43 protein-coding genes are annotated in these 45,060 nt (G+C 59.0%); 27 read left to right on the plus strand and 16 right to left on the minus strand.

Annotated features, from left to right (window positions below):
* Nucleotides 1-79 (plus strand): hypothetical protein (locus FCH38_RS23645; RefSeq protein ID WP_174375321.1); only part of this gene is annotated, 79 nt, incomplete at its 5' end.
* 66 nt (nt 80-145) lie between these two features.
* Here FCH38_RS23645 and FCH38_RS23070 read toward each other — a convergent pair.
* The gene (locus FCH38_RS23070) at nt 146-868 is read right to left on the minus strand and encodes a CPBP family intramembrane glutamic endopeptidase (RefSeq protein WP_174375294.1); all 723 of its coding nucleotides are present in this window, start codon (nt 866-868) and stop codon (nt 146-148) included.
* Between the two features lie 250 nt (nt 869-1,118).
* Between FCH38_RS23070 and FCH38_RS23075 the strand changes: the two genes are divergently transcribed.
* From FCH38_RS23075 to queE, 9 genes are all read left to right on the plus strand, one after another.
* Nucleotides 1,119-2,351, plus strand: coding sequence for an ABC transporter substrate-binding protein (locus FCH38_RS23075; RefSeq protein ID WP_153517097.1), 1,233 nt, complete (start codon nt 1,119-1,121; stop codon nt 2,349-2,351).
* Between the two features lie 144 nt (nt 2,352-2,495).
* Nucleotides 2,496-3,398: a carbohydrate ABC transporter permease gene (locus FCH38_RS23080; RefSeq protein WP_174375295.1), complete on the plus strand. Its 903-nt coding sequence runs from the start codon at nt 2,496-2,498 to the stop codon at nt 3,396-3,398.
* On the plus strand, nt 3,391-4,332 hold the full coding sequence (locus FCH38_RS23085) for an ABC transporter permease subunit (RefSeq protein WP_174375296.1): 942 nt from the start codon (nt 3,391-3,393) through the stop codon (nt 4,330-4,332). The genes FCH38_RS23080 and FCH38_RS23085 overlap by 8 nt, the downstream gene beginning before the upstream one ends.
* A 5-nt stretch (nt 4,333-4,337) precedes the next feature.
* A complete protein-coding gene (locus tag FCH38_RS23090) occupies nt 4,338-5,426 on the plus strand; it encodes an ABC transporter ATP-binding protein (RefSeq protein WP_174375297.1) in 1,089 nt (362 codons plus the stop codon).
* A gap of 58 nt (nt 5,427-5,484) precedes the next feature.
* Nucleotides 5,485-6,249 carry a sugar phosphate isomerase/epimerase family protein gene (locus FCH38_RS23095; protein ID WP_174375298.1) on the plus strand — a complete coding sequence of 255 codons (765 nt, stop codon included), beginning with the start codon at nt 5,485-5,487 and terminating at the stop codon, nt 6,247-6,249.
* A gap of 22 nt (nt 6,250-6,271) precedes the next feature.
* Nucleotides 6,272-7,405, plus strand: a complete 1,134-nt coding sequence (locus FCH38_RS23100) for a Gfo/Idh/MocA family protein (protein WP_174375299.1) — start codon at nt 6,272-6,274, stop codon at nt 7,403-7,405.
* A gap of 146 nt (nt 7,406-7,551) precedes the next feature.
* Nucleotides 7,552-8,262: a 7-cyano-7-deazaguanine synthase QueC gene (queC, locus tag FCH38_RS23105; RefSeq protein ID WP_174375300.1), complete on the plus strand. Its 711-nt coding sequence runs from the start codon at nt 7,552-7,554 to the stop codon at nt 8,260-8,262.
* The gene (gene queD, locus FCH38_RS23110; RefSeq protein WP_153517103.1) at nt 8,262-8,618 is read left to right on the plus strand and encodes a 6-carboxytetrahydropterin synthase QueD; all 357 of its coding nucleotides are present in this window, start codon (nt 8,262-8,264) and stop codon (nt 8,616-8,618) included. Before queC ends, queD begins: the two co-directional genes overlap by 1 nt.
* Nucleotides 8,615-9,370 (plus strand): 7-carboxy-7-deazaguanine synthase QueE, encoded by a 756-nt coding sequence (queE, locus tag FCH38_RS23115; protein WP_174375301.1) that lies wholly within the window; start codon nt 8,615-8,617, stop codon nt 9,368-9,370. Before queD ends, queE begins: the two co-directional genes overlap by 4 nt.
* A gap of 242 nt (nt 9,371-9,612) precedes the next feature.
* Here queE and FCH38_RS23120 read toward each other — a convergent pair whose 3' ends face one another.
* From FCH38_RS23120 to FCH38_RS23145, 6 genes are all read right to left on the minus strand, one after another.
* Entirely contained in the window at nt 9,613-10,662 is a 1,050-nt protein-coding gene (locus FCH38_RS23120; RefSeq protein WP_174375302.1) for a Gfo/Idh/MocA family protein, read from the minus strand.
* Between the two features lie 18 nt (nt 10,663-10,680).
* The gene (locus FCH38_RS23125; RefSeq protein ID WP_153517106.1) at nt 10,681-11,466 is read right to left on the minus strand and encodes a ThuA domain-containing protein; all 786 of its coding nucleotides are present in this window, start codon (nt 11,464-11,466) and stop codon (nt 10,681-10,683) included.
* Nucleotides 11,467-11,523: 57 nt separating this feature from the next.
* Complete coding sequence (locus FCH38_RS23130) at nt 11,524-12,552, minus strand: ABC transporter ATP-binding protein (protein WP_174375303.1); 1,029 nt, start codon at nt 12,550-12,552, stop codon at nt 11,524-11,526.
* A gap of 10 nt (nt 12,553-12,562) precedes the next feature.
* A complete protein-coding gene (locus FCH38_RS23135) occupies nt 12,563-13,396 on the minus strand; it encodes a carbohydrate ABC transporter permease (RefSeq protein ID WP_174375304.1) in 834 nt (277 codons plus the stop codon).
* Complete coding sequence (locus tag FCH38_RS23140; protein WP_174375305.1) at nt 13,393-14,367, minus strand: carbohydrate ABC transporter permease; 975 nt, start codon at nt 14,365-14,367, stop codon at nt 13,393-13,395. The genes FCH38_RS23135 and FCH38_RS23140 overlap by 4 nt, the downstream gene beginning before the upstream one ends.
* A 64-nt stretch (nt 14,368-14,431) precedes the next feature.
* Nucleotides 14,432-15,697, minus strand: a complete 1,266-nt coding sequence (locus FCH38_RS23145; RefSeq protein ID WP_174375306.1) for an ABC transporter substrate-binding protein — start codon at nt 15,695-15,697, stop codon at nt 14,432-14,434.
* Nucleotides 15,698-15,966: 269 nt separating this feature from the next.
* On the opposite strand from FCH38_RS23145, the gene FCH38_RS23150 reads away from it, so the two are divergent.
* The 3 genes from FCH38_RS23150 to FCH38_RS23160 all read left to right on the plus strand — a co-directional run bounded on the left by FCH38_RS23150 (nt 15,967) and on the right by FCH38_RS23160 (nt 17,733).
* Nucleotides 15,967-16,980, plus strand: coding sequence for a substrate-binding domain-containing protein (locus FCH38_RS23150; RefSeq protein ID WP_174375307.1), 1,014 nt, complete (start codon nt 15,967-15,969; stop codon nt 16,978-16,980).
* 174 nt (nt 16,981-17,154) lie between these two features.
* On the plus strand, nt 17,155-17,352 hold the full coding sequence (locus FCH38_RS23155) for a hypothetical protein (protein WP_035243556.1): 198 nt from the start codon (nt 17,155-17,157) through the stop codon (nt 17,350-17,352).
* Nucleotides 17,353-17,574: 222 nt separating this feature from the next.
* Nucleotides 17,575-17,733, plus strand: coding sequence for a hypothetical protein (locus FCH38_RS23160; protein ID WP_080842802.1), 159 nt, complete (start codon nt 17,575-17,577; stop codon nt 17,731-17,733).
* Here the strand turns inward: FCH38_RS23160 and FCH38_RS23165 are convergent.
* Nucleotides 17,730-18,320, minus strand: a complete 591-nt coding sequence (locus FCH38_RS23165) for a DNA-3-methyladenine glycosylase (RefSeq protein ID WP_174375308.1) — start codon at nt 18,318-18,320, stop codon at nt 17,730-17,732. The two genes, FCH38_RS23160 and FCH38_RS23165, sit on opposite strands and share 4 nt — an antisense overlap.
* A 97-nt stretch (nt 18,321-18,417) precedes the next feature.
* Between FCH38_RS23165 and FCH38_RS23170 the strand changes: the two genes are divergently transcribed.
* From FCH38_RS23170 to FCH38_RS23185, 4 genes are all read left to right on the plus strand, one after another.
* Nucleotides 18,418-18,801 carry a hypothetical protein gene (locus FCH38_RS23170; protein WP_174375309.1) on the plus strand — a complete coding sequence of 128 codons (384 nt, stop codon included), beginning with the start codon at nt 18,418-18,420 and terminating at the stop codon, nt 18,799-18,801.
* Nucleotides 18,798-19,583, plus strand: coding sequence for a 3-oxoacyl-ACP reductase FabG (locus FCH38_RS23175; RefSeq protein WP_174375310.1), 786 nt, complete (start codon nt 18,798-18,800; stop codon nt 19,581-19,583). Before FCH38_RS23170 ends, FCH38_RS23175 begins: the two co-directional genes overlap by 4 nt.
* Nucleotides 19,584-19,747: 164 nt before the next feature.
* Nucleotides 19,748-20,803 carry a murein L,D-transpeptidase family protein gene (locus tag FCH38_RS23180; RefSeq protein WP_174375311.1) on the plus strand — a complete coding sequence of 352 codons (1,056 nt, stop codon included), beginning with the start codon at nt 19,748-19,750 and terminating at the stop codon, nt 20,801-20,803.
* A 19-nt stretch (nt 20,804-20,822) separates the two neighbouring features.
* Nucleotides 20,823-21,608, plus strand: coding sequence for a L,D-transpeptidase (locus FCH38_RS23185; RefSeq protein ID WP_174375312.1), 786 nt, complete (start codon nt 20,823-20,825; stop codon nt 21,606-21,608).
* A 72-nt stretch (nt 21,609-21,680) separates the two neighbouring features.
* Here the strand turns inward: FCH38_RS23185 and FCH38_RS23190 are convergent, their stop codons facing one another.
* Both FCH38_RS23190 and FCH38_RS23195 read right to left on the minus strand, forming a co-directional pair.
* A complete protein-coding gene (locus FCH38_RS23190) occupies nt 21,681-23,501 on the minus strand; it encodes a methyl-accepting chemotaxis protein (RefSeq protein WP_174375313.1) in 1,821 nt (606 codons plus the stop codon).
* Between the two features lie 145 nt (nt 23,502-23,646).
* The gene (locus FCH38_RS23195; protein WP_174375314.1) at nt 23,647-24,981 is read right to left on the minus strand and encodes an aspartate aminotransferase family protein; all 1,335 of its coding nucleotides are present in this window, start codon (nt 24,979-24,981) and stop codon (nt 23,647-23,649) included.
* Between the two features lie 146 nt (nt 24,982-25,127).
* Between FCH38_RS23195 and FCH38_RS23200 the strand changes: the two genes are divergently transcribed.
* The 4 genes from FCH38_RS23200 to FCH38_RS23215 all read left to right on the plus strand — a co-directional run bounded on the left by FCH38_RS23200 (nt 25,128) and on the right by FCH38_RS23215 (nt 29,696).
* Nucleotides 25,128-25,676 carry a cupin domain-containing protein gene (locus FCH38_RS23200; RefSeq protein ID WP_174375315.1) on the plus strand — a complete coding sequence of 183 codons (549 nt, stop codon included), beginning with the start codon at nt 25,128-25,130 and terminating at the stop codon, nt 25,674-25,676.
* A 617-nt stretch (nt 25,677-26,293) separates the two neighbouring features.
* Nucleotides 26,294-26,974 (plus strand): sugar transferase, encoded by a 681-nt coding sequence (locus FCH38_RS23205; RefSeq protein ID WP_149899187.1) that lies wholly within the window; start codon nt 26,294-26,296, stop codon nt 26,972-26,974.
* Between the two features lie 192 nt (nt 26,975-27,166).
* Nucleotides 27,167-28,420: a polysaccharide biosynthesis/export family protein gene (locus FCH38_RS23210; RefSeq protein ID WP_174375316.1), complete on the plus strand. Its 1,254-nt coding sequence runs from the start codon at nt 27,167-27,169 to the stop codon at nt 28,418-28,420.
* A gap of 7 nt (nt 28,421-28,427) precedes the next feature.
* Complete coding sequence (locus FCH38_RS23215; RefSeq protein ID WP_174375317.1) at nt 28,428-29,696, plus strand: O-antigen ligase family protein; 1,269 nt, start codon at nt 28,428-28,430, stop codon at nt 29,694-29,696.
* Here the strand turns inward: FCH38_RS23215 and FCH38_RS23220 are convergent.
* From FCH38_RS23220 to FCH38_RS23240, 5 genes are all read right to left on the minus strand, one after another.
* Nucleotides 29,693-30,187, minus strand: coding sequence for a hypothetical protein (locus FCH38_RS23220; protein WP_153517120.1), 495 nt, complete (start codon nt 30,185-30,187; stop codon nt 29,693-29,695). The genes FCH38_RS23215 and FCH38_RS23220 overlap by 4 nt on opposite strands.
* A gap of 85 nt (nt 30,188-30,272) precedes the next feature.
* Complete coding sequence (locus tag FCH38_RS23225; RefSeq protein ID WP_149899183.1) at nt 30,273-31,631, minus strand: HlyD family type I secretion periplasmic adaptor subunit; 1,359 nt, start codon at nt 31,629-31,631, stop codon at nt 30,273-30,275.
* 8 nt (nt 31,632-31,639) lie between these two features.
* Entirely contained in the window at nt 31,640-33,859 is a 2,220-nt protein-coding gene (locus tag FCH38_RS23230) for a type I secretion system permease/ATPase (RefSeq protein ID WP_174375318.1), read from the minus strand.
* An 83-nt stretch (nt 33,860-33,942) separates the two neighbouring features.
* On the minus strand, nt 33,943-35,961 hold the full coding sequence (locus tag FCH38_RS23235; protein ID WP_174375319.1) for a hypothetical protein: 2,019 nt from the start codon (nt 35,959-35,961) through the stop codon (nt 33,943-33,945).
* A 151-nt stretch (nt 35,962-36,112) separates the two neighbouring features.
* Nucleotides 36,113-37,078 carry a fibrinogen-binding protein gene (locus FCH38_RS23240; protein ID WP_153517123.1) on the minus strand — a complete coding sequence of 322 codons (966 nt, stop codon included), beginning with the start codon at nt 37,076-37,078 and terminating at the stop codon, nt 36,113-36,115.
* Between the two features lie 906 nt (nt 37,079-37,984).
* On the opposite strand from FCH38_RS23240, the gene FCH38_RS23245 reads away from it, so the two are divergent.
* A complete protein-coding gene (locus FCH38_RS23245; protein ID WP_149899179.1) occupies nt 37,985-38,755 on the plus strand; it encodes a response regulator transcription factor in 771 nt (256 codons plus the stop codon).
* A gap of 49 nt (nt 38,756-38,804) precedes the next feature.
* On the opposite strand, the gene FCH38_RS23250 is transcribed toward FCH38_RS23245, so the two are convergent.
* On the minus strand, nt 38,805-39,155 hold the full coding sequence (locus tag FCH38_RS23250) for a hypothetical protein (RefSeq protein WP_149899178.1): 351 nt from the start codon (nt 39,153-39,155) through the stop codon (nt 38,805-38,807).
* Nucleotides 39,156-39,551: 396 nt separating this feature from the next.
* Between FCH38_RS23250 and FCH38_RS23255 the strand changes: the two genes are divergently transcribed.
* The 5 genes from FCH38_RS23255 to FCH38_RS23275 are packed head-to-tail and all read left to right on the plus strand — an operon-like array spanning nt 39,552 to nt 44,982.
* Complete coding sequence (locus FCH38_RS23255; protein ID WP_153517125.1) at nt 39,552-40,574, plus strand: UDP-glucuronic acid decarboxylase family protein; 1,023 nt, start codon at nt 39,552-39,554, stop codon at nt 40,572-40,574.
* 1 nt (nt 40,575) lies between these two features.
* Nucleotides 40,576-41,559: a UDP-glucose 4-epimerase GalE gene (galE, locus tag FCH38_RS23260; protein ID WP_153517126.1), complete on the plus strand. Its 984-nt coding sequence runs from the start codon at nt 40,576-40,578 to the stop codon at nt 41,557-41,559.
* Nucleotides 41,556-43,487, plus strand: a complete 1,932-nt coding sequence (locus FCH38_RS23265; RefSeq protein ID WP_174375320.1) for a glycosyltransferase family 2 protein — start codon at nt 41,556-41,558, stop codon at nt 43,485-43,487. The genes galE and FCH38_RS23265 overlap by 4 nt, the downstream gene beginning before the upstream one ends.
* Nucleotides 43,488-43,502: 15 nt before the next feature.
* Complete coding sequence (locus FCH38_RS23270; protein ID WP_153517128.1) at nt 43,503-44,006, plus strand: DUF995 domain-containing protein; 504 nt, start codon at nt 43,503-43,505, stop codon at nt 44,004-44,006.
* Between the two features lie 13 nt (nt 44,007-44,019).
* Nucleotides 44,020-44,982, plus strand: a complete 963-nt coding sequence (locus FCH38_RS23275; RefSeq protein WP_153517129.1) for a glycoside hydrolase family 26 protein — start codon at nt 44,020-44,022, stop codon at nt 44,980-44,982.
* Nucleotides 44,983-45,060: the final 78 nt, after the last annotated feature.

The following is a 45,060-nucleotide window of genomic DNA, read 5'->3' on the forward strand; positions in this document are numbered from 1 at the left end:
ACTGGTGGAAATCCAGACCGGGGCCTATATCGGCGAGGACGATGTAATTCGCATCGAGGATGATTATAAGCGGCAATAGATGTTGTCCGCTAAAGCTATATTCTAATAGCGAAAAACGGCAGTCGCGCAGACTGCCGTTTCCCGATCAGGATGCCAGCCCGTTCACGCAATGGGCGAAGGCATGGGAAAACATTGCTGCCTCCAGTCCCCGACGCCAGAACAGCCATCCGAACAACAGGCCGGGGATAAAATTGGCGAGCAGGATTGTAATGATCAGCGACGGCTGCGGCTGAGCGGCAATCGTAAACAGAAGCGGCAGATGGCCGGCGGCGAATAGGGTGGCGGCCAGCACGATGGCGGCCCATAAAATGGCCGGCCGGACTTCACCCTTGCCGCCCAAGCGCCAGAGTGCCCATGCGAAAAATGACATCAAGCCCCATCGGGTCAGCAACTCTTCCGTGATGCCGCCGTAAAGAATTCGGGTTGTCAGCGGAACGGAAAAAGCGGTCATCTTTGCCATGGTCGCCGCATCCGTGACCGATGGCAGGATTACCCGCGCATAGGCGATCATCAGCAGACCGACGGCGAGACCCACCAGTAGTGCGGGCGGCACCTGTCTTCGTAGTATTGCGCTGAGATTGCCTCCCTGCAGCCAGGCATCGACCAGCGGCGCGCCAAGCCCGACTTTTACGGCCAGAGCCTGGCCGACCGCGACCGCCGCGACGGTCAGAATTGCCGGCTGGATCAGCATCAACAGGCGTATCGCGCGTGAAAATTGCATTCCCGGCGCAAGCTGCTCGAACCCCGCCAGTAAAAGCGATACGACGCCGACCAAACCGATGATCAAAAGAATATGCCAACGTTTCATAGTCGTTTTGCCTGTTTGCCTTGGCCCGCCCGGTCTTGTGCCGGGGTGAAGTCCGTTCCAACACAGTAAAGGATCGGCATTGCCGGTAAGTTACGCCGCGCGATTCCGTGTTTCGCCCAGTCATTCCGCATTTTCGGGCCGTCTGAAACGCCTCGCGAAAGCGATGGCGAGATTCGTGTTTTGGGCGGTTGCCTAATCAAAAATCTTCGCATACGTTCCTACTGCAACGTTTCAGTGAGGGAGGAGACTCATGCGAATGCGTGTTATTTCTGCGGCCTTTTTGGCCAGTGTTATTATACCGGCGGGTATGGCCGGGGCTACCGATTTGGAAGTTACCCATTGGTGGACATCGGGCGGCGAAGCCGCAGCGGTCGCCGAGCTTGCCAAGGCTTTCGATGCGACCGGCAATAAATGGGTAGATGGCGCGATTGCCGGTTCAGGCGGCACTGCCCGTCCGATCATGATCAGCCGCATCACCGGCGGCGACCCGATGGGGGCCACCCAGTTCAACCATGGCCGACAGGCGGAAGAGCTGGTGCAGGCCGGCCTGATGCGTGACCTTTCAGACGTTGCCGCAAAGGGCAATTGGAAAGACGTCATCAAACCGGCAAGCCTGCTCGACAGCTGCACGATCGACGGCAAGATCTATTGTGCGCCGGTCAACATCCATTCCTGGCAATGGCTGTGGCTTTCCAACGCAGCCTTCAAGAAGGCGGGTGTCGAGGTTCCGAAGAACTGGACCGAATTCGTTGCCGCAGCACCGGCGCTGAAAAAAGCCGGTATCCAGCCGCTCGCACTTGGCGGGCAGGCGTGGCAGGCCAACGGCCTGTTTGACACGCTGACGCTTTCGATCGGCGGCAAGGACCTCTATCAGAAAGTCTATGGCGACAAGGATGCCGAAGCGGCAGCTGGCCCTGATATGGCGAAGATTTTCGCAGCAGCCGTCGATGCCCGCGATATGGCCAAGGGAACCAATGTTCAGGACTGGAACCAGGCCACCAACATGGTCATAACAGGCAAGGCCGGCGGCCAGATCATGGGAGACTGGGCGCAGGGTGAATTCCAGCTGGCCAACCAGAAGGCCGGTACGGATTATTCCTGCCTGCCGGGTCTCGGCCTCAATGACTACATCACCACCGGCGGCGACGCCTTTTATTTCCCGGTCCTGAAAGACGAGGCGAAAACCAAGGCGCAGGACGTGCTGGCGGCAACCATCGTCGATCCGAAAACGCAGGTCGCCTTCAACCTGAAGAAGGGTTCCTTGCCGATCCGCGGCGACGTCGATCTCAACGCCGCCAATGATTGCATGAAAAAGGGTCTGGCAATTCTCGCCAAGGGCAATGCGCTGACCAGCACCGACCAGCTGATTTCTGCCGATACGCAGAAACAGAAGGAAGACCTGATGGCGGAATTCTTCGCCGGCTCGATGTCGGCGGCAGATGGCCAGAAGCGCTTCGCAGACCTCATCGGTGCGGCTGACTGATTGTGATCTCTCCGGGTTGGGGAGCGGTTCGCCGCTCCCCCTCTCCAACCTCAGGTCTGTGGAATAAGTATCAGCACGGGCAGGGGTTTGATGCGGCAAGGCTTTTGCCTGACCGCTAACTGTAACGTTACAGGAGGAGGTAACATGGCAAGTCAAACGCGCTCGAGGCGTCCCAATCAGCTTTTTCGTAATCTCAATTCCAAGATTGCCTCCATTCCCATGATCTTGACCGCCATGGTGATCTTCCTCGGCGGCACGGTCTGGACGGTGATTTATTCCTTCACCAATTCCAAGCTTCTGCCGCGGGCGAGCTTCATCGGTTTTGACCAGTATGAGCGGCTATGGGCCGCGCCACGCTGGATCATTTCCATCCAGAATCTGGCGATTTATGGCATTCTGTCGCTGATCTTCAGCCTCGTCATCGGCTTTGTGCTGGCGGCGCTGATGGACCAGAAAATTCGGTTCGAGAATACCTTCCGCACCATTTTCCTCTATCCCTTTGCATTGTCCTTCATTGTTACCGGGCTTGTCTGGCAATGGCTGTTGAACCCGGAATTCGGTATCCAGTCCGTGGTGCGCTCGATGGGCTGGCAAAGCTTCACCTTCGATCCGCTCTATAATCCCGACATTGTCATCTACGGTATTCTCATCGCGGCGCTCTGGCAGGGCACAGGGCTTGTCATGTGCCTGATGCTGGCCGGTCTTCGCGGCATCGATGAGGATATCTGGAAGGCGACGCGCGTTGACGGCATCCCGATGTGGAAGACTTATATTCTCATCATCATTCCCATGATGCGGCCGGTTTTCGTCACCACGCTCGTCATCATCGCCAGCGGCATCGTCAAGGTATACGATCTGGTGGTGGCGCAGACCAGCGGCGGGCCGGGTATCGCGTCCGAAGTGCCGGCGAAATATGTCTATGACTACATGTTTCAGGCACAAAATCTGGGGCAGGGTTTTGCCGCCTCGACCATGATGCTTCTCACCGTCGCCATCATCGTCGTTCCATGGGCCTACCTTGAATTCGGAGGCAAGAAGCGTGGCTAATATCAGCACATTGAACACGGTGGCCGTTGCCACGGATGCGGTTGCGAGCGACCTTTCCGGCCCGCGTGGCAGGAAACCGAGAAAAACCTTCTCCCGCCGAAACATCATTCTTTACGGCATGCTGTTCGTCGCCGCCGCGTATTACCTTTTGCCGCTTTACGTGATGGTCGTCACCTCGCTGAAGGGCATGCCGGAAATCCGTCTCGGCAATATCTTCGCACCGCCAGTGGAAATCACCTTCGAGCCATGGGTCAAAGCCTGGGCGAATGCCTGCACGGGTCTGAACTGCGACGGGCTTTCGCGCGGCTTCTGGAACTCCGTGCGCATTCTCGTGCCTTCCGTCATCATTTCGATCGCCGTCGCCTCCGTCACCGGCTACGCCATAGCCAACTGGAAGTTCAAAGGGTCGGAGCTGTTCTTCTCGATCCTCATCATCGGCGCCTTCATCCCCTATCAGGTGATGATCTATCCCATCGTCATCGTGCTGCGTGAAATGGGCGTTTATGGCACGCTGACCGGCCTCGTCATCGTACACACCATCTTCGGCATGCCGATCCTGACGCTGCTGTTCCGCAATTATTTCGCCTCGCTGCCGGAGGAATTGTTCAAGGCGGCGCGCATCGACGGCGCGAATTTCTGGCAAATCTATTTCCGCATCATGCTGCCCATGTCGCTGCCGATCTTCGTTGTCGCGATGATCCTGCAGGTGACCGGCATCTGGAACGACTTCCTGTTCGGCGTGGTGTTCACGCGGCCGGAATATTACCCGATGACGGTGCAGCTCAATAATATCGTCAACTCCGTGCAGGGCGTGAAGGAATATAACGTCAACATGGCCGCAACCCTTCTGACGGGTGCCGTGCCGCTGATCGTCTATTTCGTCTCCGGCAGGCTTTTCGTCCGCGGCATTGCCGCAGGCGCAGTAAAAGGTTGAGCTATATGAACAAAAGCGTTTCCATCCGCGATCTTTCCCTGTCCTTCGGCGCGGTGACCGTGCTGAAAGACCTCAATCTCGATATTTACGACGGCGAATTCCTCGTGCTGCTCGGCTCTTCCGGTTGCGGCAAGTCGACCCTTCTCAATTGCATCGCCGGCCTTCTGGAACCGACCGACGGGCAGATTTTCATCAAGGACCGCAACGTCACCTGGGAGGAGCCGAAGGATCGCGGCATCGGCATGGTGTTCCAGTCCTATGCGCTCTATCCGCAGATGACGGTGGAGAAGAACCTCTCCTTCGGCCTTCAGGTTGCGAAGATTCCGAAAGAGGAAATCGACCGGCGCGTCAAACGGGCCGCCGCCATCTTGCAGATCGAGCCGCTGCTGAAGCGCAAACCCGCCGAGCTTTCTGGCGGCCAGCGCCAGCGCGTGGCGATCGGCCGGGCGCTGGTGCGCGATGTTGACGTGTTCCTGTTCGACGAACCGCTCTCCAACCTCGACGCCAAGCTGCGCTCGGAACTACGCGTCGAGATCAAGCGCCTGCACCAGGCGCTGAAGAACACCATGATTTATGTGACGCATGATCAGATCGAGGCGCTGACGCTGGCGGATCGCATCGCGATCATGAAAAGCGGCGTCATCCAGCAGCTGGCCGATCCTGTCACCATCTACAACAAGCCGAGGAACCTCTTCGTCGCCGGTTTCATCGGCTCGCCGTCGATGAATTTTCTGCGCGGCGAGTTGATCGAAAAAGACGGCAAGGTGGTGTTCACCACCAATGGCGTCACCTTCTCGCTGGATGGTTATCAGCCGGAAACGCCGCTCACCGCCGGCCGCGCCGTGGTTCTCGGCGTTCGTCCCGAACATGTTCGTGTCGATGCCGATATCCTTAGTGGCGAGGTGCATGAGGCGGTGGTCGATATCGAGGAACCGATGGGCGCCGACAATCTGATCTGGCTGAAACATGCCGGCCACACCATGTCGGTGCGCGTCGGCGGCCACCGGCGGTTTTCGCCCGGCACCAAGGTTCGCCTCGGCCTCGACCTGACAATGGCCTCGTTGTTCGACGCCGAGAGCGAGGATCGGCTTTAGAGGCTCGGTAATTCCCCCACACACAATCCCAAGACGCAAAATCTCTATGGAGGAGACAATGACAGAACTCGGTTTTCAGCTTTACAGCGCCCGCAATTTCCAGCCTTTTTCCGATATTTTGAAGAAGCTTTCGGCGGCGGGTTACAAACAGGTCGAAGGTTACGGCGCCATGTATGCGTCGCTGGATGAGGCCGGTTTGAAGGACTTGCGCGCTGAACTCGACGCCAACGGCCTTTCCATGCCAACCGGCCATTTCGGCCTCGACCTTCTGGAAGGCGATCCGAAAAAGGCGTTGAATATCGCCAAGGTGCTGGGCGTGGAGGCGATCTATTGCCCCTATCTTATGCCCGACCAGCGTCCGGCGGATGCGGCCGGCTGGTTCGCCTTCGGCAAACGGCTGCAGGAAGCCGGCAAGCCCTTCGTGGATGCCGGGCTGACCTTCGGCTGGCACAACCACGATTTCGAATTCAAGGCGCTCGAGGATGGCTCCACCCCGCAGGAACAGATATTTGCTGGCGGGCCGGACCTGAAATGGGAAGCGGATATCGCCTGGATTATCAGGGGCAATGCCGATCCGCTTGCCTGGATCGAAAGTTACGGCAAGCGCATCACCGCCGTGCATGTGAAGGACATCGCGCCCGCAGGCGAAAACGCGGATGAAGATGGCTGGGCCGATGTCGGCCATGGCACCGTGGACTGGAAGGGTCTCATTGCCGCGCTGAAGGCGAAATCCGCCACGAAACATTTCGTGGTCGAGCACGACAATCCAAAAGATATCGACCGGCTGATCACCCGCTCGATCGCCTCGTTCAAAACCTATTAAGTCTCAATCCGGAGTTTTCATCATGCAAAGGGATCTTGGCGTCGGCATCATCGGATGCGGCAACATCTCGTCTGCTTATTTCTCGCTGGCGCCGCTCTTCAAGGGCATCAAGGTGCTGGCCTGCGCCGACCTTAACCGCAATGCCGCCGAACTGCGGGCGGAAGAATTTGGCGTTGTCGCGCAGTCCATTGAGGAACTGCTCGCCAACCCTGACATCGATGTGGTGGTGAACCTCACCATTCCCGCCGCGCATTTTCCGGTGTCGAAAGCAGCGCTCGAAGCAGGCAAACACGTCTATTCGGAAAAGCCGCTGGTGCTTTCGCTTGAAGAGGGTGAGGAGCTGCGGCGTATCGCCCGCGAGAAGAAGCTTTCCGTCGGCTGCGCGCCGGATACCTTCCTTGGCGGTTCGCATCAGCTTGCCCGGCAATATATCGATGACGGCAAGGTCGGGCGCATCACATCAGGCACCTGCCATGTCATGAGCCCCGGCATGGAGATGTGGCACCCCAATCCGGGCTTCTTCTTCCTGAAGGGCGGCGGACCGATCCTCGATCTCGGTCCTTATTATGTCGCCAACCTCATCAACCTTATCGGCCCGGTCAAACGCGTCGGTGCGCTGACGACAATGGCCAACCCCACCCGCACGGTGACCAGCCAGCCGCTGAACGGCGAAATCATCCCGGTGGAAACGCCGACCAATATCCACGCTCTGCTGGAATTCGTGAACGGCGCGACGATCACGCTTTCGGCCAGCTGGGATGTCTGGTCGCATCGCCACGCCAATATGGAGCTTTACGGCACGGAAGGCTCAATCTACGTGCCGGACCCGAACTTCTTCGGTGGGGTGGTGGAGGCCAGCGGCCGCGACAAGGACATCCAGCCGCTGGACGACTGGGCGCATCCCTTCGGCGTCTCCAATCAGGAAAGCCCGAACGGCCCGCGCGCCAATTATCGCACGGCCGGCCTTGCCGATATGGCGATTGCCATTCTGGAAGGCCGGGATGCCCGCTGCTCGCTGGATCGTTCCCTGCATGGCATCGACGTGATGACCTCGATCCTGAAGTCAGGCGAAGAAGGTCGTTTCATTGAGATGACGACGACCTGCACCCAGCCAGCCGCTCTCGGTATCGAGGAAGCGCAGGCGCTGCTGCGTTAAGCCATAAAGCGATTGGAAAGCGGCGAAGGTGACTTCGCCGCTTTTGTGTTTTTGGCAAAGCCCTTCACAAATCCAGCACTTTGCTTTAAAGCCGCCCCCTGTAATCCGGTCGCAGCCCACCCGGTCAAAACAAGGGATCCCAACCTATGAAAACCATCGTCATCTGCTCCGGCGGATTGGACTCCGTTTCGCTTGCCCATAAAATCGCGGCGGAACACGAACTTCTCGCTCTCGTCTCCTTCGATTATGGCCAGCGCCACAAGAAGGAACTGGATTTCGCCGCCAGTTGCGCCGAGCGCCTTGGCGTGCAGCATCATGTCATCGATATCAGAACCATCGGCGCGCATCTCACCGGCTCGGCGCTGACTGATGATATCGACGTGCCTGATGGCCATTATGCGGAGGAGACCATGCGCTCCACCGTGGTGCCGAACCGCAATGCCATCATGCTCACCATCGCCTTTGGCCTTGCCGCCGCACAACAGGCGGATGCGGTGGCGATTGCCGTGCATGGCGGCGATCATTTCATCTATCCCGATTGCCGGCCGGGCTTCATCGACAGCTTCAACGCCATGCAGGCGCATGCGCTGGAAGGTTATGCCGATGTCACCCTGTTTGCGCCCTACGTCACCGTCTCGAAGGCGGCAATCGTTACCGATGCGGTGAAATACGGCACGCCCTTCGGCGAAACATGGTCCTGTTACAAGGGCGGCCTCACCCATTGCGGCCGCTGCGGCACTTGCGTGGAGCGGCGCGAGGCCTTTCATCTGGCCGGCGTTACCGACCCGACCGATTATGAGGACCCGGATTTCTGGGTGGCGGCCACCCACGCCTTTGCAGCACAGGAGGTGCGCTGATGTTTCGCATCACCAAGGAATTTCACTTTTCCGCTTCGCACCAGCTGAAAAGCCTGCCCGCCGATCACCAGTGCAGCCGTCTGCATGGCCATAACTACATCGTCGAGGTGGAACTGAAGGGTGAAGCGCTGAACGAGCACGGTTTCGTGCGCGACTATCACGAACTTGCGCCGCTGAAGCACTACATTGACGACCAGTTTGACCATCGCCATCTGAATGATGTTCTCGGCCATGACCGGGTGACGGCGGAATGCCTTGCGAAGCATTTCTACGACTGGTGCAAGGATCGACTGCCGGAAACCAGCGCCGTGCGGGTCAGCGAAACCGCTAAGACCTGGGCGGAATATCGGCCATGACGGCGGCTGCACAGAAAGTGGCAGCGAAGGAAACGACGATCCGCATCAGCGAAATCTTCGGCCCCACTATTCAGGGTGAGGGGCCGCTGATCGGTCTGCCAACGGTTTTCGTGCGCACCGGTGGCTGCGACTACCGCTGTTCCTGGTGCGATACGCTGCATGCCGTCGATAGCGATTACCGCGAGACGTGGATACCGATGCCGGTCGAGGCGATCTGGCAGGAGGTGCGGCGGCTTTCGGGCGGCGTGCCGCTGACGGTGTCGCTGTCAGGCGGTAATCCGGCCATCCAGCCGCTTGGGCCGTTGATCGCCAAGGGGCAGGGCGGGGGTTATCGTTTCGCGCTGGAAACGCAGGGCAGTGTCGCCAAAGACTGGTTTGCCGATCTCGACCATCTGGTGCTGAGCCCTAAACCGCCATCGAGCGGCATGGAAACGGACTGGCAGGCTCTCGAAAACTGTCTCGCCGCCGCCGGCGATGGACCGCAGGTGGCGTTGAAGATCGTGGTTTTTGACGATGCGGATTATGCCTATGCCAAAGCGGCATCCGCGCGTTTCCCGAACCTGCCGGTTTATCTCCAGCCCGGCAACCATACCCCGCCGCCGCCCGATGATGACGATGCGCGCGTGGATATCGACGGGGTGATGGACCGGATGTTGTGGCTGGTGGACAAGGTCAGCGAAGACCGCTGGTTTTCGGTGCGGGTGCTGCCGCAGCTGCATGTGCTGTTGTGGGGGAACAAGCGCGGGGTTTGAAGCTGCGTGGGAGTGAAATTTCACGCTGTAGCTTGCATCCTCAAGAAGCGCACAATGTATTGAGCGAGTGGAAGCCGCTTATTTCTTCTCCCCGAGGGGGAGAAGGTCGCGGCAGCGGGATGAGGGGGCTTGCTCGCCGAAATCCGAGGACGTTGCCCCCTCATCCGACCCTTCGGGCCACCTTCTCCCCCTCGGGGAGAAGAAACATGCGGCAACGTTTTGCCGCATGTTGTTCTTTCATATCAAGCCGAAACGGCAACCTCGCGCCGTTCCCGATCCGCGATGATCGATAGATCGAGCACCTTCTGCAGATTGGCCGCGTGGCGGAAATCCGGATCGGCCGGGCCGCCTTCCATGACAGCCTTGGCGAATTTTTCGTAATTCGTCGGCACGGGGTCGACATCGATCGTCTTCCAGATTGCCTTTTCCACATCCTCGCCAATGCAGGCACGGAGGCTGGAATAGTCGGGCGTGTGGATGACTTCCAGCGCACCCTTGTCGCCATGGATTCGCAGACGCAGTTCGTTCAAGTGCCCCGTCGCCCAGCGGCTGGCATGGATGACGCCCATGGCGCCGTTTTCCAGTTCGGCGGTCATGGTGAAGCTGTCATTGGCGTCGAGATCGTAGACGCCAATCTTATTGCCCTCATATTTGTCGAAGGTCTTCAGCCGCGTGAAGATGCGCTCCACATCGCTGCCCGCGCCATAGGAGGCGAAGTCGAGAATGTGGATGCCGACATCGCCGAGAACGCCATTCGAGCCGTGCTTGGTGGAAAGCCGCCACAGCCACTTGCTCTCCGTCATCCAGTCGCCCCAGGCCTTGGAGACGAGCCAGCTCTGGAGATAGGAGGCCTCGAGATGGCGGACCTTGCCGATCTTGCCGGCCAACACCATCTCGCGCGCCGCCTGCAAGGGGGCGACATTGCGATAGGTGAGGTTGACCATGGCAACGAGGCCGGCCTTTTCGGCGGCGTCGGCCATTTCGGCGGCCTTGGCGTAGTTTTCCGCCAGCGGCTTTTCGCAGAAGACGTGCTTGCCGGCTGCCAGCAGCTTCAGGCTGGTGGGGTGGTGGATGGCGTCAGGCGTGACGTTTGCCGCCGCATCGAATTCGCCCCAGGCAATAGCATCATCCAGCGAGGTGAAGGAGAGCGGGATGTTGTGGCGGAGCGCAAAGCCGCGCACCACCACATCGTCCACATCCACCGCCGCGACGAGTTCGACACCGGGGATTTGCGCAAAATAAGTGGCATGGTTGTTGGCCATGCCGCCGGTTCCGAGAATGAGAAGTCTCATGCCAGTATCTCCAAGCCCTTACCTGTAACCTGCTTCGCCTGCCTGATGCAGCTTGGGGCCGCGTTCCTCGATAGGCTCCAGCGCCTTGTCGACGGGAACATTGGGGGCGTCGTGGATGCTTTTCAGTGCGCCGACCGGATTATAGGCCCATTTTACCGAGTTGCTGATGACCTTCTGGACATTGGCGTCGTGATAGGTGGGATAGGTTTCGTGGCCGGGGCGGAAATAGAAGATATTGCCGGCACCACGACGCCAGGTGAGACCGGAACGGAAGACCTCGCCGCCCTGGAACCAGGAGATGAACACGGTTTCCAGCGGCTCCGGCACGGAGAACTGCTCGCCATACATTTCCTCGTTTTCCAGCTCGAAATGTTCCGGCAGGCCGGCGGCAATTGGGTGACGTGGATTGATGGTCCACAGACGCTCGCGTTCGCCCGCCTCGCGCCACTTCAGCGCGCAGGGCGTGCCCATCAGCCGCTTGAACGGCTTGGAGAAGTGGCCGGAATGCAGAACGATGAGGCCCATGCCTTCCCAGACGCGCTTGGCGACGCGTTCGACGATCTCATCCTGCACCGCCCCATGGTCCTTGTGTCCCCACCAGACCAGAACGTCGGTCTTGTCGAGGCGCTCCTGCGACAGGCCGTGTTCCGGCTCCTGCAGCGTGGCGGTGGTGGCGTTGATTTCGGGGTTCTGGTTCAGCGCATCGGCAATGGTGTTATGCATGCCGTTCGGATAGATCGAACGCACCGTCTCATTGATGTGTTCGTGGATATTTTCGCCCCATACAACGGTGTTGATGGTCATTATCATGCTCCTCGGTGAAAGCCGGGACCTTGGGTGATCCCGGCGAAAGTTGAAATCTCAGGCAGCGCCGCGCACGGGATTGCGGGCCAGCGCCTGACCTTGATTGTCGAAACGATGGATCTGCGCCGCATCGGCCACGAGCGTGATGCGCTCGCCAGCCTTGCGGTCGGTCACGCCTTCTTCGCGAACGACGATGGGTTCGCCAGCGCCGATCTCGACATAGATGAAGCTGTCCGATCCCAGCATTTCCGAATGCACGATCTCGCCGCTCCAGCCGTTCTCGCCGGTGGTGACGGTGATATGTTCGGGGCGAATGCCGATGGTCGCCGCGCCTTCCGCCTCGGCATATTTGCCTGTGAGGAAGTTCATCTTCGGCGAGCCGATGAAGCCGGCGACGAAGGTGTTGACAGGGCTTTCGTAAAGCTCCAGCGGCGTGCCGATCTGCTCGACGCGGCCATCACGCAACACGCAGATGCGGTCAGCGAGCGTCATCGCCTCCACCTGATCGTGGGTAACGTAGATCATCGTCGTATCGTGCATTTCGCGATGCAGCTTGGCGATTTCCAGACGGGTGGCGACGCGCAATGCCGCATCGAGGTTGGAAAGCGGCTCGTCGAACAGGAACACCTTGGGATCGCGCACGATGGCGCGGCCGATGGCGACGCGCTGACGCTGGCCGCCGGAAAGCTGTTTCGGCAGGCGCTCCAGATAGGGCGTGAGTTGCAGCATTTCGGCTGCCGCTTCGACGCGCTTTTTGCGCTGCTCCTTGTCCGCGCCTGACAGTTTCATGCCGAAGGCCATGTTCTCGAAGACGGTCATATGCGGATAAAGCGCGTAGGACTGGAAGACCATGGCGACGCCGCGTTTGGCGGGCGGCAGGCGGTTGACCGTCTCGCTGTCGAAGGAAAGCGTACCGCCGGAGATTTCCTCCAGCCCGCAGATGAGACGCAGCAATGTGGACTTGCCACAGCCGGAAGGGCCGACGAAGACCATGAATTCGCCGGAGCGGATATCCATGTCGATGCCCTTGATGACATCGAAGGCGCCGAAGGATTTGCGAAGATCGCGCAGTTGAATGGTGGTCATGAGATTTCTCCTAGCCTTTGACGCCGCCGGCGGTGAGGCCGGAGATGATGCGTCGCTGGAAGATCAGAACGAGGACGACGAGCGGGGCGGTGACGATGACGGAGGCCGCCATGATTGTTCCCCACGGGATTTCGAACTGCGAGCCGCCCGACAGAAGGGCGATGGCGACCGGCACCGTTCGCTGCTCGTTCGATGAGGTGAAGGTGAGCGCGAAAAGGAACTCGTTCCACGCCGCGATGAAGGCGAGGAGCCCTGTCGTGACGAGTGCGGGCCACATCAGCGGCATGAACACCTTCGTGATGATAACCCAGGGCGTCGCACCGTCGACGATTGCCGCTTCCTCGATCTCGATCGGCAGGTCGCGCATGAAGGTTGTCAGCACCCAGACCGTGAAGGGCAGGGTGAAGATCATGTAGGAAAAGATCAGCGCCAGCGGTGTGTTGAAGATGCCCGCCCAGCGGATCAGTTCGAACAGGCCGGCAAGAACGGCGATCTGCGGGAACATTGAAACCGACAGGATGGTGAGCAGCAGCAGCGAGCGGCCACGGAAGCGGACGCGGGCCAAGGCATAGGACGCCGTGACCGCAAGGAACAGCGACAGCACGACGACCGAAGATGCAACGAACAGCGAATTGCCGAGATTGCGCAGGAACGTGCCGTTGCCGATGACGAAGCTGTAATTGGTCAGCGAGAACTCGCGCGGCCAATAATTGACCTGGAACAGCGCCGAGCCGGATTTCAGGCTGGTCAGGATCGCGTAATAAAACGGGAATACCGAGATCACCATGATGATGGCGACCAGGGCGTAAAAGGCTGTAGTCTTGACGATATCGGTGACGGTCATCGCGCGGCTCCATCGGTGTTGACGCGCCCGAGCCACATATAAATGACCGTGATCGAGGCGATGATGAGGAACAGCATGGTGGAAGCCGCAGCACCGTAAGCGAACTTGTCGAAATCGAACAGGTTCTCGCGCGCCAGCACCGACATGGTGCGGGTCTGGGCGTTGTTCGGCGTCAGGATATAGATGAGGTCGAAGACGCGCATCGCATCCAGCATGCGGAAGATGACGGCGACCATGAGCGCCGGGCGGATCATCGGCAGGGTGACGCGGAAGAACACCTTGACCGGATGAATGCCATCCACCTTGGCCGCCTCATACATATCCTTCGGCACCATCTGCAGGCCGGCGAGGATGAGCAGCGCCATGAAGGGCGTGGTCTTCCAGATATCGACGATCAGTACGGCCACCATCGCGGTATCCGGATTGGCCGTCCAGGCGATTTTTTGCGAGATCAGCCCGAGATTGAGGAACAGGTCGTTCAAGATGCCGAACTGGTCGTTCAGCATCCACGCCCACATCTGCGCCGAAACAATGGTGGGAATGGCCCATGGGACCAAGATGGCGGCGCGCACGAAGCCGCGCCCCTTGAATTCGGCGTTCAGCACCAGCGCGACGATGAGGCCGAGCACGGTTTCGAAGCTGACGGAAAGAATGGTGAATTTCAGCGTATTGAGAACCGCGCCCCACCAGGCGGGATCGGCCAGCAGACCGCGATAGATGGTGCGGCCGCTGCTGAGCGTGATCCAGGTGAGGTAGTTCTTGAGGCCGACGAATTGCGCACCCTCGAGATTGGTAAGCGACGCATCGGTGAAGCTGAACCAGACGGTGCGCACCAGCGGCCAGCCGGCCACCAGCCCAAGCACCAGAAATGTGGGGGCCAGAAACAGCCATGCGGATTTCAGGCGTTCCGATTGCAGGTCGGAGCCGGTGCCGGATGCCGCGACCGGTCGTTGAAGGGCAATGTCGTTCATGGATATATCTCGCGGTTGGGGCGCGGGAAACGGCCAAATGAGACCGCTGCCCGCGCGGGCCGGATTACCAGCCGTTGCCTTTGAGATCGGTCAGTTCAACCTCGAGCAACTCGAGATTTTCCGCCGCCGTGCCGTTGCCGGAGAGCGTGTTGTGAACCGCGCCCCAGAACTTGGCCGAAACCTCGTTATATTTCACTTTGGCCGAGGCGGAGGGGCGGGGAACGGCGGTCTCGAAGATCGGCTTCCATGTGGGCATGAAGGGCTGTGCGGCCGCGACATCCTTGTCGTCGTAGAGAGAAGCGATAGTCGGCATGTTGGAAAGCTGGACGGCACGCATCTTCTGGGTTTCCTTGGATGCGATGAACTTCACGAGCTGAATGGCCGCCTCCTGATTTGCAGAATATTTCGAGACGGCAAGGTTCCAGCCGCCGAGTGTCGAGGCTGGGGCTTCGCCTTCAGTACCGGCCGGAAGCGGGGTGACGCCGAACTTGTCCTTGATGGCGCTGTCTGCGCCATTTCCAAGCGCATAGGCATAGGGCCAGTTGCGCATGAAGACGGAATTGCCGGTCTGCCAGACGCCGCGCGCTTCCTCTTCCTTGTAGGCAAGCACGCCCTGCGGCGCGATGGTGCCGACCCAGCCCTTGGCTGCTTCGATGGCGGCTGCGGCCTTCTCGTTGTTGATGGAGATATCGCCGTTGCTTTCGACGATATGGCCGCCGCCGGCCGACGCGATCCATTCCAGCGCGTTGCAGGTCAGGCCCTCATAGGCGCTGCCCTGGAAAACGAAGCCCCACAGGTCCTTCTGGCCAGCTGCGCGTTCCTTGTCCTGAACTTCCCTGGCGGTCTCGCTCAGTTCCTTCCAGGTTTTCGGCGGCTGCTTGCCGTATTTTTCCAGAAGATCCTTGCGGTAGAACAAAGCCGGCGCGTCGGTGAACATCGGCATGGCGACGAGCTTGCCGTCCACGGTCTGCGAGGCGACGATGGAGGGGAAATGATCGCCGATGACATCCTTGGTCGCTTCGGTCAGGTCGACGAATTGCTCGGCTAGCTGCGGCGCCCAGATCACGTCTGTCTGGTAAACGTCGACATCCTTGTTGCCGGCGGCAAGCCACAGCCGGTACTGGCTGAACTGTTCGCTTGATGAAGACGGCATGGTGACGAGATTGACCTTGTGGCCGGTCTCTTTTTCAAAGGCGGCGATCCGCTCTTTGAAAAATGCGACGTTCTTGCCGGTCGAATTGGCGGCGATGGAAATTTCCGCAGCCTGCACGGAAACGGCGGCAGAAAACACGCTGCCGCATAGGAACAAAGTCTTCATGGAAATATTCATTGTCAAAACTCCTCCGTTGACGCTCCCGATCATCCTCAAAATTGAAAGCGCTTTTGACTGAAAGGAAGCTCGCAAAAGCCGGGCAATCTGTCAATACTCTTTCTAATTGGGTGGATATCGGGCCATTTCTCCTGCAATTTTTAGGCGTTTGCCTTTCAAGAATGCCACCTGTAAGGTTTCTGGAGATGGAAAATTGAAATCGTTTTCAATTTTTGTCGGCTTGAAAAATCCGCAGCGGCAACGCATGCAGGGGCAAATTGGCAAAAAACATGAAGCTCAAGGAATTCGCAGAAAAGGTCGGGCTGTCGCCCACCACCGTCAGCCGGGCGCTTGGCGGCTATCCCGAGGTGCGCGAGGAAACGCGGCAGCGGGTGATGGAGGCTGCGCTGAAATACGGCTACCGGCCCAATGCCAACGCGGTCAGGCTGGCAACCGGCAGGGCCGGCGCCATCGGCGTCGTTATGGGTCGTTCAGGCGGCGGGCATTTCTTTTCGGAATTCATGGGCGGAATGGCGACCCGGCTGGAAGGGGAAGAGACCGACATCCTCGTCAGCGTGACGGTCGACAATGATCTTGACGAGGAGCTGGCGATTTTCAGCCGGCTTGCATCGAGCGGACGGGTGGATGGCATCATCGTGCATTCGCCGCGCCCGGAGGACGAGCGGATCGCGCTGCTTCACCGGTTGGGCGTGCCATTCATCGTGCATGGCCGCTCCAAGACGCCGTTCGAACATGCCTGGCTCGATATCGACAATCACGACGTGACCTATCGCCCGACGATCCATTTTCTGGAGCGTGGACACAGGCGGATTGCCCTTATCAACGGTCCGGTCGGCCGCACCTTCGTGCAGGATCGAGAACAGGGTTTTCGCGATGCGCTGGCGACCCACGGCATCGCGCCGGATCCGCGTTTCATGATGAGCGAGCATTTCAGCGAAGAGGCGGCCTTCCGTTTTGCCCGTTCGCTTCTGGAGCAGACGCCGCGCCCTACAGCCTTCGTGGCGGGTGCGATGATGACGGCGCAGGGGGTCTATCGCGCTGCAACCCAGATGGGGCTGATCATCGGCAAGGACGTTTCCGTCATCGCTCATGATGACGTGTTTCCTTATCTGACACCGGAAAGCATGATGCCGCCGCTCTCCACCACCCGCTCGCCCATGCGCATGGCCGGCATGCGGGTGACGGACCTGCTGTTGCAGATCGTCGGCGGCCGGCCCGTGCGCGAGGTTCAGGAATTATGGCCGGTGGAGCTGATCTTAAGGGAGTCGGTCGGGCCTGCCTGAACTTGTCGGCATAGCTCACTGATTCCACTCCATTTTGTGAACGTCAGTTGATAGCGTTCGCCTTTCGTCATCTATACGGCAGCAACATCTCATGTATAATCGAAGCAGTCGTGTTCGTTATGGAACAGGACTTGGGCCGGCGCGTTGAGGGGACGTGTCGAAGGAGGACGACGGATGTTTGAATTTTTAAAACCGCAACAGCAGCCTGTGATCGATGACGTGGAAGCGACCGGCACTTACGCCGACGCGCTGCTCAATGTTCCAAGCCCGGAACTGACCCGTTCGACAGCCCGTGAGCATGGCCATGAGGCCCATTCCCGAGATTATTGCGAAAACCGCGATATTTCCCGCAGCGCGCTCGGTTTTGCCTGAGCCGCCGCAAAAAGCTTCCTAAAAACGGAACGGACCGCCGGTCCCGGCGTTTCCCTGTATAACCACGGGGCGGCGCAACCGGACCGAAGGGACCTGATCGGCATATGACCGATGGGCGAATTCTTATGTTGCGCCGCCTGAATGGCGACGGCGCAGGCGCGTTGTCCCGATAGATGAAAGCGCAATCCGGTTTGGATCGCGCATTTATATCAGGAGGCCGCGATGTCGACCGTTCCCGTCGAACCTTATCCCGAACCGCCAATGCCGGTGCCGCCGCAGCCGGATATTCCGCCGGTGGAAGAGCCGGAACCCGACAGGCTGCCGGACGAAATTCCAACCCCCAATCCCGACGAAAACGATCAGCCGCCAAAAGTCCTCTAGACGGCTTTATTCTCGAGGTTTTCGAACTTCTTGCTGATGAAGGTCGAGCCTGCAAGCCCGAAGCGCCATGGATAATCCACCGCGCGGCTGATGCCGATGCGCCTGCCGCTGGTAATGGCGGCGGCTTCCTTCGGCAACCGTAGAAAAAACGGCGGGGCGTCGAGCGGCATGCCGTCCATGTCTCCGGTAATGGCCATTGCCTGACAGAGCCTGCCGGGGCCTGAGCAAAGAAGTTTCGGCTTGTCGGTTCCGCGCCGCAGTTTCATCATGTCCATGCCGGTCAGAGGTTCGATGGCGCGCAGAAGCACGGCGGAGCCGGGCGCACAGACGAAATTCGCGCACCAGTGAATGCCATAGGACCGGTAGACATAAAGATGGCCGGCCGGGCCGAACATTGCCCTGTTGCGAGGCGTCTGCCCGTTGAAGGCGTGGGATGCCGGATCGTCGGGATGATAGGCTTCGGTTTCCACGATGATGCCGCCGGCATTGCCGACGCGAAATTCCGCGCCGATGAGCGCGCGGGCCACGTCCAGCGCGTCACGCTTGAAGAAACTCCCCTGCATTTCCGGGCCAAAGGCCTGATCCATCTGGAACCCCTTCCGCTCTGCCATCGTTGTGAATTCAGGTTTCAGTGTTACCGCATCGGATGGCTAAGCCGATGCTTTTCAAACCGGAGGGCATGTCATGCAACTTTCCACGACCTATGTAAAACGCAATAACGGCGTCATATCCGTCGAGTTCGTCGGCAGCGATGGCGATCAGGTTTCCGTCCGTCTCGCTGATGGGCTGGAGGGCATCGATGATGCCGAGGCCATCAAACGCGCCAGCGCAGTGATGGTTCAGCTGACGGCTTTTGGCACCCGCCACGGCGCTGATGCGTCGTCGCAGTTTTCCGCGCTGGGAACGGCGCAGGGTGATGTTCCGCATGGTCAGGCAAGCGCCCGCACCGCGAAGGATCGCGATATTCTGGAAGAAGAATTGGACGAGGGACTGGAAGACAGCTTTCCAGCCAGCGATCCGGTTTCGGCCACCGTCACCTCGATAGCCTCCAGAAAAGGCGGGCTGTGATATTGGCTTACCGCAAAGTTGCTCTCATCACCGGCGCGGGTTCCGGCATCGGTCGCGCCGCCGCCCTCTATCTGGCCGCGGAAGGTTTTTCGGTTGGCCTGCTCGGTCGCACCGAATCCGAATTGCGGGCGGTAGCGGCTGATATAGAAGCCGCATCCGGCTCTTCGAAGGTCCTTGTCGCCGATGTTTCGGACGAAGCGGCCATGCGACATGCCGTCGCAGCGCTGGTGGAAAGCTTCGGTCGTCTGGATGTCGTGGTGGCCAATGCCGGCGTCAACGGCGTCTGGGCGCCCATCGATGAGTTGAAGCCTTCCGAGTGGGACGACACGATCCGCATCAACCTGCGCGGCACCTATCTCACCGTGCATGCCAGCGTGCCGCATCTGAAGGCGGCGGGTGGCGGCTCCATCGTTATCGTTTCGTCGATCAACGGCACCCGCACCTTCACCTCGCCCGGTGCTACCGCCTATTCCGTGACCAAGGCCGGGCAGCTCGCCATGGCCCAGCAACTGGCGCTGGAGCTTGGGCGGCACCGCATTCGCGTCAATGCCGTCTGTCCGGGCGAGATCGATACGGCGATCGATGAAAACACCGATATACGTGGACGCGAAAAGACCGAAGTGCCGGTTCATTTTCCTGCCGGAGATATTCCGATCACCGGAGGCGTCGCAGGCACGAGCGACGATGTCGCCGCGCTGATCGGGTTCCTGGCATCCGATGCATCGCGCCACATTACCGGCACGCCGGTCTGGATCGACGGCGGGCAGGGGCTGCTTCGATAGGCGGATCGTCCGGCGCCCTTCACGGGCTTGTGTCCCTATGATTAACGAAAGGGTAACGTCTGTTCACGAGACTTTGTCCATGTGCGAGGTTGCCGCGTTGTGGCCACCTTCGCTAGTTAAGCGTCTGCCTGAAAGGCGGGCAAATCAGGCGGGTAGAACGATCCATGGACATGAAGGCATTGCTGGGTTTCGCGGTTGCGGGGTTACGGCTGAAGGTGATGGCGGGGGTAAGGGTGGCTGCGGTCGTTGCGATCGGCGGCGGTCTTGCCGCGTGCACCTCCATGGGCCTTGATAGTGTCAAGAAAGACCCGCCGAAGCTGTCCTCCAAGATGATGGCGCAGATGTCCGCCAAGAGCATGCGGCCTGAAAGCCCCGTCCTCGTTCGCATTTTCAAGCAGGAAAGCGAGCTTGAGGTCTGGAAGATCGACAAGACCGGAAGTTATGCGCTGCTCAAGACCTATCCCATGTGCCGCTGGTCCGGAAAGCTCGGGCCGAAGATGAAGACCGGCGACCGGCAGGCGCCGGAAGGTTTTTATCATGTCTCGGCCGGCATGCTGAACCCGAATTCGCAATATTTCGTCTCCTTCAATCTCGGTTATCCCAACCGGCTGGAATCGGCGCTCGGTTACACCGGCGAGGCGCTGATGGTGCACGGCGCCTGCTCATCGTCCGGCTGTTACGCCATGACCGACCAGCAGGTCGGCGAGATTTACGCCGTCGTGGCGCGCGCTCTGCAGGGCGGGCAGGATCGTTTTCAGGTGCAGGCCTATCCTTTCCGTATGAGCGCCAGAAACATGGTGACCAATCGCGACGATCCCAACATGCCTTTCTGGAAGACGCTCAAGGAAGGCTACGACTATTTCGAGGTAACGCGTCGCCAGCCCAAGGTCTCCGTCTGCGGGCGCCGCTATGTCTTCAACAGCGAATTTGCCGAAGGTGAGCCCGCCGATCCGCTGGCCGCCTGCCCGCCAGCCATCAATCAGCCGGACCCGGCTGTGGCGTCGAAACTGGCCGAGGAACAACAAAAAATTGCCGCCGCGATGAACGAGGGAACTTCCGCCCCTCTCAGCGCGTATGTAGACGGCGGCATGCATCCGAGCTTCCGTGCCATTCTGAAATCCAGCGGCGCCAAGTCCATGGCATCGCAGGTTTCCGGCACGAAGTACCCTATCAGCCGCCCCGATGCGGCGCTGGCAGACCCCTTTGCCAGTGTGAGATGACGTAAATGAGGTTTTTCAATTGAACGACACGACAACGACCCGGCGGGGTTTCCTGCTTGGAGCAGGTGGATTGGCGCTTGCCGGCCTTGCGGGCTGTAACACCACGGCGCGCGAAGCCGCACGGCCGACCGCCCCCGCCGACGACCCGATGTATGCGCTGATGTACGGCCCCAAGCCGGACGAGCAGTTTCCGCTGCCGGAAATTCCCTATAAGCGCATTCCACGCCAGTTTCTGCGGCAGATGGTGGCCAATCCGACAGGCGAGCGCCCCGGCATCATCGTCGTCGATACCGCCAACCATTTCCTCTATCTCACCTATGAGAACGGTCAGGCCATGCGTTACGGCGTAGGTCTCGGCCGCGCCGGTTTCGAATGGGCCGGCCGCGGCGTCATCCAGTACAAGCGCCAATGGCCGCGCTGGACGCCGCCCGACGAGATGGTCGCCCGCCAGCCGGAACTGGAGCCGTACAGCAGCCGCAACGGCGGCATGGAGCCGGGCCTCAAGAACCCGCTGGGCGCGCGTGCGCTCTATATCTTCAAGGACGCCAAGGACACGATCTACCGTCTGCACGGTTCGCCCGAATGGTGGACCATCGGCAAGTCGGTATCATCAGGCTGCGTGCGCCTCATCAACCAGGATATCGTCGATCTCTATAACCGCGTGCCGGATGGTACGCCGATCGTTGTGACGGCGCTTGGCCCGGCGCAGCAGGGTGTGCCGATCGGTCAGGAAGGCGTGCCCGTTGCCCAATATGGCAATGGCGTGGTTGGCGACGGGTTGTCGCGGCCGGTCCAGACCTACTGATAGACAAAAATTTCCAGCCGCTGAAATCGGCGGCTGGAAATGATGGGCGAATGGCAGCGCGATGCTTCCGCCTCAGGCCACGTGACGGATGATGTCGTGGCCACCGACACCTTCCATATCCAGACGGAAACGTGAAACCAGTGCGCGCAACTTTGCCGTTTCGGCGGCAAGCGTTGCCGAGGCGGCGGTGGATTGTTCCACCATCGCCGCATTCTGCTGGGTGGCGTGATCCATGGAGTTCACGGCGGCGTTGATTTCGGCAAGCCCCGTCGATTGCTCGGCGGCTGACGTCGCAATCGCGGTCATGTGCTGGTCGATGCCGGCGATGCGCTCGCCAATATCCTTCAGCGCCGCACCGGTATCGAGAACCAGCTTCACGCCGCTTTCCACTTCTGCCGATGATTGGCGGATATGGTCGCGGATTTCGCTTGCGGCCTTTGCGGAACGCTGGGCGAGGTCGCGCACTTCCTGTGCCACCACGGCAAAGCCCTTGCCGGCCTCACCGGCGCGGGCGGCCTCCACCCCGGCATTCAGCGCCAGAAGATTAGTCTGGAAAGCGATTTCGTCGATAACGCCGATGATACCGGTAATCTGCCGCGACGATGTCTCGATGCGGCGCATCGCCTCTTCGGCGTGGCTGACCACCTCAACCGATTTCAGGGCGCTGTGGTTGGCGTCGGTGGCGGCAAGCCGCGCCTCAGAAGTGCGTTTGTTGGCGTTTGAGACATTGGCCGTGATTTCCTCGAGCGCTGCGGCGGTCTGTTCGAGGGAGGCTGCCTGATTTTCCGTACGGCGGGAAAGGTCACCGGCGCCGGCGGCAATCTCGCGGCTGCTGCCGTCGATAGTGCCGATACCATCGGAAATCGCAAACAATGTTTCGGCCAGCTGCCGGACAGAACTGTTGAAATCGTGCCGCAGGGCTTCAAATTGCGGGGCGAAGGCCTGATCGAGCTGGAAGGCCAGATCACCCGAAGCCAGCCGCTTCAGACCGCTAGCGAGGCCTGATGTGGCAATGCGCAATCGTTCGGAAGCGTCCTCCTCGGCCTGCTGGCGTGCTGCTTCCTGATCGGCTTGCGCCTGCAGGCGGGCCGCTGCCGCCTGTTCTTCAAGCACCCGGTTGGCGATGGCCGCCTGTCGGAATATTTCGACCGCGCAGGACATGGAGCCGATCTCGTCCTTGCGGTCGATGCCGGAGGGTGGCTGAGACGTATCGCCGCCCGCCAGTGTTTCCATGTTCTTTGACAATTGCAGGATGGGATGGATAACCGATTTGCGGGTGAGAAGGAAAAGCCCGGCGGAAAAAATTGCCGCCAGAACCAGCAAGCCCTTCAAGGCAAGGTTGATGGTCTCCTTGGTTTTTTCGCTTTCGGCCGAGGCGGCATCGGACAGGGCCTCGATCTGGTCGCCGGCCGTTTCCATCGCTTTTTCAAGCGCCGAAAATTGCCGCATGAACTCCGGCATCAGCTTGATCGCCTCTTCCGGGCTGGAGCCGGCAAGGCCGACAACCGCATTGGCGGCGTCCATATAAGCGAGCAGCGGTTTTTCGACGCCGTCGATCACGGTTTTGACGTTTGTGCCGGCTGAGAGAGACCTGTTGGCCTCGATCATTTCGCGGAAGCTGGCTTCATGTTCGCCAAGGTCAGCCTCAACCGCCTTGAGATCGAGGCCCATACTGGCATTGGTGGAAAGAATGGCGGCAAGTACGTCGGAGCGCAATGCATCATGCATCATGTCCGCCTGCATGTGGTTGCGCAGCACTTCTGCCGAAAGTGCGACATATTCGCTGTTACGGTTTAGCGTTTCCGTTGCCCACATGCCAACGCCCGTGGCGGCGCCGGTGATGGAAAAGATTGCAATGCTAGCCAATATTATCTTTTTCTGAATCGACGCCATGGGGACGTTCCCGCGCTGTTGGTTATACTGCGGGAAAATAATAGAACATGCTTAATAAATGATCTATGTACGCTCTGTTTTGATAAAAGTGAAAAAAAGGCTGCAATTTCTATTGCAGCCTTTCCTATATTAGGACTTTATACTTTTAATTTGCGCGTTTCAGCGCGTCGCCGAGGATTGAGAGGATATCATCGAAATGGGATTTTTCGGCGATCAGCGGCGGCGAGAGGGCGATGATATCGCCGGTGACGCGGACAAGCAGGCCACGCTCGAAGCAATCCGTGAAGATGTCATAGGCGCGCGCGCCGATGGCGCCATCGCGCGATTGCAGTTCGATGCCGGCGATGAGGCCGATGGTGCGGATGTCGATGACGTTTGGCAGGCCCTTCAGAGAATGGATGGCATCGTGCCAGACATCCTGCAATTCAGATGCGCGGGTAAAGAGGCCTTCGTCGCGGTAGATATCGAGCGCGGCGATGCCGGCGGCGCAGGCGACGGGATGGCCGGAATAGGTATAGCCGTGGAACAGCTCGATCTGACTTTCCGGGCCATGCATCAGCGCATCATGCACCTTGCGGCTGGTGAAGACCGCGCCCATGGGGATCGCGCCATTGGTCAGACCCTTGGCGGTGGTGACGATGTCAGGCGTAACGCCGAAGTAGTTGCTGGCGAATGATGCGCCCACGCGGCCGAAACCGGTGATGACTTCATCGAAAATGAGGAGAATGCCATGCCTGTCGCAGATGGCGCGAAGGCGCTCCAGATAACCCTTCGGCGGCACCAGCACGCCGGTGGAGCCGGCCACCGGCTCGACGATGCAGGCGGCGATGGTTTCAGCGCCATGCAGCGCGACCAGCCGTTCCAGATCGTCGGCAAGCTCGGCGCCGTGCTCGGGCTGGCCCTTGACGAAGCTGTTTTTCGCCAGATCGTGGGTGTGGCGCAGATGGTCGGCGGGGATTTGCGGGAAAACACGGCGGTTGTTGACGAGACCGCCCACCGAGATACCGCCGAAACCGACGCCGTGATAACCGCGCTCACGGCCGATCAGGCGGCTGCGGGTGCCCTGGCCGATGGCGCGCTGATAGGCGATGGCGATCTTAAGGGCCGTATCGACCGATTCTGAACCGGAGCCGGTGTAGAAGACGCGATCAAGCTTTGCACCTTCCGGGCCGGGAGCGATTTCCGCCAGCCGCTCGGCGAATTCGAAAGCGACGGGATGGCCCATCTGGAAGGAGGGCGCGTAATCCATGGTCGAAAGCTGGTGCTTGACGGCGGAGGCGATCTGCTGGCGGCCATGGCCGAGATTGACGCACCAGAGGCCAGCCGTACCGTCGAGAACCTGGCGGCCGTCATCGCTGGTGTAATACATGCCCTCGGCGCTGACCAGCAGGCGCGGGCTGGCCTTGAACTGCCGGTTGGCGGTAAACGGCATCCAGTAGCTGTCAAGCGAGGTGGAATTGGATCGGCTGGGGTTGTCCATCATGGTTCTCCTGTTCGTTGCCGATGATTGAAAGCTATTTTCCAGACTGAACAAGCCCTTTTCTCGCTGTGGCCAAGTCATTGAAAATGCTATACGCGAAAAGGCAGGTTTTCGGTATTTCGAACAAGGGTAACGGAGGCTCCAGCATGTCGGTGGATATAGGCGGGCGTTTGCGGCATTTGCGGCTGCGCCACAATATTTCCCAGCGGGAACTGGCAAGGCGCGCCGGTGTGACCAATTCGACGATTTCGCTGATCGAAAGCAACACCTCCAACCCGTCCGTGGGGGCGTTGAAGCGTATTCTCGACGGCATACCCATCGGCCTTGCCGAGTTTTTCGCCTTCGAGCCGGAGACAAGCCGCAAAGCCTTTTACCGGGCGGATGAGTTGGTCGAGATCGGCAAGGGGCCGATCTCGTTTCGGCAGGTGGGCGACAATGTCTTCGGTCGCAGCCTGCAAATCCTGAAGGAATGTTACCAGCCGGGCGCCGATACCGGCAAGGTGCCGCTGGTGCACGATGGTGAGGAGGGGGGCATCATCCTCTCCGGGCGTCTGGAAGTGACGGTCGACGACGAGAGGCGGGTGCTGGGACCGGGAGACGCCTATTATTTCGAAAGCCGCCGGCCGCATCGCTTCCGCTGCATCGGTCCCGTGCCGTGCGAGGTCATCAGTGCCTGCACGCCGCCCACCTTCTGATTCTACCGGGTTCTGCGTCAGGTGGGGCAAGAAGGGCGGGCGTTCCATCATGCGCGGAAAAAAACGGCCGGGAGCAGAGGATTTTCTGCAGGATGACGAGGTTTTGATACGAATTCCTGCCACTATTTTGCCGCTTTTGCGCCGCTCTTGCAACTTCTCCATCGCTTTTTCTTGGCAAAGCCACAGTGCCGGGTAAAAAAATCCCGGCTAATATGTCAAATTTTATATGCATTGCCGCAATCTTGCTGCGCCGCAAAAAAATTTAATAGTCTGTTACACGCATGGCTTTTCTTGGTGTTCCTGTCTCATCCCATCAAGTCATAAGAAACATATAAGAAAAGACTATCCGGGGTCGAAAACGCAATACATGCAGCGGCGACACCCATGCTCTGGACACATGGCCATAGGCGCATTTGTTGCTTTTTTATGCAGCGGATAATATTGCCCGGAGGTTGATCGGCCGCTGCCGCAAGAAATCGCATAGACGGTCATAGGCAATGTGCCTTACAAAAAATCCATTAGCATCAAATTCCGAACACAGACTTGTTATCTCCTTTAGACGGAAAGACACGCCTCCGGGCACCGACCAATCGCAAAACATAAATGGAGTTCACTCTATGAAGTCCGCGACCCAATCGGCTGAACAGACACTCAGCAGTTCCGAAGATTTCGATGTCAGCTTCCCTATCGGGGGCATCGCAAAACGCAGCTTCGATATGGCATCGGCTGTGCTTGCGCTGCTCATCTTCAGCCCGATTTTCCTGTTGATCGCCGCTCTGGTGAAATTTTCCGATCCCGGCCCGATCTTTTACGGTCACCGGCGTGTCGGACATAATGGCCGCTATTTCCATTGCCTGAAATTCAGGACGATGGCGATGAACGGTGACGAGATGTTGCGGCAATATCTTGCCGCCAATCCGGAAGCCGCCGAAGAATGGCGCGCGACCCGCAAGCTCAAGAACGATCCGCGCGTCACCGCCGTCGGCGCGGTGCTGCGTAAGCTCTCCCTCGATGAACTGCCGCAGCTCCTCAACATCATCCGTGGTGAAATGAGCGTGGTTGGCCCGCGCCCCGTCGTTGACGAGGAACTGAGCTATTATGAAAGCGATGCCGCATATTATCTCAGCACCCGTCCTGGCCTGACCGGCCTGTGGCAGATCAGCGGCCGTAACGACGTCTCCTACAAGACCCGCGTCGCTTTCGACACGCAATACGTTCAGAACTGGTCGATGCGGCAGGATGTCTTCATCATCGTCAAGACCATTCCAGCCGTGTGCCTGTCGCGCGGCAGCTACTGAAATCAATATTGAGTTCGGCTTTATCGATTTTCGTTTCGACACGCACCCTGACCGGGATCCCAAGTCCGGTCTTCGGGTGCGTCATTGGTGCTAACAATAGCGGCCGCTCATGCGGCGCTGCGCAGCCGGCCCTGTCCGGTTGCTCTATCGTCTGATCGCCTGCATGGCGATCAGCAAACAGGGAGTCTCCCGATGAACGGCTTTTTTGCCACCACCCGCCGTCCGCTTGCCACCCTCGTGCTTGCCGTTGCCTTTGCCGCGCCGCTCTCCGCAATGGCGGCAGAGGGTGGACAATACACGCTCGGCACCGCCGACAAGCTGCGCATCCGCGTCGCCGAATGGCAGCCCGCCGATGGCAGCATCCGCAACTGGGACGTCATCAACGGGGATTATTCCGTTGGCCCATCCGGGGCGCTGTCCTTGCCCTTCATCGGCCAGCTCGAGGTTTCGGGAAAAACACCCTCGGAAGTCGGGGAGGCGATTGGCGCGCAGCTTCAGAGTAAATTCGCGCTTCGCAACCTGCCGTCGGCTTCCGTCGAAATTGCCCAGTTCCGGCCGATCTTTCTGAGCGGTGACGTGCAGACGCCGGGCGAATATCCCTATGCGGCCAATCTCACGGTTCTGAAGGCCGTCAGCCTTGCCGGCGGCCTGCGTCGCTCCGATGCCGGGCAGCGTTTTGCCCGCGACTTCATCAATGCGCGCGGGGACGCCGCCGTCTATGACAACCAGCGGGCAAGGCTGCTCGCCCGCCAGGCGCGGCTGATTGCCGAGGTGAAGGGTGACGCGTCCATCGCCAAGACGCCTGAAATGGAAAAGATCAGCGAGATCGATGTGCTTCTGGCCAGCGAAAGCGCGCTGATGAAGTCCCGTACCGAGCGTTATACGCTTCAACTGAAGGCGCTGACGGATCTGCATGCCCTTTTGCAGAGCGAAGTCGAGTCGCTGAATAAAAAATCGGAAACACAGAACCGCCAGCTCCAGCTTGCCAACGAGGACCGCGACCGCGTCAACCGTCTGAACGAGCAGGGGCTTGCACTGTCGCAACGGCGTATCTCGGCGGAAGAACGGGCGGCGGAGGTGGAATCCACCCTGCTCGATATCGACACGCAGTCGCTGCGCGCCAAGCAGGACATCAACAAGGCAACCCAGGACGAGATCAACCTGCGCAACGACTGGGTGGCGCAGCGATCCAAGGAATTGCAGGACACCGAAGCGGAACTCGACAAGCTCAATCTGCAGCTGACCACCAGCCGCGAATTGATGTCGGAGGCGCTGGCGCAATCGGCCGAGGCGATCCGCTTCGATCCGTCGGGGAAGTCCGCGACCATCAGCTACCTCGTGGTGCGTGAGGAAGACGGCAAGCCGAAGGAAGTGAAGGTGGATGAAAACACCCTGCTTCAGCCCGGCGACGTCATCAAGGTTTCATCCGAAATCCTGATGCAGTGAGGTTCGCATGCGGATTGCCAAATCGGCGCTGATCGATCCCGAACGCAATGAAATCTTTGGAATGGCAGCGATTGCGCTGTCATTCTTCGTGTTCGCCTATTCGTCGCGTTTCGGGCAAATCTCGGTACTGGCCTATTATGGCGTGTGGCTGCCGCTGGTGGTGGTCAATTACCGGCAGGTGCTCGGCAATTATCCGCGTTATCTGTGGATCTTTGCATTTGGCATTCTGACGGTGCTGTCCAGCTTCTGGTCGGAGGCTGCGTCAGTGACCATGCGCGCCTCCATCCAGTACATGACGCATATCGTCTGCGCCTTGATTGCCATGCGCGTCATCTCGATCCGGACGCTGACTCGCGGCGCGCTGATCGGTATCGCCGTGGTTTTGCTGTATTCGCTGCTATTCGGCATTTATCTCTTCGATGCATTGGATGGCACCTATAGTTTCGTTGGCGCTTTCTCGTCGAAGAACCAGCTCGGGTTTTACGCATCGCTTGGCGTCATTTTCGCAGTCGCCTCCGTGGTGGTCCTCAAACAGAGAGGCATCTGGCTACCAATCGCCGGCGTTACCGGGCTTTTATCGGCCTATAGCCTTGTCGCGTCGCAATCGGCCACATCCACGATTACGACAGCGGCTGTGGTTGCGCTCATCATCGGCTTCATCCCGATCGGCATGCTGTCTCCAGCCAACCGCAAGATGACGTTTTTCGCGCTCGGCGGCCTTGGTGCATTGCTGGTGGTCGCTTCGCTGCAATTCGGCCTGCTCGATGCCATTCTGGGTGTTTTCGGCAAGGATTCGACGCTCACCGGCCGCACCTATCTCTGGCAGCAGGGCATCGAGGCGGCAAAACAGACACCGATCCTCGGTGTCGGCTATCAGGGCTTCTGGGTCGCGGGTTTTGCCGATGCCGAACGCCTGTGGAACGACTTCTTCATCACCGGCCGCACCGGCTTCCACTTCCATAATACCTATATCGAAACGGTGGTGGAAAATGGCATCGTGGGCATGGTGCTGCTTGGCATGGTGCTTTACGGCACGCTGCTCGGGCATCTGCGCTCGGTGCTGATGCGCAAGAGCGATCCGCAGGGCGTCATCCTGTTTGCGATCTGCGCGCTGTTCGTGGTGCGCTCCTTCGTGGAGATCGATATCATCTTCCCCTACCAGATCGGCTCGTTCCTGCTTTATTTCGCTGCGGGCAAACTGTGCCTGCCAATGAAGGCAGCGCAGAATGGTGAAACTCACCCGGCGATCGGCATGCGGTTGCAGACGAGAGTCTAGAGATAATCCGCCGAGACATGCGGGCTGGCGTGGATGAATTTCCACATGTCCTTGCTGACATCGACGATATCGGCAATCGACTTTTCCAGGTGCTCGATTTCCTTCTCGTCCATGCGTTCGACCTTGCCGTACCGAACCTTGCTGTCGTCCTCCACCAGCCGCATCAGCTGGGTGCTGGCGATTTCGCCCTTTTCGTCGAAGGAATAGATGCAATGATTGTATTTGTTGCGCGTCCGCGCTTCTTTCTTCAGCCGCGCCATGATGGAGAGAATGGTCTTGCGGTCCGGCGCTGGCGTGGAGGGGAGTTTCGCCAGACGTTCGATGAGGTCCATGCGGGCCCGCGTGGTGTTGAGCGTCAGAAACACGACGATAGCCGCTTCCTTCTCCACTTTCAGGAGGTGGACGATCAGATAGATCATCAGGCTTTCGGTGTTGGTCCACACGTAATTAAGCCTGCCGACCAGCAGCAATACATCCGACATCACCGCCATGCTGCTTCTCCCGCCCCGGCGAAATATATTCGGATATTATATGCTGACCGCTGCGGAAAAGACAGTATAGGTTACTGATATTTCTTCATCTTTCCTTGAAGGCACGCGACATGCTGTCGGAGATCGGCTTGGTCAGATATTCGAAGAAGGTACGCTCCGAGGTCTGGATCAGAACGTCGGCCGGCATGCCGGGCACGGGGTGGAAGTTATGGACCTTGGAGATTTCCTCGTCGGAAATCTGGACGCGAATGATATAGACGTCCTTGACCTGAAGACCGGCATTTTCCTCGATACTGTCGGCTGACACGTAAAACACCTTGCCGTTCAAAACCGGCGTGGTGCGGCGGTTCAGTGCCGACAGACGGATCGCGGCGGTCTGGCCCTCATGCAGTTGGTCGATGGAGGTTCTGAGAACCTGCGCTTCAAGGATGAGGGGAACGTGTGCGGGCAGAATTTCCATGATCGGCTTGCCGGTGGTGATGACGCCGCCGGCGGTATGGTAATAGGCGCGCACCACCGTGCCGTTGACCGGCGAGCGGATAATGGTGCGTTCCAGCACTTCGGCGGCACCACGCACCTGTTCGCGCACGCTGTCGAGATCGGAATCAGCGGTTTCCAGCGCATCGAGTGCGGCCTGTTTGTTGGCATTGACGGCAATGACCGCTTCCTGCTTGAACTTGGCGATCTCGGCCTCGCTCTGGTTCATTTCGCCAGTCAGGCGGGCGATGTCGCCCATGGCGTCGGCAATGGCGCGTTCCAGCGCCAGCATGTCGGTCTTGCGAATGACGCCGTCTCTCGCGAGCTTTTCCTTGGAGTCGCGTTCCTGTGTCAGAAGCGCCAGCTGCCGGTCGAAGGACTTCTTTTGCCCATCGTAACCGGTATAGCGGAATTCCAGCGAGCGGATGTTCTTCTCGATCAGGTTCAACTGCTCGTCGAGCTTGACGATCTTGCTGTGGAACACGATGTTCTGGCTCTGGATGATGGAGTTGATGTCCGGATCGCCGGCTTCCTTCATGACGATTTCAGGCACCTTGAAGTTTTTCTCTCCCTGCGCCTCGGCACGCAGGCGCACCACGATGGTTTCCAGACGAAGCCGCCGCAGCTGCAACATACGCTCATTGGCAAGCGCCGTCGTCCTGTCGAGTGTCAACAAGACGTCGCCTTCCTTGACCGTATCGCCTTCGCTGACCATCATTTCCTTGATGATGCCGCCTTCCAGATGCTGGACGACCTTGTTGTTGCCGGTGGCGACGAAGCTGCCCTGGGCGATGATGGCGGAGGAGAGCGGTGCTGTCCCGGCCCAATATCCGAAGCCGCCGAAGGATGCGAGCAGCACGGCAAGACCGATGGAACTGTGCAGGCGGATGGAGCGCGGCACTTCGCTGTACCATTCCATCTGGCCCTGGGGTTTGATTTCGGCAATGGCGGTTGTCTTCTTGAACATGACGATCCTCAACCCTCGATCTGCGGGGACTGGTTGGCCTGGCGGCCATTGCCGGAAAGCGCTTTCAGCACCTCGATTCTTTCGCCGAACATGGCGAGCGATCCGTCCTTCAGGACCATGATCTTGTCGACACATTGCAAAAGTGCGGGGCGCTGGGTGATGGTCACAGTGGTGATGCCCTGTTTCTTGGCGTGCAGCAGCGCCTTGGCCAAAGCCTGTTCGCCCGCCGTGTCGAGGTTGGAGTTTGGCTCGTCCAGCACCACGAATTTGGGATCACCGAAAAAGGCGCGGGCAAGCGCGATGCGCTGTTTCTGGCCGCCGGAAAGCGGCGCACCATCGGCGGCGACGACGGTCTCATACCCTTGCGGGAAACCGGCGATCAGCTCGTGCACATCGGCCAGTACTGCCGCTTCGTAAATCTGCCGATCGTCGACATCGTCGCGCATGCGGCAGATATTGGCCTTGATCGTGCCGGGGAACAGCTGCACGTCCTGCGGCAGATAACCGATGCTTTCACCAAATTGCCGCTGGTCCCAGTTGCGCAGATCCATGAGATCGAGGCGGACATTGCCTGAGGTTGGCAGGATGGAGCCGACCAGCATCTTGCCGAGCGTCGTTTTGCCGGAGCCGGAATTGCCGATGATGGCGAGCGATTCTCCCTTTTTCAGCGAAAAGGAAATGCCGTTCAAAATCACCTTCTTCTGCGGCGGCGGCACGAAGAGAATGCGCTCCACATCGAGACGCCCCTCCGGATTGGGCAGGCGCAGGCGCGGGAAATTCAGCGGTGAGCTGATGAGAAGCTGCTTGATGCGGCCATAGGAGGCGGCCGACTTGTTGAACTGGTGCCAGCCTTCGATGGCGCCTTCAATGGGGGCGAGCGCGCGGCCGGAAATGATCGAGGCGGCGATGACCATGCCGCCGGTCAATTCGCCGGCGAGTGACAGATGCGCACCCCAGCCCAGCAGGGCGATCTGCGTGATCATGCGTGCGGCCTTGGAAACGCCTGAAAACATGATGTTGCGATCCTGCGCCGCCACGTGCGATTTCAACGATCCGGCGGTTTCACGGCCCCACATCTTCACGGCTTCCGGTATCATCGCCAGCGCATTGATGATCTGCGAATTGCGCGACATGGAATCGAGGTGGAAATTGGCGCGGCTCAGATAACCGGAGGCTTCGGAAAACTGCTTTGCAGTGAAACGCTGGTTCAGCCAGGCGATGATGAACAGCACCGCACAGCAGACCATGATGATGATGCCGAGATGCGGATGCACGAGATAAACCACCACGATGAAGAGCGGCATCAGCGGCGCATCGAGGAAGGCGATCAGGGTGCCGGAGGTCAGGAAGGAGCGCAGTTGCTGCAGGTCCTGCAGGATCTGGTAGTCCTTGCCGCTGCCGTGCAGCGCGGCGCGGGCGGCCGCGGACAGGATCGGTGCGCCAAGCTGCACCTCAAGCTCGACGGCGGTGCGCATCAGGATGAAGCGGCGGATGGCGTCCAGAAAGGCCTGCAACAGAACCGCGCCGAGAACAGCGACGGTCAGCATGACAAGCGTATCCATCGAACGGCTGGTCAGTACCCGGTCGGATATCTGGAACAGATAAAGCGGAATGGCGAGCAGCAGGATATTGATGGCGATGGTGAACAGCATCACCACCACCATGTTGCGACGAACAGCGGCGATGCCCTTGGCAAGGCTGGCGGCGAAATTGATCGGCTCGCTGCGTTTGTGGAAGCCGCTGTGGGCTCCGCCACCGCCACCACCACCCCCGCCGCCGCCATTGTCCGTCGGCTCCTTGCCGCCGCCGCCCGTCACCGGCCGACGTTCGTTTTCGCGGATCGGACCGTCATTATTGTCGATGGTCTTGACGAAAGGCAGATCGGCATTGTCGACCTTGGCCTGCGGTTCCACCGGGGGGGCGGGTTGCCGGTCCGGCTGTGGCGTTGGCTTTTCCAGCGGAACGTCGCGCAATTGTTGGGGTTGTTCGGTTCTTGCGAGTGGTTGGGGAAGAGGTTGTGGGGGAGTGATCTGTGTAGGAGCGATCTGCGTGGGCGATGCAATGGTCTTCGCAGTCTGTTCCGAGCCGGATAGCTGGCGCAGATTTTCGATGGCGTCGTTGATGGCTGAAATACAGGCGTCCGTCAGTTTGCTGTCTTCCGCTTCCTGATCCAGCGGCAAGTCGAGTGAGCGTCCGTCGGCAATTGTTTTTCTGGAAATATGATCCATTTTGTATCGGTCCCCTCGGTGATCTCACGGTGTTTGCGGTTCCGGCTGTGGCGGGGCGTATTTGCAGCCCCGCCTGCCAAAATCTACGCGGTCACCGCCTGCATGACGTCTGCCGAATGTGCGTTCGACCAGGACAGGTCGTGGCCGCCATTGATGACGCCGTCGGATTCGTTGTGAGTGGTGGCGGGATCGTCGTGAAGAAAAGCGATGACCTCGTTTGCCAGCTGACCGTGCTGTGTCGGCTGCAATGTGTCGTTTTCGATGATGCCGCCCTGAATGAGAATGGCATCGGAATAAACGCCGCCGGCGACATAGGTGGTCGAACCGAAGCTGTCGTAGTCGATGATCTGTGCGAGATTGATGACCGCGTTGCTGCCGGTATCGATATGGATGTTAGCATTCTGGTTGTTCTCGAGAACCTTGGCGGCTGCCTGGGTCACATCGTCGGAATCGCCGAGCACACTGACCTGTTTGATGATGCTGACATCAAAAAGGTTGCCGGTGATGTAGAGGACGTTCAGCCCCTGATAGCCGGCAAAGTTGGCGTCGTGGGCAAGGGCGTCCGGCATGTTCGGGTCGCGCTCGTTGATCCCGTTCACCGTCTGGTGCATGTAATCAGGCATCGCCTCGAAACGGTCGTTGCTGCCGACATTGTGAATGGTGGCATCGTTCCAGAGCAGGTTATTGCCGGATTGGATGGTGGCGCCACCAGGCGCATCGGGATTGGCGCGCGCCCAGTCATTGTCGTAAAGCACGGCGATCTGGCTGATGATGTTCATGTCGAGGACATTGCCGCCGACGATGATCAGATCGTACTGCATGCCGATGCCCAGGAAATTGGCGATGTTGAGCGCGGCGTTGCCGCCGGTCAAAACGCTGACGCTCGCACCTGATGTGGTGACCGTCATCGTGTCATTGTCACTGATGAACTGGTATTGTTCGATCCAGTGGACGAAGGACACATCGCCTTCCAGCACGCTGACGCGCCAGGCGGTTGGGAATATCGGCGTTTCGCCGCTCTCGTGGCTGTCCGAAGCACTTTGTTCCGCGCCGGGATAGACGCTGCGCTGGAAGCTGGCGATATTGTAGGCGGCCGTTGCTGCCTGATCTTCCGAGTGGGTGAAGATGGAAGAAATATCGTCCCGGTCGCTGTAGATATAGGCTTGGGTGATGGCGTCGATCTGGTGATAATCGCCCATGACGGCGGTGACCGAGGTCATGACGCCGGTATTGACCAGCGTGGCGATGTTGGCGACGACATTGGCGCCTGCGGCGATATCGAGGCTGTTGCCGGACGGGCTATCTTCATGCAGGGAAACCTCGCTTTTTTCCGGTGCCTCGGCGGGCTTGGCGATGCCGCGATCCGGCATGAAGTCGTCGAGCGCCGGCTTGTCGTAGGCGACCGCGCCATTGATATAAAGACCGTTGACGTCGTTGCCGGCCAGAACGAAATCCTGATCCGCGCCGGTGCCGAGCGAGGTGACGTCGTTGTCGCGGGCGTGGTCGATATAATCGTGGGCGGATCTGGCGAGCGCCTGTAACGCGTCGTAGCTGTCAGTGCGCTGGAAGGTGGAAAAGGGCGTGAAGACGGCGGCGTCGTTGTAGAACTCAACGGTGCGCTCGGTCACGAAGGTCGTGTCGCGTGCCACATTGGGGCCGTCGGTCATGTTCAGATAGTCGTCGTCTTGGAGAATATTGACCTGTGTAAGATGGCCGGCCACCGAGCCGGGGCCGGTATGAACGACCAATTCGCGCTCATCAAACGAGAGGCGGCCGGGAAAACGGAAATGCGCGCCGGAAATATCGACCGGGATGGCATTGGCGAGTTGCTGCATGTCATATTCGACACCGCGGGCGAAATGCGGTCGCATGTAATCGAAATCGTAATAGCCGGAGCGATATTTGACGCCGGGATCGTAGTCCTCGAGCGGGACGTCATAGTTCTTGTCGAGCAGCCTTGCTGCCTCATCGTCTGGCAGTCGGTCCGGATCGGAATGCGCCGGGCCTTCGCTATAGTTGCTTCTCAGGCGCGCTTCCTCGATCACCGTGTCGAACATGCCGATGAAATGCGCGATCATGTCGGAAATCTTGTCAATATGCATTGGAGGTCCCTCCCTGATCATTGCGGCGGGGACTGGGAGCGGCAGGCGGCACACGTCTTGATGGCGGTGCTTCGTTCACCGAACCCGGTTCTTTTAACCGCAAACTGCACCGGCGGATGCCGGTGCAGCTCTTCTCGTCAAGAGGCGGGTATCAGGAGTGATCTTCCCCAACGTCCGAAACATGCGAGTTACCGCCTGTGATCGTGACGTCAACGGCATTGGAGAGCATGTTGGCGCCCTGCACCAGTTCCAGATGGAAGCCGGAATTTGCAAGGATTGCCGATGCATCCGCAGTGCTGGTGCCTGCTGCGTCGTCGCCGGCCTTGAGGTCCCAACCCTTGCCGTCCATGCCTTCGGCGCCGAAAGCGTCACCGGCATTGGCGTTCAGGTGGTTCTGAGCCCCGCCATTGTCCATCCTGACGTCGTAGGCGTAATCCTGATCTGCCAGATGGTTGGCCTGCACCAGGCTGAAGCCGGCATCGTTGCCGTCACCGCCGAGCGAGTTGTTGAGGATATTGTCGACGTCGAGAGTGAAGGAGAAGTCGTCACCCAGGTTGAAGGTCAGGTCGCCACCAGCGACACCGAGATTGCCGACATCCTTGACGCCCGCAATGTTACCGAAGTCGTCATCCGACTTGTAGTAGCTGTCAGCGGAGTTGAAGCTGTCGGTGGTCGTCGATACCTTGGTGGAGGTGTCGTTGTCGGAATAGGTGAACGTCTTGTTGTCCGAATCCGAGACCGTCTTCACGCTGGTGTCGTTGTCGCTGTACGATTTGCTGTCGTAGCTCCAGTCGTAGTCGGTCTTGATTGCGGTGTTGGTTTCGGTGCTGGTCGAGGTCGTGGTGGTCGTGTCATTGTCGCTGTACGACTTGCTGTCATAGCTCCAGTCATAGTCGTTGTCGCGATTGTCGCCATTGCCGACTGCGACGTCGATCTGTGCGTCAACATCCACATTGGTGCTGTTGTCGCTATTGTCGTTGTTGCGGTTTTCACCGTTTGCGGTGCCGACATTGCTGTCTTCCACCGAGGCGTCGTTGGTCGAGGTGTTAGCAAAACCCTCGGAAAGCGCGCCGATCTTGGTGATGTCGTCGCCGGCTGGCTGTGGATTGTAACCCATTTCGATTTCCTCCGAAAAAGCTCGGAGCAGCTTTCGAAATCCCTCTCATCTAAAACGGGATTTTTTCGCGCTTGCTCCGCGTTGCACAAAGATTGATGTCTGCAGATGCACTCATTACGTCTCATCTGCGGTTCGGCATCGGCCCGCAACCGGGCTCTTTTCGTTCAGCCCTTGTGCGCTACTCGATAAAAAGGCGCACAAATCCGTTCCTCGCTCCAATGGGGAGCGCGGTGGCTTCGTCTTTTTGCTTGCATGGTGTCTTGAAAAGGAGCCGGCGCTGGCAAACACACGTTAAGGCCGGTTTAGTCTTTTTTTGTCTGCCGCCATTCAGCGACGGTCAGACTGTGCCGCAGAAAAATCGTGCTTTCTAGCTATCAATTCGGGCTAGACATATAGGTACACGTCACCGGAATATATATGCCGGAGGGGTAGACCGTGCGGTGTTTCTGCTACCGCAGCCGCCCAAAACAGCGGATTTGGTAGTAGAAGCCGGCTTTTCAAAAACATGGTTTATGTGCGAGGGAAGGGGTCGTTATCCCGAAACGGCACATCGTCCGGGATCGTTTGCCGGAGACATATGAAAAGGCATTTCAACCAAAAGTTATATTTTCTTGGAATACAAAACCGGAGCGGAGGCTTTTCTAACGCCTTTGTTTCCTTGACGATTTCCAAGTGAATGATTCTGTCTCACCGTAATCAATTTTGTATGCCTAATGTAAAAAATAACCCGTATGGGCCATTTATTTACACAGCTTTTCGTATTAGCCTCCTAAATTAACGGGTAATTAATGATAGTTGACATGGCTTGAAGCGGGAATTGCCCCCTATGTTCTCGGGGGCGTCCTGGCGAACGACAGATGACACAGCCAAAAGAATGTAATGCGTAAGCGCTTTAGGGAGGCGTCAATGTTCATGGGAACGTCAGATTATGCGGCAAAACAAAAAACCGCCGTTTCACCTATAAATGGAACTTTATTAATTATAGCGGATCCGGACCTGTTTTCCGAGTGTCTCGTAGAGGCGTTGGGCAAAAAGTTCCCCACATTCGCGGTGATGAGCGTTGCTTCGTCGGCGACGATCAATAGTGATTACGGTTCCGATGTCCGGCTGGTGCTGCCATACCGCATGTCGGGCGAGCGGCTTAACAATCTTCTTGCGGCAATCCGCGAAAAGCATCCCGATGCGCCGATCGCCCTGGTGGTCGAAACCATCGACAAGTTCGAAGAGCCGTTGAAGCAGCTGGTGGGGACGCGCGTCATCGATGGCGTGCTGCCACTCAATCTTCGGCTTGATGTGTTTATGGCGGCGGTCGATCTATTGATGAAGGGCGGAGAACATTTCCCTGCAGCCCTTCTCGGCAAGCTCACACCCTATTCCCCTGCTGTCGTCAGCAAGAGCGTTCACAACAATGGCGTGATCGCCAACCGCGCTGACGCGCTTGCGGTCAACCGGGGCGAAATGGCGGCGCTGACGACGCGTGAGGTGCAAATCCTCGATCTTCTTTGCAAGGGAACGCAAAACAAGATCATCGCCGACAGGCTGCATCTGTCCGAGAACACCGTGAAGGTGCACGTCCGCAACATCTATAAGAAGATGAACGTGCGCAACCGAACGGAAGCGGCGTCGCGCTTCTTTCACAAGGATGACGACACGGCTGTTTCCGGCTGGAAGAACTAAACGTCAGGCCAGCCGGGCGTCAGTTTCCGCCGATGTTCGTGCCCGAGACTTAAGGTCTCAGGAAACAACGGGACTTCTGGCCAAATCCGCTCGGCGAGCAAATATAGGGAGAAGAACCGGAATAGGAATGTCGCGATATCGAAGGCGCCTCGGACGACGCATCGGCAACAAGCGTCACAGCTGCATTGCCTGTCCTGTCATAGCCGTAGGAAGCCCTGGTCGGAACAACCCGCGTCTTCATTGTCGTCGCATCCGCTGATGCGGTTTTGATGAGAACGGCGTCTTCGACCACGGCGCACGAAGCTGTCGCGAAAGTAAGTGATGCAAGGGCTGCAGCAACGAGCGCAAAATGATTGCGCCTGGCCGCTTTGCCACTCTTGGAATAAGGCATTTCATTCATCGTGTATGTCCCCTGAAGTCGACTGTCTGTCGCATCTCGCCGGGCGGTTTTGTCCCGGTGGACCGAGCCTTACAAAACCAGGATAGTCCCGACTGGTTGAGCGAAGCTTGCGCTAATGCTCAATAAGAAAGGCATAATGGAGGCGTAGTTAAAAAGTATTAAATCAGGGGTTATTTTTAGTAATTCAGCGTAATCAATTGTAATATTTCGATAAAATCAAGTTGACCTGTTTTTAGCTGCGCCTATCATAAAAGTTGAAATCTATCGAATCGTAATATTAAAGCCTCCAGAAGAAATAAAAACCGGAGGCTGATATTCAATATACCGCACAATCGTAAGTTTGATCGAGTTCAGGTCGAATCAGCCGGGCTGATTCCTCATGGGGAGGAGTGTGTAATGCGTAATTTCGTTCCCAACGAGCATGATAATGGCGTCACGATCTATTCGGAATGGCGTCCTGGCCAGCGCGTTCTCGTCAATGGTGGCGCTGGTTTCCTTGGTTCCCATCTTTGCGAACGTCTGCTGGCCGGCGGCCACGAAGTGATCTGTCTCGACGATCTTTCGACCGGACGACTGGCGAATGTCGAGCATTTACGGGACAATAAGCGGTTTTTGCTGGTCGAGCACGACGTGCGCAAACCCTATGACATCGACGTCTCGCTGATCTTCAACTTCGCGTCGCCGGCCTCGCCGCCGGATTACCAGCGCGATCCGGTCGGCACGTTGCTCACCAATGTCCTTGGCGCCGTCAATGTGCTGGAGGTCGCCCGCAGATGCGGTGCAACCGTAGTGCAGTCCTCGACCTCGGAGGTCTATGGCGATCCACTCGTCAATCCCCAGCCGGAAAGCTATTTCGGCAATGTAAATACAATCGGGCCGCGTGCTTGTTACGATGAGGGCAAGCGCAGCGCGGAAACCCTCTTTTTCGATTATCATCGCTTTTATGGCGTCGATATCAAGGTGGGGCGAATCTTCAACACCTATGGGCCGCGCATGCGACCCGATGATGGTCGCGTGGTTTCCAACTTCATCGTGCAGGCGCTGAAAGGCACCGACATCACCATTTATGGCGATGGCAGCCAGACGCGTTCCTTCTGTTATGTCGATGACCTGATCGATGGTTTCCTGCGTTTTTCGGCCAAGCCGAAGGATTGCACCGGGCCGATCAATCTCGGCAATCCGAGCGAAATTCCGGTACGGCAGTTGGCCGACATCGTCATTCGTATGACGGGTTCCCGCTCGCGCATCGTGCATCTGCCGGCCGCGATCGACGATCCGCAGCAGCGTCGGCCCGATATTTCACGGGCCAATGAGCAACTGAGATGGCAACCGCGCGTGCCGCTCGAAATAGGTCTGGAAAAAACCATCACCTATTTCGATGCGCTGCTGTCCGGCAGGAAAGTGGCGGAGGCCGTATGAGATGGCCCGCACAATCCTCGTCACGGGCGGGGCCGGATTCATAGGCAGCCACATCTGCAAGGCGCTGGCAAAATCCGGCTTCAAGCCCGTCGCTTACGACAATCTCTCGACCGGCCATGCCGACGCGGTTCGCTGGGGCCCCTTCATTGAGGGCGACATTCTTGATCGTGGCCTGCTGAAGGCCACGCTTAAGGAATTCTCACCGGCCTTCGTCATCCATTGCGCCGCCAATGCCTATGTCGGCGAATCCGTCGAAGACCCGCGAAAATATTACCGCAACAATGTCGGCGGTAGCCTGGCTTTGCTGGATGCCTGTCTCGACCAGAATATCGGCGGGCTGGTGTTTTCCTCCAGCTGCGCCACCTATGGCGTGCCGCCGCAATTGCCGATCCGTGAGGAAACCGCGCAGATGCCGGTCAATCCTTACGGCCGTACGAAGCTGATCTTCGAAATGGCGCTGGATGACTATGCCGCCGCCTATGGCCTGCGTTTCGTGGCGCTGCGCTATTTCAATGCGGCCGGTGCCGACCCGGATGGCGAGCTTTGCGAACGCCACGAGCCGGAAACCCACCTGATCCCCCGGGCGCTGATGGCTGCCGCAGCACGGCTGCCGCAACTCGATGTCTTCGGTGCGGATTACGACACCACGGACGGCACCTGCATTCGCGACTATATTCATGTCAGCGATCTCGCCGATGCCCATGTGGCCGCCGTCAATTATCTTGATGATGGCGGGGAGACGCTGCGTGTCAACCTTGGTTCCGGCCACGGCACGTCGGTCGGCGATATCATCCGGGCGATCCACCGCGTCACGGGGCAGGAAGTGCCGGTGCATTTCGGTGCAAGGCGCGAAGGCGATCCGCCGGCGCTGTTCGCCGATATTGAAAGAGCGCGGCAGACACTCGGCTTTGCGCCGAAGCATTCCGATATCGACACGATCATCCGCACGGCCGGTCCCGGTTTCGGACTGGAGGTGCGGTCATGACGGCGCGCTCCACCCCTTCCGTTCAACCGGCACGTGCCGCCGTAGGCGCATTGCGGATGCTCCCGGTCTTCACCGGCTGGAACCGCATGGCCTATCGTCTGGGCATCGGCGGCTGGCTGGTGACGCTGACCTATTTCTGGGGCTGGTGGCTCAACCGCGACCGGGTGATCGACTGGCCCTATTATACCGTCGTTACGCTGACGCTGGCGTGGATCACGTTGCTGCCGTCCTATTTCATCTTCATATTCCTCAATGCCCGCGTCGTCGACCGGCGCTCCCCTTTGCCCAAGGGCCGGGTGGCGATGGTCGTTACCAAGGCCCCATCGGAGCCTTTCGCTGTCGTGCGCAAGACGCTGCTGGCCATGTTGGAACAAAAAGGGCTGGAATTCGACGTCTGGCTTGCGGATGAAGACCCGGATGCGCAGACGATTGCCTGGTGTGGTGCGCATGGTGTTTTCATCTCGACCCGGAAGGGTGTCGCTGACTATCACCGCAAGACCTGGCCGCGCCGCACCCGCTGCAAGGAAGGCAATCTTGCCTATTTCTACGATCATTACGGCTATGAGCGTTACGATTTCGTCGCTCAATTCGATGCCGACCATGTGCCGGAACCGGGCTATCTGAGCGAAATCATCCGTCCCTTCGCCGATCCGGCGGTCGGATACGTCTCCGCACCCAGCATCTGCGATGCCAATGCCGGCGAGAGCTGGGCCGCGCGCGGCAGGCTTTATGCCGAGGCAAGTCTGCATGGCGCGCTGCAGCTCGGCTATAACAATAGCTGGGCGCCGCTCTGCATCGGCTCACATTATGCCGTGCGCACCAAGGCGCTGCGTGAGGTGGGTGGTCTTGGACCCGAGCTTGCCGAGGATCATTCCACCTCGCTGCTGATGAATGCCGGCGGCTGGCGCGGCGTCCATGCCGTCAACGCCATCGCCCATGGCGACGGGCCGGCGACATTCGCCGATCTCATCGTGCAGGAATTCCAGTGGTCGCGCAGCCTGATGACCATCCTGCTGCAATATTCGCGGCACTATGTGCCGAAGCTGCCTTTGCGGCTGAAATTCCAGTTCCTGTTTTCGCAGCTCTGGTATCCGCTGTTTTCGGGCTTCATGGCGCTGATGTTCGTGCTTCCCATTGTTGCCCTGTTGCGTGGGCATGTGCTGGTCAACGCGTCTTATCCGGCGTTTCTGGCGCATTTCCTGCCGATTTCACTGATCATGATCGTGTTCGCCTTCTTCTGGCGGGCCACGGGCGCATTTCGCCCGCATGATGCCAGGCTGTTCAGCTGGGAAGCCATGGTGTTCCTGTTCCTGCGCTGGCCCTGGTCGCTGATGGGTGTTTTGGCGGCAATCCGCGATACGATCCGTGGTGATTTCGTGGATTTCCGCATCACGCCGAAAGGCACGCAGGCCAAACCGCCGCTGCCGCTGCGGGTGATCGTTCCTAATATGGTGCTGGCGGCGGTGAGCCTTCTCGCCATGGTCCTGGCGCCGCGCGATAGCGGAGCGGAAGGCTTCTTCATATTCGGGGCGATCAATGTGGTGATCTATGCCGGACTTTCGGTGTTTCTGCTCATCCGCCACGCAATGGAAAACGGCGTGCCGCGATTGCCGGCCATGCGCAGCGGCGCGACCGCTGCCGCCTGTTCGCTGTTGCTCGTCGCCGGCAGCGCTGCGGAACTGAGTTCCCACGCGATTGGCGGCCTTGAGGCCCTGTCGCACGGGCAGCCCTACGTCACCTTCACCGAAACGCGCTTCACGGTTGCCGGTGCGGGTGTGGAGGGCGCGAGATCGGTGCGTCTGAAACTGCGCATCACCCTGCCAGGTTTGCCCGGTCATCGGGAAATGCAGGCGGAACCGGCCGTCGCACCGTCGCCGACAGTGGCAACCGGAGAAATCATGCTGGCCGACAATAGGGTCGGACAATAGAAGGAGGAGACTGTGATGAAAACAACAATAGACAAATGCGGGTTCTCCGCTTTCGTACTCTGCCTTGCGGTGATCGCGCCCAGTGCCGTCCACGCCGCGGGCGGCACGAAGACGCCGAAACCGCTCAGAACCAGTGAAGTCGTGGAGATGTACTTCGACAAGACCTGGAAATGGGATACGGGCGGCGGACGCTTCATTGCCGACGGCCGTAAATTCATCGCCCTGACGGAAGAAAAGGGCAAAAAATCCGTCGGTGAAGGCCGCTGGACCGTCGATGCCAACGGCACGCTGTGCATGCGCGCGACCTGGAAAGCCGATAATGGAAGCGGCAAGGCCGATACCTGCTTCGACCACGGCCGTATCGGCAAGGTGCTTTACCAGCGCAAGCAGGGCGGCCAGTGGTACGTGTTCCGGCACAACCCGCCGAAGCCCGGCGATGAATTCCTGAAACTTGTCCGCAAGGACGACGTCACCCCGCAGATCGCCGCCTATGGCAAGGCGATGACGGCGACGCGGTAGGGAGGAGAGTGTCATGCAGATAACAAGAAGAAAACTGCTCTTTGCAAGCGGGGCTGCCGTTGCCTTTTCAGCCAGCATGTACCCCATGTTCAAACTGGATGCGCAGGGTGTTGCACCCATGGGCGCCACGGGCATGAAGACGCTTGCCGACAAACGTCCGACATTGCATGCGGAGGGTATCCGTTTCGGCGCTTACGATCCGCATGGTGATTTCACCGGACAGGCCGGGGTGGCGACGGAACATCTGTTCCTGCCCTGGGAAGACGTGGATCTCGACAGCCTCGCGCTCGCCGACGCCTATGCTCTTGAGCGCAAGCGCAATGTGTTGATCACCGTCGAACCATGGTCGTGGGACGTCAACTGGCGTCTTTCCTCCGACGAGTTGCGCCGCAAGGTGCTGGGAGGCGACTACGACAAGAACATGCAGGCAATCACCGCCCGCATGTCGGCAATGAAAAGCCCGCTGATCCTGCGCTGGGGACAGGAAATGGAAGACACGTCCGGCCGCTTCTCGTGGTCGGGCTGGAGCCCGCAGGACTATATCACGGCTTACAAGCGCGTGGTGGACATGACCCGCAAGGCGGTTCCCGGCGTCAAGGTGATGTGGTCGCCCAAGGGTCTCGATGGCCTGCAGGCCTACTACCCCGGCGATAACTATGCCGATCTCGTCGGCCTTTCGGTCTTCGGTCTCGAAGACTACGACAAGATCGAATATGGCGGACCGAAGACCTTCTCCGATCTGCTGCGCAAGGGCTATGGCCTCGTGGATACCTACAACAAGCCGGTCTGGGTTGCCGAACTCGGCTATGAAGGCGGCGATTCCTATGTTCGTCCGTGGATGAACGACGTGACGCTGAAGCAGGCGGATTTTCCGAAGCTGGAAGAGGTCGTCTATTTCAACGACAAGGACGTGCATCCATGGCCGCACAATCTCGGCAAGCCCGACTGGCGCGTTGTGCGTCCGGCCAAGGCTTGAACGAGGCCGGAGCGGGCCGAGCGGACGCCCGGCCCGCTCGCCCGCCCGGACATTTTACCCGCTGACGGCGAGCACCGC

Source organism: Agrobacterium tumefaciens (assembly GCF_013337285.1).
In the GTDB taxonomy this organism is placed as follows: Bacteria; Pseudomonadota; Alphaproteobacteria; order Rhizobiales; family Rhizobiaceae; genus Agrobacterium; species Agrobacterium burrii.

Bases quoted from the DNA above. Each gene is read 5' to 3' on its own strand.
- FCH38_RS23070 (WP_174375294.1), bottom strand. From the start codon at position 868: ATGAAACGTTGGCATATTCTTTTGATCATCGGTTTGGTCGGCGTCGTA.
- FCH38_RS23075 (WP_153517097.1), top strand. From the start codon at position 1,119: ATGCGAATGCGTGTTATTTCTGCGGCCTTTTTGGCCAGTGTTATTATA.
- FCH38_RS23080 (WP_174375295.1), top strand. From the start codon at position 2,496: ATGGCAAGTCAAACGCGCTCGAGGCGTCCCAATCAGCTTTTTCGTAAT.
- FCH38_RS23090 (WP_174375297.1), top strand. From the start codon at position 4,338: ATGAACAAAAGCGTTTCCATCCGCGATCTTTCCCTGTCCTTCGGCGCG.
- FCH38_RS23095 (WP_174375298.1), top strand. From the start codon at position 5,485: ATGACAGAACTCGGTTTTCAGCTTTACAGCGCCCGCAATTTCCAGCCT.
- FCH38_RS23100 (WP_174375299.1), top strand. From the start codon at position 6,272: ATGCAAAGGGATCTTGGCGTCGGCATCATCGGATGCGGCAACATCTCG.
- queC (WP_174375300.1), top strand. From the start codon at position 7,552: ATGAAAACCATCGTCATCTGCTCCGGCGGATTGGACTCCGTTTCGCTT.
- queD (WP_153517103.1), top strand. From the start codon at position 8,262: ATGTTTCGCATCACCAAGGAATTTCACTTTTCCGCTTCGCACCAGCTG.
- queE (WP_174375301.1), top strand. From the start codon at position 8,615: ATGACGGCGGCTGCACAGAAAGTGGCAGCGAAGGAAACGACGATCCGC.
- FCH38_RS23120 (WP_174375302.1), bottom strand. From the start codon at position 10,662: ATGAGACTTCTCATTCTCGGAACCGGCGGCATGGCCAACAACCATGCC.
- FCH38_RS23125 (WP_153517106.1), bottom strand. From the start codon at position 11,466: ATGACCATCAACACCGTTGTATGGGGCGAAAATATCCACGAACACATC.
- FCH38_RS23130 (WP_174375303.1), bottom strand. From the start codon at position 12,552: ATGACCACCATTCAACTGCGCGATCTTCGCAAATCCTTCGGCGCCTTC.
- FCH38_RS23135 (WP_174375304.1), bottom strand. From the start codon at position 13,396: ATGACCGTCACCGATATCGTCAAGACTACAGCCTTTTACGCCCTGGTC.
- FCH38_RS23140 (WP_174375305.1), bottom strand. From the start codon at position 14,367: ATGAACGACATTGCCCTTCAACGACCGGTCGCGGCATCCGGCACCGGC.
- FCH38_RS23145 (WP_174375306.1), bottom strand. From the start codon at position 15,697: ATGAATATTTCCATGAAGACTTTGTTCCTATGCGGCAGCGTGTTTTCT.
- FCH38_RS23150 (WP_174375307.1), top strand. From the start codon at position 15,967: ATGAAGCTCAAGGAATTCGCAGAAAAGGTCGGGCTGTCGCCCACCACC.
- FCH38_RS23155 (WP_035243556.1), top strand. From the start codon at position 17,155: ATGTTTGAATTTTTAAAACCGCAACAGCAGCCTGTGATCGATGACGTG.
- FCH38_RS23160 (WP_080842802.1), top strand. From the start codon at position 17,575: ATGTCGACCGTTCCCGTCGAACCTTATCCCGAACCGCCAATGCCGGTG.
- FCH38_RS23165 (WP_174375308.1), bottom strand. From the start codon at position 18,320: ATGGATCAGGCCTTTGGCCCGGAAATGCAGGGGAGTTTCTTCAAGCGT.
- FCH38_RS23170 (WP_174375309.1), top strand. From the start codon at position 18,418: ATGCAACTTTCCACGACCTATGTAAAACGCAATAACGGCGTCATATCC.
- FCH38_RS23180 (WP_174375311.1), top strand. From the start codon at position 19,748: ATGGACATGAAGGCATTGCTGGGTTTCGCGGTTGCGGGGTTACGGCTG.
- FCH38_RS23190 (WP_174375313.1), bottom strand. From the start codon at position 23,501: ATGGCGTCGATTCAGAAAAAGATAATATTGGCTAGCATTGCAATCTTT.
- FCH38_RS23195 (WP_174375314.1), bottom strand. From the start codon at position 24,981: ATGGACAACCCCAGCCGATCCAATTCCACCTCGCTTGACAGCTACTGG.
- FCH38_RS23200 (WP_174375315.1), top strand. From the start codon at position 25,128: ATGTCGGTGGATATAGGCGGGCGTTTGCGGCATTTGCGGCTGCGCCAC.
- FCH38_RS23205 (WP_149899187.1), top strand. From the start codon at position 26,294: ATGAAGTCCGCGACCCAATCGGCTGAACAGACACTCAGCAGTTCCGAA.
- FCH38_RS23210 (WP_174375316.1), top strand. From the start codon at position 27,167: ATGAACGGCTTTTTTGCCACCACCCGCCGTCCGCTTGCCACCCTCGTG.
- FCH38_RS23215 (WP_174375317.1), top strand. From the start codon at position 28,428: ATGCGGATTGCCAAATCGGCGCTGATCGATCCCGAACGCAATGAAATC.
- FCH38_RS23220 (WP_153517120.1), bottom strand. From the start codon at position 30,187: ATGGCGGTGATGTCGGATGTATTGCTGCTGGTCGGCAGGCTTAATTAC.
- FCH38_RS23225 (WP_149899183.1), bottom strand. From the start codon at position 31,631: ATGTTCAAGAAGACAACCGCCATTGCCGAAATCAAACCCCAGGGCCAG.
- FCH38_RS23230 (WP_174375318.1), bottom strand. From the start codon at position 33,859: ATGGATCATATTTCCAGAAAAACAATTGCCGACGGACGCTCACTCGAC.
- FCH38_RS23235 (WP_174375319.1), bottom strand. From the start codon at position 35,961: ATGCATATTGACAAGATTTCCGACATGATCGCGCATTTCATCGGCATG.
- FCH38_RS23240 (WP_153517123.1), bottom strand. From the start codon at position 37,078: ATGGGTTACAATCCACAGCCAGCCGGCGACGACATCACCAAGATCGGC.
- FCH38_RS23245 (WP_149899179.1), top strand. From the start codon at position 37,985: ATGTTCATGGGAACGTCAGATTATGCGGCAAAACAAAAAACCGCCGTT.
- FCH38_RS23250 (WP_149899178.1), bottom strand. From the start codon at position 39,155: ATGAATGAAATGCCTTATTCCAAGAGTGGCAAAGCGGCCAGGCGCAAT.
- FCH38_RS23255 (WP_153517125.1), top strand. From the start codon at position 39,552: ATGCGTAATTTCGTTCCCAACGAGCATGATAATGGCGTCACGATCTAT.
- galE (WP_153517126.1), top strand. From the start codon at position 40,576: ATGGCCCGCACAATCCTCGTCACGGGCGGGGCCGGATTCATAGGCAGC.
- FCH38_RS23265 (WP_174375320.1), top strand. From the start codon at position 41,556: ATGACGGCGCGCTCCACCCCTTCCGTTCAACCGGCACGTGCCGCCGTA.
- FCH38_RS23270 (WP_153517128.1), top strand. From the start codon at position 43,503: ATGAAAACAACAATAGACAAATGCGGGTTCTCCGCTTTCGTACTCTGC.
- FCH38_RS23275 (WP_153517129.1), top strand. From the start codon at position 44,020: ATGCAGATAACAAGAAGAAAACTGCTCTTTGCAAGCGGGGCTGCCGTT.